This window comes from Curvibacter sp. EU05-FHT14A10 (genome assembly GCF_058791075.1).
The window spans coordinates 167,835-225,093 of the sequence record NZ_JBYTDE010000008.1; the positions used below are offsets into that span (position 1 = coordinate 167,835).

Here is a 57,259-nt window from a genome sequence, read left to right on the forward strand (position 1 = left end):
GGGTGGGGTCGATGGACGAGGTCGACGGCACCAGTGGTGTGGCTCATGCCCTGGAGCACATGATGTTCAAGGGCACGCCCAGCCTGCCGCCCGGCGAATTCTCACGGCGCGTGGCTGCCCTGGGGGGGCGCGAGAACGCCTTCACCACGCGGGACTACACGGGCTACTACCAGCAGATCCCGGCTGCCCGCCTGGAAGACGTGATGAAGCTCGAAGCCGACCGCTTTGCCCACAACCAGTGGGCCGACGATGAGTTCAAGCGCGAGATCGAAGTCATCAAGGAAGAGCGCCGCATGCGCACCGATGACAACCCGCGGGCTCGTCTCTATGAGGCCTTGAATGCCGCGGCTTTTGTGGCCTCGCCCTACCACCGTCCGGTGGTCGGCTGGATGAGCGATCTGGACGCCATGACACCCGATGACGCCCGCAGTTTCTGGCGCACCTGGTACACCCCCACCAATGCCGCGGTGGTGATTGCGGGCGACATCGAGCCCGAGCAGGCGCTGGCGCTGGCCAAGCGCCATTACGAGCCCATTGCCGCCCACGCCCTGCCCCTGCGCAAGCCGCGCATCGAGCCCGAGCAACTGGGGCTGCGCCGCTTCGACTTCAAGGCCCCGGCCGAGCAGGCCTACGTGGCGCTGGCCTTCAAGGTGCCCAAGCTCGAATCCCCCGATCAAACCACCTCCTCGGATGACGACGTGCTGGCGCTGACCGTGCTGGCTGCGGTGCTCGACGGCTATCCGGGGGCCCGTCTGGAGCGAGGCCTGACCCAGGGCGAACGCCGCGTGGCCGACAGTGCAGGGGCTTACAACGGCCTCATGGGCCGGGGCCCGCAGGTGTTTGTGCTCGATGGCGTGCCCGCGGCTGGCCAGACCCCTGAAGCCGTCGAGGCGGCCTTGCGTGCCCAGGTGCGCCTGGTCGCCGAGCAGGGCGTCAGTGAGGCCGAGTTGCGCCGAGTCAAAGCCCAATGGGTGGCCAGCGAGGTCTACAAGCTCGATTCAGTGTTCAACCAGGCCAATGAACTGGGGCGCTACTGGGTGCAGGGCCAGCCTCTGGATGCCGGCGAGCGCCTGATCCAGCGCCTGCGCGGGGTCACGGCTGCCCAGGTGCAGTCGGTGGCTGCGCGTTACTTTGGCGATGACCAACTGACTGTGGGCGTGCTGCGGCCTCAGCCCCTGGACCCGCAGCGTCCACGCAAGGCCGCGCCCGCCGGGCGCCATGGCTCCTGATCGTCGGGCTGCCCTGCCGATGTCTGCCGCTCTTTTTTCTGCCCCTTATCTCCCTACCCTGGGCCAGGCCGTCGGCCTGCGTGCTTCCACAGGTGATTCCATGACTCTTTCCGTTTCGACGCCGCCGCGCCGCCTGCTGCTGGTCCGGCGTGCCGGCCTGGCCCTGGCCCTGCTGCTGGCCACCGCGGCTGCGCAGGCTGCACTTCCCATCCAGCACTGGACCCAAGCCAGCGGAGCCCGTGTGGCCCTGGTGGAAAGCCCGGCCATCCCGATGCTCGACGTGCAGATCGACTTCGATGCCGGCTCGCGCCGGGATCCGGCCCGCCAGGCGGGGCTGGCTTCGGTCAGCGCCCTCATGAGCTCGCGCGGCGTTCAGGCCCATGGCGCAGCCCCCGCCCTGGACGAAAACGCGCTCAGCGAGGCCTGGGCCGACCTGGGCGCCAGTTTTGGCGGCAGCGCCGGCAACGACCGCCTCACCTTCGGCCTGCGCACCCTGACCGAACCCGATCTGCTGGACCGGGCCATCAGCCTGGCGGCCCGCCAACTGGCCGAACCGACCTTGCCCGAGGCCATCTGGCGCCGTGAGCGTGAGCGCCTGGTGGCCTCGCTCAAAGAGGAGGACACCCGCCCCGGTACCCAGGCTGCCAAGGCCTTTGCGCGTGCCGTCTACGGCGATCACCCCTACGGTCAGGAGATGACCGCCGCCACCCTGGCCACGCTGCAGGTCAGCGACATGCGCCGCTACCTGAACCGTTCAGTGCGTGCTTGCGACGCCCGTGTCAGCCTGGTCGGTGCGGTTTCCCGCGAGCAGGCCGATGTGCTGGTCAACCGCCTGCTGGCCCTGCTGCCGGCCGGCCCCTGCCAGCCCCAGCCCGCGGTGCCCGAGGTCGCGCCTCTGACCCAGGCAGAAAACCTGAGCCTGCCCTTCGATTCGGCCCAGGCCCATGTGTTCATCGGTCAGCCCGGCATCCGCCGAGCCGACCCCGACTACTTTGCCCTGCTGGTGGGCAACTACATCCTGGGCGGCGGTGGCTTTGTGTCACGCCTGACCAGCGAGGTGCGCGAAAAGCGAGGCCTGAGCTACAGCGTCTACAGCTACTTTGCACCGGGCCTGCATGCGGGCGCCTTCACCCTCGGGCTGCAGACCCGACCCGATCAGGCGGCCGAGGCCGTCAAGGTGGCGCGAGAGGTGCTGAGCCGGTACGTGGCCGAAGGGCCGACCGAGGCCGAGCTCAAGGCCGCCAAGGACAACCTGGTGGGGGGCTTTGCCTTGCGCATCGACAGCAACAAGAAGCTGCTCGACAACGTGGCCAACATGGCCCTGCATGACTTGCCCTGGGACTACCTGGACACCTGGACGCAGCAGATCGACAAGGTCAGTGTGCAAGACATCCGGGCGGCTTTTCAGCGCCATCTGCAACCCGATCGCCAGGTCACCGTGACCGTGGGGGCCCGTCCATGAGCCGCCCGAGCAAAACCCCGGCGGCACCGGCTGGCAAGGCCTCCGGGCACCCAAAGCTCAGCAAGGCGCCGGGGGAGATCCGCATCATCGGTGGGCTCTGGAAGCGCACCCGTCTGGCCGTGCCCGACCGGCCGGGCCTGCGCCCGACGCCGGACCGCGTTCGCGAGACCTTGTTCAACTGGCTGGGTCAGGACCTGGGTGGCTGGCGCTGTTTTGACGCGTTTGCCGGCACCGGCGCCCTGGGCTTCGAAGCCGCCTCACGCGGGGCGCGCGAGGTCTGGCTGATGGAGCAGGACAGCGGGCTGGTGCAGCATCTGCAGGCCAGCTCGATACGCCTCAAGGCCACCCAGGTGAAGGTGCAACGAGGTGACGGTGTGGCCCAACTGGTCCAGCAACGGGGTGCCGGTCTCGACCTGGTGCTGCTGGACCCGCCTTTTGCCTCCGACCTGTTCGAGCCGGCCTTGCGGGCGGCGGGGCAAGCCGTGCAGCCCGAGGGCTTCATCTACCTGGAGGCTCCTCGCGCCTGGACGGCCGACGAGCTTCACGGTCTGGGCCTGCAGCCTTACCGCTACCTCAAGGCCGGGGCGGTGCACGCCCACCTGCTCAAGCCGACCCCGCCTGCGACCTGATTCGTCTCTCTTGGCCGTCGGCCGGCACCCCTGTCGCGGGGGGGCCATGCGGGGTGCGGGCGGCATGCATAATGCGCCCAAAGAATGCCCCCAGGCCCCACCGCAGGAGACGCACCGCCATGGCCCAGAACGTGATTGCAATTTACCCGGGTACCTTCGACCCCATGACCCTGGGGCACGAAGACGTGGTGCGCCGAGCCACCCAACTGTTTGACCATGTGATCGTGGCCGTGGCTGCCGGGCACCACAAGAAAACCCTGTTCAGCTTGCAAGAGCGGGTCGACATGGTGAGTGCTGCCGTCAAGCCGTTCGCCCAGGTCGAGGTGGCCACTTTCGGGGGCTTGCTGCGTGATTTTGTGGTGGCCCGTGGCGGCAAGGCCATGGTGCGCGGCCTGCGCGCGGTCACCGACTTCGACTATGAATTCCAGCTGGCCGGCATGAACCGCAGCCTGATGCCCGACGTCGAGACCGTTTTCCTCACCCCCAGCGACAAGTACCAGTTCATCTCGAGCACCTTTGTGCGCGAGATCGCCGTGCTCGGTGGCGAGGTCGACAAGTTTGTCTCCCCTCTGGTGCAAGAGCGGCTGGCCGAAAAGGTGCGCAGCCAGAGCCGCGAGTGACCTGGGTTGGCTGGGGCCGGCGCTCAGGCGCGGTGCCAGCGCGAGATCCAGCCTTTGAGCAAGGCATTGACCTGCGGGGCGCGCTCCATCGTCAACAGGTGACCGCAACGCGGGATCACGGCCCATTCGGCCGTGCCGATCGCGGCAGCCATCTCGTGTGAGCACTCAGGCGGCGTCAGCACGTCATCGGCCCCGCACACCACCAGCGCGGGGCAACTGATGCGGCCCAGGTGGGGGCGGGCATCGGGGCGGTCCATCACGGCTTCATTCTGGCGGGCCAGCGCTTCGCCGCCTGCCGCCAGGATGAAGCGCCAGTAGCGTGCCCGCAGATCCGGGCGGGCCGCACCATCGGCATGGAAGGCGAGGGCCATGTTGGGTTCGATCACCTGCCGCACCTGGCCCGCGCGAAATTGGCGCACGGCGTCACTGCGCAGCGCTCGCATGGCTTCGGTTTCGGGGCGTGCATTGCTGCCCAGCAGGGCCAGACCGGTGATGCGTTCGGGCGCCTGGCGCAAGGCCTCCAGGGCGATCATGCCCCCCATCGAGGTGCCGCACAGGGCCAGTGGGCCGCTGTGTTCGCGCAACACGGCCGCCGCCATGGCGCTGATGCTGGGGTGGCGGAAGTGCACCAGGCTGATGGCCCAGCGCAGGTCCGGGGGCAGGGCGCGGGTCTGGTCAGCCCACAGATCGGCATCAGCGCCGAGGCCCGGCAGAAAAATCAGGGTACTCATGAGGCAGGTCACTTCAAAGCCATGAAGCTGCTGATCATGCCTAAGAGGGTGTTCAATGTCTCGCGCGACCCATGGGAGACATTGAACACGCTCTCAGTGAGCGCCAGTCTGCTGGCGACCGGGCTGCCCGCGCCGCAACCCGGCTGCGGGTCCGCCGCGGCAGGTTCAGTCGCTGGCGGGCTGAGGCTCGCTCGAGAGCCAGCGGCCGCGTGGCCGGCCCGCTGCCTGCATGCCATTGGAGGCCCAGGGCCACGATACCCGGCTCCAGGCGACCTGGCCGGTTTCGGGCGGCAGTGCCTGCACCGACGGGGCCAGGTGGCTCAGGGGATGGCTGCGCCGGATCAGCAGGTCCACGCAGTCCATCCCGTCGTTGTTGCTGTCCTCGGGTGGAAAGCGCAGGCGCGTGGTGTCGCGGATGATGGGCTGGTCGAAGTTCGGGTCCAGTGAGGATGAAGCGTCCATGCAGAAATCCAGTGTGCTTGACGAGCCACGCGGGTCGTGGGTTATCGCTTCTACGAAGGGTATTCTTGGGTGGACGAGAGGTTGGTCGGCGAGGGCGCATCCCGCCTGTCGGCATCGGCGCTTCCTGCTTGTAGGCGCCGGCCCACAGTGGGTTCACAGCGGGCTGGTGAGGGTGGGCAGGTAGGCCGTGATGCGGCTTCCCTGGCCGGGTGTGGACTCCACCAGCAGGCGCCCGCCGGTGGCTTCGACGCGGTGGCGCATGCCCTCAAGACCATGTGAGCCGGCCCCGATCTGCTCGGGGTTGAAGCCGATGCCGTCGTCGCTCACCGTCAGCAGCGCGTGGGTTCCCGTGTTCTGCAACTGCACCGACACCTGCCGGGCACGGGCGTATTTGCCGATGTTGGTCAGCGCCTCCTGCACCAACCGGTACAGCGTCAGTTGTGATGACTCATCCAGATCCACCGCTTCCAGCCGGGTGTCCAGTGCCAGGTCGGAGCGTTCCGAGAACTCACGGGTGAGGATTTCCAGCGAGGGCAGCAAACCCAGGTTGGACAGGGACGACGGGCGCAGGTCTTCGACGATGCGGCGTTTCAGGGCGATGCCCCGGTTGAGGGTTTCGGTCAGGTGCTGCAGGCGCTGCAGGGCCTCGGGGGCGTGATCGCCCAGGCGCGACTTGATGCGTGCCACGTCCAGCTTGGCCGCGGTCAGCAGCGAGCCCAGTTCGTCGTGCAGTTCGCGGGCCAGGTGGCCGCGCTCATCCTCGCGCACCTGCTGCAGATAGGTGGCCAGCTTGGCCAGCGAGGCGGTGCGATCGCGCACCAGGCTTTCCAGGCGGTCGCGCTCCTGCTTGAGGGTCTGTTGCTCGCGCTGACCCGCCACCTTGAGTGCATTCGACTGCCGCAGGTACAGATAAAAGGACAGCAGGCCCACCAGCGCCGTCAAGGCGATGCCCAGGCGCGACACCATCAGAGAGCGCAGGATCTGTCGATCGCCCAATTCGGTCTGGTGGCTGCTTTCGTCGATCAGGGCCGCCGACTGCTCCCGGATGGCGTCCATGTGTTCCTTGCCGACGTCGGTGTGCATCACGTACTTCCAAGCGTCTTCCTTGCCTTGTTTGCGCAGTTTCAGGCTCAGGTCCATCTCGGCCAGCTTGCGCGATACGTGGCGCGACAGGGCGACCAGGGCCGCTGGGTCGACGGGGTGGGTCTGGTCGGTCTGGCGCAGTTGGTCCAAGGTCTGGTTGACCTCGGAGACCGCGCTGTTGTAGGGCGCCAGGTAGCGCTCGTCGCCGCTGAGCAGGTAGCCGCGCAAGCCCGTCTCGGCGTCCAGCATCTGGGCCAGCAGCTTGTGCAGCGTGGCCCGGGTCTCCTGGGTGGCCGTGATGCGTTTGACGGTGCCGGCAGAGCGCTCGTAGCCCAGCTCGTTGATGCCGATCAGGCTCAGGGTGGCCAGCAAGGCCAGTGGCAGGCTGATCCACTGGCGCGTGATGTTCAAAGGCCGACCGCTGAAAAAACGCTGTTTCAGCCGCATCGGCAAGGATGCAAACCTCGTCATGAAAAACTCCGGGCATGGTGGGCCATGGACAGCCCCTATTCCCTGCGCACAGCTGGGAAGCTGGCGAAACTTTGTTCTGTGGTTGCAGTTTCGGTTATTGTCGGCGCATTTGTGGGTGGATTCTCACAAATGATGAAAGACAATATCGATGATCAGAATAGGCATCGTGGATGACCACGCCATCGTGCGCTCGGGCTTGCGCAATTTCTTTGCCGACCATGTCGACCTGCGGGTGGTGGGCGAGGCGGCCAACGGACGCGAGGCGATCGATCTCGTGCGCATCACCGAAATGGATGTGTTGTTGATGGACCTGGCCATGCCGGGGCAGTCGGGGCTGGACGCCTTGGCCATGATCCGGGCCAAGGCGCCCGACGTGGGCATCCTGATCCTCTCGGGCTACCCGGAGGAGCACTACGCCATGAACCTCATCCGGCAAGGCGCCAGTGGCTACCTCAACAAGGAGTGCGACCCCGCCGAGATCGTGGAGGCGGTGCGCACCATTGCGCTTGGAAAGCGCTACATCACCCGCACCGTGGCCGATCTGCTGGCCCAGCAACTGGGCCGCAAGGACGACGTGCCGCTGCACGAGCAGCTCTCGGAGCGCGAGTTTCAGGTGTTTCTCAAGCTGGCCCGTGGCGAGACGGCCGGCGACGTGGCCAAGTCGCTGTCCCTGAGCGTGAAGACGGTCAGCACTTACCGAACCCGTCTGATGGAGAAGATGGGCCTGGCCTCCAACAGCGACCTGACCTATTACGCCCTCAAAAACCGATTGATCGACTGAGCGATTCGGGCCTGTCTGAGCGGGGTGCGCCGTGCTCAGGCATCAGACGATGCCTGCAGCGTGCAGAAATCGATCAGGGCGTCAATTTCATTGGATTTGTCGAACACCGCATCCACGCCCAGGCTGGCGCAGCGCAGCCGGATGTCGGGTGTGGCGTAGTTGGTCAGCACGATCAGTCGCTGGTGCGGCTGGCGCTGCTGGCACGACGAAATCACGCCCAGCCCGCTGCCTTCTTTGAGAAACAAGTCCACGATGGCCAGATCCCAGTCATCTGAGTGCTGGTGCAGCCATTCGATGCCCTGGTGCTCGGTCTCTGCAAAGCCCACGGCTCGCACGTCCGCCAGCTCTTCCAGCGTGCCCACCAGGTTCTCGCGGATCGTGGCGTTGTCTTCGACGATGTAGGTTCGGAGTTCCAAGTGATGGCCTTGTTCACCCGCATTCCGAAGACACAACCCAGACCAACGGATTTGGATTGCGCTTGTGCGGTAAGTTCAGGTCGATGAATTGTGCCAGTCACCTCGTTTTGAAGATGTCAGACCAGTCCTACACGGCCGTGCCGCACACCGGACAGTTCGGATGGCGTGACAGGTTCATGCGCGTCCACTCCATGGTGCGCGCATCCAGCATCAGCAACTGGCCGGTCAGGGGCGTGCCGGCCAGGCTGATCAGCTTCAGTGCCTCGGCCGCCTGCAGGCTGCCCACAATCCCCACCAGGGGGGCGAACACACCCAAGGTGGCGCAGCGGGTTTCTTCGGGGGTCTCGGCGGGGTCGAACACACAGGCGTAGCAGGCGCTGTCGGCCTGGCGTGGATCGAACACGCTGATCTGGGCATCGAAGCGGATCGCAGCCCCCGACACCAGCGCTCGCCGATGCCGCACACAGGCTGCATTCACCATCTGGCGCGTGGCGTAGTTGTCGCTGCAGTCCAGCACCACATCGGCGTCGGGCAGCAGCTGGTCCAGCAACGCGGCGTCAGCACGCTGGCGCAGCGTATCCACCCGAACCTCGGGGTTGCGTGCCAGGATGGCCTGCCGGGCTGAATCGACCTTGGCCTGCCCAACCCGGCTTTGGGTGTGGGCGATCTGGCGCTGCAGGTTGGTCAGATCGACCTCGTCGTCATCGATCAGGGTGATGCGGCCCACCCCGGCCGCGCCCAGGTACAGGGCTGCGGGCGAGCCCAGGCCGCCTGCGCCCACCACCACGGCGTGCGCGGCCAGCAGACGTTCCTGCCCCTCGATGCCGATCTCGTCGAGCAGGATGTGGCGGGAATAACGGAGCAGCTGATCGTCGTTCATAAAAAAAAGCGCCCCGCAGGGCGCTGGTGATCCCCGTTGTGCAGGGCTCAGTTGCTGGTCTTTTCTTCCTTGCGCTCGGTCTGGGTCTTGCTGACCATCACCGGGCGACCTTTGAGCTGGTTCAGGGCCTGCATCAGCGGGAAGTCCTTGTCGCTGCCCAGTTCGGGCAGCTTGCGGTCGGCCACGGGCTTCTTGGCTTCCTCTTCGAGGCGCTTGCGGGCCTCGTCGCGGGCCTTTTCGCGCTCCGGATCGGGCTTTTCTTCGCCCTGGCCGCTGTTCAGGTGCTTCTCCAGGTCGGCCTCACGCATGCGCAAGGCGGCAAACGGGCTGCCTTCTTCGGTGTCGTCCACCATCACTTCGGGCACGATGCCCTTGGCCTGGATCGAACGGCCGCTGGGCGTGTAATAGCGGGCCGTGGTCAGCTTCAGGCCGGTGTCGGGGCCCAGGGGGCGCACGGTCTGCACCGAGCCCTTGCCAAAGGTCTGGCTGCCCATGAGGGTGGCGCGCTTGTGGTCTTGCAGGGCGCCGGCCACGATCTCGCTGGCCGAGGCCGAGCCTTCGTTGACCAGCACCACCAGCGGCACGGTCTTGAGGGCGGCGGGCAGCTTCTTGAGCGGATCTGGGCCGCTGCGGCGCTGGTAGAACTCAGGCGAGGCCTTGAAAGTGAACTTGCTTTCAGCCAACTGGCCGTTGGTGGACACCACGGTCACGTTCTCGGGCAGGAAAGCGCTGGACACCGCCACGGCCGCATCGAGCAGGCCACCCGGGTCGTTGCGCAGGTCAAGCACCAGGCCCTTCAGATTGGGCTCCTGCTTGTAGATCTCGTCGATCTTCTTCACGAAGTCGTCCACCGTGCGTTCCTGGAACTGGCTCAGGCGCACCCAGGCGTAGCCGGGTTCGACCACCTTGCCACGCACCGACTGCGTGCGGATCTGCTCGCGCACGATGGTCACGGGGAAGGTGCGGTTCTCGTCCTTGCGGAACACGGTCAGCAACACCTTGGTGTTGGGCTCGCCGCGCATGCGCTTGACGGCATCGTTCAGGGCCAGGCCCTTCACCGCGGTGTCGTCGATCTTGGTGATCAGGTCGTTGGTCTTCAGGCCCGCACGGTAGGCGGGGGAGCCTTCGATGGGTGAGACGATCTTGATCAGACCATCTTCCTGGGTGATTTCGATGCCCACGCCCACGAACTGGCCCGAGGTGCCTTCGCGGAATTCCTTGTAGGACTTCTTGTCGAAGTACTGCGAGTGCGGGTCCAGGCTGGCCACCATGCCCGAGATGGCGTCGGTGATGAGCTTTTTCTCGTCCACCGGCTCGACGTAATCGGTCTTCACCATGTCGAACACCGCAGCCAGTTGCTGCAACTCTTCGAGTGGAAGCGGCGAAATGCTGCCCCGTGCCATGGTTTGCAGCGAGACCGTGGTCAGCGCGCCGGCTACCACGCCAATGGAAATCCAGCCTGCGATACGGAGTTTTTCACCCATGAAATCACCTTTTTGCGACGCAATATACACCTAGGATGGGCCGCGTCAGGCCAGGTTCCGCAGTCCCCTTCATTCACCCGGGGAATCTGCGGAGCAGGGGGGTGGCTTTACCTGTGCTTTACCCGCGATGGACGCGGGCTTGGCTCAGGCTGGTCTCAGGCCTTGCCTTGCGAGGCCACGGCCGCGGCGGCCTTGGCAGCCGCCTCGGCATCGCCCAGGTAGTAATGGCGGATCGGCTTCAGATCGGCGTCCAGCTCGTACACCAGCGGAATGCCGTTGGGGATGTTCACGCCCACGATGTCGTCGTCGCCGATGTTGTCCAGGTACTTGACCAGGGCGCGGATCGAGTTGCCGTGGGCAGCCACCACCACGCGCTTGCCGCTCTTGATGGCGGGGGCGATGGATTCGTTCCAGAACGGCAGCACGCGGGCCACGGTGTCCTTCAGGCATTCGGTCAGTGGCACCTCTTCGGGCTTCAGGCGGCCGTAGCGGGCATCGCCACGCTCGCAGCGCGGGTCGGTGGCCTCCAGGGCCGGCGGCGGGGTGTCGTAGCTGCGGCGCCACACCAGCACCTGGGCGTCACCGTACTGCTTGGCCATGTCGGCCTTGTTGAGGCCTTGCAGCGCACCGTAGTGACGCTCGTTCAGGCGCCAGCTGTGCACCACCGGCAGCCAGGTGCGGTCCATCTCGTCCAGGGTGTGCCACAGGGTGCGGGTGGCCCGCTTGAGCACGCTGGTGTAGGCCAGGTCGAAGTCGTAGCCTTCGGCCTTGAGCAGGCGTCCGGCGTTCTTGGCCTGCTCCACCCCGGTCGGGGTCAGGTCCACATCGGTCCAGCCGGTGAAGCGGTTTTCAAGGTTCCAGGTGGATTCACCATGGCGGACAAGAACGAGTTTGTACATGCGAAGCCCTCAATTTTTCCAGTGCGAAACCCAGCATTCTAAAATTGTCGGGTTTGCCAACCCAAGGAACCCCGTGAAATTCATTACCGACAACTGGATGCTGATCGTCATTGCCCTGAGTTCAGGCGTGATGCTGCTGTGGCCCACCCTCAAGGGCGCCTCTGCAGTCGGCCTGTCCACGGCCGATGCCGTGCAGCTCATCAACCGCGAAAAAGCCGTGGTGGTGGATGTCAGCGACGCGGCCGACTACGCGCAAGCCCACGTGAACGGCGCGCGCAGCGTGCCGCTGGACCAACTGGAGGCGCGCCTGCCCGAGGTGGTCAAGAACAAGGCCCTGCCGGTGATCTTCGTGTGCGCCAGCGGCTCGCGCGGCGGCCCTGCTGTCAAGACGGCCCAAAAACTGGGTTACCAGCAGGCCCAAGCCCTGAGTGGCGGGCTCAAAGCCTGGAAAGAGGCTAACCTGCCAGTTGAAAAGGCCTGAACCGGGCCCATGTCCCGTATCTACCCAGCAAGGAATTTGTCCCCATGCAGCCCGTGAAGATGTACACCACTGCCGTCTGCCCTTATTGCATCCGCGCCAAGCAGATCCTCAAGGCCAAGGGCGTGACCGAGATTGAAGAGATCCGCATCGATGCCGACCCGGCCCAGCGCGATCACATGATGCAGGTCACTGGCCGGCGCACCGTGCCCCAGATCTTCATCGGCGACACCCACGTGGGCGGCTGCGACGATCTGATGGCCCTGGACGGGCGCGGCGGTCTGCTGCCTCTGCTGGGCGCCTGAGCGCTGCTGCAAAAGCGCCATTTTCTGCTGAGATAATGGTGCCTGAGTGCCCGCTGCGGTAACGCTTCCGCGGCGGGTTTTCTTTTAATGGGCACCGACCCTGGACCGCAGGCGGTGTCTTGTTTTTGTGAACCGAGAAACCTCATGGCCGAGCAACAAGATCCCGTTTTCCAGATCCAGCGCGTTTACCTCAAGGACCTGTCGCTTGAGCAGCCGAATTCCCCCGCCATCCTGCTCGAACAAGAGCAGCCCAGCGTCGACATCCAGCTCGGCGTGGATGCCACCCCGGTGGCCGATGGCATCGTCGAAGTCACGGTGACCGCCACCGTGCAGACCAAGATCAAGGACCGCACCGTGTTCCTGGTTGAAGCCAAGCAAGCCGGCATCTTCGAGATCCGCAACCTGCCTGAAGACCAGATGGGCGCCATCCTGGGCATCGCCTGCCCGCAGATCGTCTACCCTTACCTGCGCGGCAACGTGGCCGACATCATCCAGCGCGGCGGCTTCCCGCCCGTGCACCTGGCCGAAATCAACTTCCAGGCCATGTACGAACAGCAGCAAGCCCAGGCCGCCGGCCAGGTGGCTCAGTAATCAGCTGCCGCGCCCGGCCTGCTCTGGCAGGCCCGGGTGCCTGTTGCGTCCGATATGAAAATAGTCGTCGCCGGAGCCGGTGCCTGGGGCACGGCCCTGGCCATTGGCGCTTGTGCTGCACCGGCCGCCCATCAAGTCACCCTGTGGGGCCGTGATGCGGCCCAGGTGGCCGCCATGCAGGCCTCACGCCGCAACCAGCGCTACCTGCCGCTGGCCCCCTTGCCCGAATCCCTGACCCTGAGCGCCGCGCCGCTGGCCCCCCTGGCGGCGGGCAGCGATCTGGTGATCATCGGCACCCCGATGGCTGCTTTGCGCGCCACCCTGGCCAGCCTGGCGGATCTGACGGTGCCCGTGGCCTGGCTCTGCAAGGGCTTCGAGCGTGTGGCCGATGCCGATGCAAGCCAGGGCCTGCACGGCCTGCTGGCCCATGAAATTGCCGAGCAGGTGGCCCCGCGCCTGGCGGTGGGCACGCTCAGCGGCCCCAGCTTCGCCCGCGAGGTGGCCGAGGCCAAGCCCACCGCCCTGGTGGCGGCCAGCCACCAGGCCTCGGTGCGCCACGCCCTGGTCGAGGCCCTGCACGGTCCCAGCCTGCGGGTGTATGCCAACGATGACCTGGTCGGGGTCGAGGTGGGGGGCGCGGTCAAGAACGTGCTGGCCATCGCCACCGGCCTGTGCGACGGGCTGGACCTGGGTTTGAACGCCCGGGCCGCCTTGATCACCCGCGGCCTGGCCGAGATGACGCGCCTGGGCCTGGCCCTGGGGGCCCGGGTCGACACCTTCATGGGCCTCTCGGGGCTGGGCGATCTGGTGTTGACCGCCACCGGCGACCTGAGCCGCAACCGCCAGGTCGGCCTGCTGCTGGCGGCCGGCCAAAGCCTGCAACAGGCAGTCGACTCGCTGGGCCATGTGGCCGAGGGTGTTTACAGCGCCCGCACCGTGGTGCAGCGTGCCCGCCTGTTGGGCGTCGAAATGCCCATCTCCGAGGCCGTGGTGGCCTTGCTCGACGGCCAGCTGCAGCCGGCCGAGGCCGTGGCGGCCTTGATGGGGCGTGGCCCCAAGGGCGAAATGGCCTGAGCCCTGGCGGGCTTGGACCTCAGAGCGTGCTCACGCTCTCAGATCTCCAGGTTGTCGATCAGGCGCGTGCTGCCCAGGCGAGCCGCGCCCAGCACCACCAGCGGGTCACCCGCCTGGGGGGCCTGCAGGTCGCTGCGCCGACGCACGGTCAGGTAGTCGGGTGCCCAGCCGCGTGCCTTGAGGGCGGCCAGGGCGGCGGCCTCCAGGGCCTCGCGGTGCTGTGGCAAGGCATGCGCCGCGGCCAGTGCCTCGCGCGCCAGGCCGCGCAGGGCCAGTGACAGTTGCAGCGCCTCGGTGCGCTCCGCCTCGCTCAGGTAGCCGTTGCGCGACGACAGGGCCAGGCCGGCCTCGCTGCGCGTGGTCTCGACCCCCAGCACCGTGATCGGCAATGCAAACTGCTGCACCATGCGCTGGATCACCATCAGCTGCTGGTAGTCCTTTTTGCCGAACACCGACACCCCTTCGGCATGGCCGGCAAACACGGCCGAGAACAGCTTCATCACCACCGTGCACACGCCGGTGAAGAAACCGGGGCGGAATTCGCCCTCCAGCAAATCAGCCAGGGCCGGGTCGGGCTGCACCTTGAAGGTTTGTGGCTCGGGGTACAGATCGGTTTCGCGTGGGGCAAACAGCACATGGCAGCCCGCAGCCTCCAGCTTGGCGCAGTCGGCCTCCCAGGTGCGCGGGTAGCTGTCAAAGTCTTCGTGCGGCAGAAACTGCAGCCGGTTCACAAAGATGCTGGCCACGGTCACATCACCCAGCGGGCGGGCCTGCTGGATCAGCGAAAGGTGCCCCTCGTGCAGGTTGCCCATGGTGGGCACAAAGGCAGGGCGCTGGGCCTGGGCAAGGGTCTGGCGAAGCTCCGCCACGCTGCGAACAATCTTCAAGTCTCGTCTCCGGCAAGGGCCCTGGGCCCAAAATGGGCGCGAGTGTAATCGCCAGCGAGGTATCAAAATGTATCGGTTTGCCTCAGTCGCCCAAGACAGCGCTGTCCGTTTGTACAAAAGATGACAGTTTGCTGAAAGCCCCTGGCGCAGCGGCTATGCTTCGCGCCCATGACGAAATTGCTTGAGTTCTCGCCCGCCGAGCTGGCGGCGCTGGCGCAGTCCGATGTGGCCCGGGCACTGCAAGAGGATGTGGGGCCTGCCGACCTGACCGCTGCCCTGGTGCCGGCGGGGCGGCGCATCACGGCCCGTGTGCTGGTGCGCGAACCGGCCGTGTTGTGCGGTCAGCCCTGGGCCGAGGCCGTGATCCGCCACTGCGACCCCAGCGCCGAGCTGCATTGGCAGGTGGCTGAGGGGCAAACCTGCCAGGCCGATCAGGTGGTGCTGGAGGTGCTGGGCGAGGCCCGGGCCCTGCTCACGGCTGAACGCACCGCCCTCAATTTCCTGCAACTGCTGAGCGCTGTGGCCACCCGCACCGCCGAGCACGTGGCCGCCGTGCAGGGCACCCGGGCCCGCATCGTCGACACCCGCAAGACCCTGCCTGGCCTGCGCCTGGCCCAGAAGTACGCCGTGCGCACCGGGGGCGGCCTGAACCACCGCATCGGCTTGTACGACGCCGTGCTGATCAAGGAAAACCACATCGCTGCCGCCGGTGGCATCCGCCCCGTGCTGGCGGCCGCACAGGCCGTGGCGGCGCAGGCCCAGTTCATCGAGATCGAGGTTGAAACCCTGGCCCAGCTGCAAGAGGCGCTTGAGGCCGGCGCCCGCATGGTGCTGCTCGACAACATGGACCTGCCTACCCTGCACGAGGCGGTGCGCCTGAACGCCGGCCGCGCCGTGCTTGAAATCTCGGGCGGTGTGACGCTGGATCGCCTGCCTGAACTGGCTGCCACCGGGGTTGACCGCATCTCCATCGGCGGCCTGACCAAGGACGTCAAGGCCACCGATTTCTCCATGCGTTTCGAGGACTGGGCATGAGTGCCGTGATTGACATCGACTACGAACAGCCGGCCTTGGCCGAAGGCAGCGTGTGCGCCACCCGCCGCGCCTGGGCCCGGGTGCCGCCCGAGCCCACCCAGGTCGAGCGCGGGGCGTTGAAAGACCGCATCCGCCGACTGCTCAAGGAGCGCAATGCCGTCATGGTGTCGCACTTTTATGTTCACCCCGATCTGCAGGACCTGGCCGAGGAAACCGGTGGCCTGGTCAGCGACTCGCTGGAGATGGCCCGCTTCGGCCGTGACCACACGGCCCAGACCCTGGTGGTGTCGGGCGTGCGCTTCATGGGCGAGACCGCCAAGATCCTGTCGCCGCACAAGCGCATCCTGATGCCCGATCTCGATGCCACCTGCTCGCTCGACCTGGGTTGCCCCACCGACGCCTTCAGCGCCTTCTGCGACGCCCATCCTGACCGCACCGTGGTGGTTTACGCCAACACCAGCGCCGCCGTGAAGGCCCGCGCCGACTGGATGGTCACCTCGGGCTGTGCGCTCGACATCGTGCAGGCCCTGAAAGACCAGGGCCAGAAGATCCTGTGGGCGCCCGACCGCCACCTGGGCCACTACATCCAGCGCGAAACCGGCGCCGACATGCTGTTCTGGAACGGGGCCTGCATCGTGCACGACGAGTTCAAGGCGTTTGAGCTGCAGGCCTTGATGCGCGAACATCCCCAGGCCAAGGTGCTGGTGCACCCTGAGTCGCCGGCCGACGTGGTGGCCCTGGCCGATGTGGTCGGCTCGACCTCGGTCATCCTCAAGGCCGCGCGCGAGCTGCCGGCCAGCGAGCTCATCGTGGCCACCGACAACGGCATGATGCACAAGCTGCGCACGCAAAACCCCGGCAAGACCTTCCATGAAGCCCCCACCGCCGGCAACAGTGCCACCTGCAAGAGCTGCGCGCACTGCCCCTGGATGGCCATGAACGGCCTGGCCGACGTCGCCCGCGTGCTGGAGACCGGTGCCAACGAGGTGTGGGTGGACCCTGCCCTGATCCCGCGCGCGCGCCTGCCCATCGACCGCATGCTGGCCTACACCGCCGCACTCAAGAACGGTCAACCCACCGCCGGTCTGGTACCCCACCTGGGGGCCGCTTGAGCGCCATGGGGGCGGTGCGCGTCCTGCTCGACTTTGCCGACCCGCACGACCCGGTTGGCCCGCGCACCCGTCACGCCTTCGCCCATCCCCTGCAGGTGCTGCAGGCCCGTGAGCTGAGCGACGTGGCCCCGGTGCTGCTGGCCGCCGAGGCCGCGGCCCAGGCCGGCCGCTGGGTGGTGGGCTACCTGCGCTACGAGGCCGCTCCGGCCTTTGATGCGGCACTGCAGGTGCACGCCGCACACGCCGCACACGCTGCGCAGGTGGGGCCGCTGGCCTGGTTTGCCGTGTTCGACCAGCCGCGGACCTGGCCCGCACCCGACGAGGGCGAGGCCCTGCCAGCCCGCGTCGATTGGCAGCCCCTGGATCAGGCCGCCGATTTTCAGCACCCCTTTGCCTGCCTGCAGCAGCAGATCGCCGCGGGCGATTTTTACCAGGTCAACCTCACGGCGCAGCGCCGGGGGCAGTTGGTGGACACCGAGCCGGATCTGCGCATCACCGAAGGCGAGGCGGGGCGTGCCCTGTTCGATGCCTTGCAACGTGCCCAGCCCGGCGGTTATGCGGCGCTGATCCAGACCGGTGAAGAGCAATGGCTGTCGGTGTCGCCCGAACTGTTTTTTGACTGGCGCGAGGGCCAGTTGCTCACCCGCCCCATGAAAGGCACCGCCCCACGTGGCGCCACCCCGGCGGAAGACGCGGCCCGGCGCCAGGCCCTGCTCGACAGCGCCAAGGAGCAGGCCGAAAACGTGATGATCGTCGACTTGCTGCGCAACGACCTGTCGCGCCTGGCCGACCCCTTTGGCGTCAGTGTGCCGCGCCTGTTCCAGGTGGAGGCCTTGCCCTCGGTGTGGCAGATGACCTCGGACGTGCAGGCCCGCACCCGGCCCGGCACGCGCCTGTTGGACGTGTTCACCGCCTTGTTCCCTTGCGGCTCGGTCACCGGTGCGCCCAAGGTGCAGGCCATGAAAGCCATCCAGGCGCTGGAGGCCGGGCCCCGTGAGGTGTATTGCGGCGCGATCGGCGTGTTGCGCCCCGGTGGGGCCGCCACCTTCAACGTGCCCATCCGCACCGTGGGCCTGCAGGGGCGCGAGGCCCGCTGCGGCGTCGGCAGCGGCATCACCGCGACCGCCGAGGCTGCGGGCGAATGGCGCGAGTGGCAACACAAGCAAGGCTTTCTGGAGCGCGCCAGCCAGCCCTTCGAGATTCTGGAAACCCTGCGCCTGCAGGACGGCGCCCTGTGCCACGGCCAACTGCACCTGGCCCGCATGGCCCGCGCCGTCCAGCACTTCAATGTGCGCTGGGACGAAGCCCATGTGCACAAGGTGCTGGCCCAGGTGGTGCGCCGCCAACCCCAGGGCCGCTGGCGCCTGCGCCTGCTGCTCGATGCCCAGGGCCTGGCCCATGCCGAAGCCTTTGCCCTGGAGGATTCGCCCGCCCAGGTCACCCTGCGCCTGGCCCCCCAGGCCTTTGGCGAGGCCTTCAGCGAATTCACCCGCTACAAGACCACCCGCCGCGCCCACTACGACGCCATGGCCCCGGCCCAGCCCGGTGTCTTCGACACCCTGTTGTGGAACGAGCGTGGCGAGCTCACCGAGTGCACCCGCGGCAACGTGGCCCTGCTGCTGGACGGCCAGTGGCTGACGCCCGCGCTGCACTGCGGCCTGCTCGATGGCGTGGGCCGCCAAGCTGCGCTGCAGGAGGGCTGGCTGAGCGAGGGCGTGGTGCACGTGAGCGAGCTGCCCCGGGTGCAGGCGCTGGCCTTTGTCAACAGCCTGCGAGGGGTGATTCCGGCGCGGCTGGGCTGAGCATGGGCGGCCCGCTTATGCGGGTGCAGGTCTGTTGAGCCGATCGACCGGCCTTTTGACCGGTTGCCCTGTGGCGCTTGCAGGTGCCCGGCAGGCCAGGGCGCCGCGTCACCTGATGGACTCATCTCAATTCGAAGGGGGGGTGCCATCATTCACAATTGGTAACAGCGGCCTTGCCCTGGACGGGTTCAGGGCGGCGATGTTCCGGAATGAAACCATGCAACACCAAGAAGCGAGTCAGTCGGCGGTCCTCGGGATGGGCCCGGGCCAGGCCGTCGAAGCGGTTTCCATGCCTTGGCAGCAGGCGCTGGAGGCCGCGGGCGATGGCGTGTGGGAGTGGGATGTGCCCAACGACCGCCTGCACTATTGCGGTCGCCTGGCGGCCCTGCTGGGCCACCTGCCAGCGACGCTGGGCAGCACCGAGGCGGATGCCGGGCATTTGCAGCATCCGGACGACCGAGCGGAGGTGCGCAGGCGCCTGGACTTGCACTTGTCAGCGCGATGGCCTGTGTATGTTGCCGAATACCGCATGCGTTGTGCGGATGGTTCGTACCTGTGGATTCTGGCCCGCGGCCAGGTGACGGAACGGGGGGCTGATGGGCGGGCGCTGCGCATGGTCGGAACCCATGCAGACACCACCTTGCGCAAGCTGCGCGAACAGGAGTTGCGCGGTTTCAGCAAAGAGTTGACCGATACCAGCATGGGGTTTCCTGATCGCATGGTGGAGGTGGATATTCAAGGGCGCCTGGTCGATTCGGCCGGATGGCCCGAGGTGACCGGAACGGATCAGCCGGCCTGTCCGGCAGGGCTGGAGGTGGATCTGCCCCTGCTGCGGCGAGCGCTGCAGGCGGCGGCGCAAACCGGCACTTCCTGTGGGCACCGCCACCCGGTGGACGGGCTGGCAGGGCACCGTTGGCAGGAGGTCTCGGTCTACCGTCGCCACCGTCTCTGCGAGGGGCAGCAGCGATTTCTGGTCGTCATCCGCGATGTCACGCGGCAAAAGGCCCTGGAAGACGAGTTGCGCATTGTCGGCAAGGTGTTCGAGAGTCAGCAGGCCATGGTACTGATCGACACCACGCACACCGTGGTGCGGGTCAATCAAGCCCTGTGTGACTTGTTGGGGTACGAACGCCAGGCCCTGATGGGCCGCAAGGCCTGGGACATCCTGCAGGGCAGCAGTCTGACGCCATCCGATCAATCGGGTTTTTGGACTGCCTTGCAGGCCCGCGGCGAGTTTGACGAAGAAATCACCTTCGTGCGGGGCAATGGCGAGTTGGTCACGCTCTGGTATTCGATCACCCTGGTGCAGGACGAAGAGGGTGCTGTGACCCATTACGCGGGCTTGGTGTCCGACGTGACCGAGCGCCGCCGCCGCCGGGAAGAGCAGTTGGCCAAGAACCTGGCCCAACGCCATGCCCTGGTCCGGGAGGTGCATCACCGCATCAAAAACAACCTGCAGGGCATCGTGGGCATCCTGCGCGCCTTCGGCTATCAGCACCCCGACACACTGGAGGCCATCAATCATGCGGTGACCCAGGTCCAGAGTGTGGCGGTGATCCATGGCCTGCAGGGGCGATCCACACTGGAGCAGGTGCGCCTGTGCGAACTCACTTCTTCGATCGCCCTGGGCGTGGGGGCCTTGTTCCAGACCGAGATCGGGATCGACATTCCCACGCCCTGGCAGCCTTGCCTGCTCGCGGCGTCCGAGGCCGTGCCGGTGGCCCTGATCCTCAATGAACTGATGTTGAATGCCGTCAAGCACCGGCGTGATCCGCAGAGCCGGGTGCAGGTCTGTCTGTGCAAGGGAGAGTCCGAGGATCAGGTTCAGATGTCGATTTTCAACGCCGGCTCCTGGCAGCCGGTGGCCGGTGACGAGCACGTTGGGCTGGGCCTGGTCGAGATGCTGATGCCTCGCGCGGGGGCCCGCCTGTCCCACAGCCAATCGCCTCTGGGGGTGAACACCCTGCTGGTGCTGGGGGCGCCGGTCATTTCGCTGCTGCCTGGAGCGTATTCATGAGCCCCGCGGAGCTGGCCTGGGGCCAGGTGCACTTGTTGATGATTGATGACGATCGGCTGATCCTGTCGACGGTGTCGCAGGGCTTGACGCAGGCGGGCTACCGAGTGAGCACGGCCGAGTCAGTGGCCCAGGCCGAAGAGCTGTTGTCGGCCGGGCAGCGCCCGCACCTGGTGTTGCTGGATCTGCACCTGCCGGATGACGAAGGCCTGAGCCTGGCGGACAGCCTGCGCGATCTCGACAACCTGCCCTTTGTGGTCTTCAGTGCCTACAGCGATGCCCGCACCGTCGAGCGTGCCACCAGCGCTGGGGCGCTGGGCTACCTGGTCAAACCTCTGGACGTGCCTCAGATGGTGCCCGCCATCAAGGCGGCGTTGATGCGCTCGCACGAACTCCGGGACTTGCGCAGCACCGGCGCTCAGTTGCAGACCGCGCTGGATCTGGAGCGTGACATCAGCGTGGCGGTCGGCATCACCATGGTCGAGCACCGCTTGAGCCGTGACCTGGCTTTCAAGCGCCTGCGGGCCACTGCGCGTTCCCAGCGTCGCAAATTGGCCGAGGTGGCGGCGGAATTGATCCGCTCTTTCGAAGTGATTCACCAAATCTGAGGGTTCACTTCTGTTCATTTTTGGTTATTTGTAATAACATGTTAATGGAGTGGTGACCTTGATGCATGTCACTGTTTCGTTTTGAGGCCAAGAACCCGCCTCGTTGATCCGTCGCCGTGACCCTGTTGAGGCGCGGCGGTGAAACGACTCTTTCATTCGAGAGATGGGGTGTTCATGGGCTTTCTTTCAATCACCTGCGCCGCGCGTGGCCTGGCGCATGGCGCGGACCCGGCCTTGAGGTTGGGGGCGGGCAAGGGCATGGGGCGGTACCGGCTCGACAGGGTTCGGCCAGGCAGCGGCGGCCGGGGGCCCCGATGAAGCTCAACCTGCCGGTGACCCAGAGGGAATTTGATTTCCCGGCTTCCGAGACGCTGTTGTCCACCACCGATGTCGACAGCCACATCACCTACGGCAACGCCGCCTTTGTGCGTGCCAGCGGCTACACCCCTGATGAACTGCGACAGCAGCCCCACAACCTGGTGCGGCACCCGGACATGCCTCCCGAGGCGTTCGCAGACATGTGGCGCAGTCTGCGCTCCGGTCGTTCGTGGTCTGGCCTGGTGAAGAACCGGCGCAAGGACGGCGATCACTACTGGGTGCGGGCCAATGCGGCCCCCATGAGGCGCCGCGGCGTGCTGACCGGCTACCTGTCGGTGCGCACCCGGCCCGGGCGCGCGGAGGTCGAGGCGGCCGAACGTCTTTATTCGCGGTTCCGGGCAGGCGAGGCCAAGGGTTGGCGCTTCCACCGGGGTCTGGTGGTGCGCACCGGGCTGCTGGCCTGGCTCGGGGTCCTGCAACTGCTGCCAACCCGGTGGCGCCTTGGGTTGCCGATGGCGCTGCTCGGCCTCAGCCTGCTCGCCACCATGGCTGCGGCCGGGCTGGACGGGCGCCAGCAATGGCAACTGATCCCGCCCATGCTGGCGGCCTTGCTGCTGGTCTGGGGGTTTCTGCAGTTTCAGCTGGTCTCCCCTTTGGGCCGAATCCAGGCCCTGGCCGAACAGGTGGCTCAGGGCGAGGTGGCTCAGGACCTGGGCCTGCAGCGCTGCGACGCGGTGGGGGTGATTGCCCGCTCCATCCATCAGGCCGGCCTGAACCTCCACTCGCTGATGTCCGACGTTCAGGAGCAGGTGGCGGGCCTGCAGCGCGCCAGTGAACAGGTGGCTGCGTCCAACACCGAACTGGCCCACCGCACCGAGCAGGCCGCCAGTGCGCTGGCGCAGACCTCGGCGGCCATGGCGCAGCAGACCCAGGCTGTGCAGCAGAACCACCGGGCCGCCAGCGATGCCGGCGACGTGGTTGCGCTGGCCACCCAGGCCGCCCTCAGCGGCGGACAGGCGGTGGATGACATCGTCGCCACCATGGGCCTGATTTCGGAGTCCAGCCGCCGCATTGCCGACATCATCGGAGTGATCGACGGCATTGCCTTCCAGACCAATCTGCTCGCACTGAATGCCGCCGTCGAGGCGGCGCGAGCCGGCGAGCATGGGCGGGGCTTTGCGGTCGTCGCCTCGGAGGTGCGTGTGCTGGCCCGGCGCTCGGCCGAGGCGGCACGAGAGATCAAGAAGCTCATTGACGATTCGGTGCACAAGGTCGACAGCGGTGCCGCCCTGGTCTCCGTGGCCGGACAGACCATGTCCGACGTGGTGAGCCAGGTCGATCGCGTCCAGGCCCTGATGGGCGCCATCGGCCAGGCTTCGCGAACCCAGGCAACGGGCATTCTGCAAGTCGGACAGGCCATGGCGGAGCTGGATCGCATGACACAACAGAACGCCCAGATGGTGTCGCAAAGCCGGGCCGCCGCATCGGCCATGGGCGAGCAGGTGGCCAGGCTGACGGCGGCGGTGCAGGTCTTCGCCCCGTGAACACACCTGACGTAGCGCACCATCTCGGCGATTGGCGGGCCGACCTGGCGGAAGGGCACGACCATCCTGTGCAGCGCGTGCTGGGCTTTGCCCTGCTGTTGCTGGCCCTGCCGCTGGCGCTCCGGTTGCTGCAGCCCGAGCCGATCTGGCCTCTGTCGGAGGCCCAGTGGCTGTGGGCTCGCAGTGCCATGGGCCTGGTGTCGGTGGTGGTGGCCTTGCTCGTGTTCGTCACGGGCTATCGCGCGATCCTGTCGGCCCGCAAAGGGGCGGTGGTCACCCTGGGCCTGGCGTTTCTGGCCGTCGCGATGCTGGAGTTCAGTCTCCTGATGGTCTTGCCGGGCATGCCCGCCATCGGCCCTGCGCAGACCGTGCAGAGAACCATGCTGCTGTCCATGGCGGCCCGTTGGGTGGCCGCACTGGCCTTGCTGCTGTTTGTGTCCTTGCCGGTGTTGCCGCAATACAGCCTGAAGGCCAAACGCCTGGCGGTGGCCGGGGTGGCGCTCTTGAGCATCGGCCTGGCGGCCTGGTGCATTGCCCAGCCTGGCGACTGGCCCGTCCTGTTCGAGCCTGAGTGGGGCCTGACACCCCTCAAGGTGGGCTTGGAGTGGGGGGTGATCGGCCTCCACGTGGCCTCGGCGGTGGTGTTGTGGCGCCGCCGGGCCTCGCTGGTCACGGAGTGCGTGATGGCCCTGGCATTTGCCGTGTCCTTGTCCGCCTTGGCCGCGCTGCTGGGGACCTTGCAGAACGACGCGAATCGGAGCTGGATTGTCCTGAGCAGTCAGGCTTACAAATTGGCCGGGTACCTGTTTCTTTTCCACGCCACCTTCCATGAGGCCTTGCGCCGGCCTCTGGAGCGCATGGCGGTGCAAGGCCTGCGCGAGAGCCTGGTGCTCAACGTGGCCCCGGACGGTGTGCTGTGGATCAGCGAGACAGGTTGCATCCTGATGGCGAACCCTGCCATGGCCCAGATGTCGGGCTACGAGGCCTCGGCATTGATCGGGCAGAACGTCGACATCTTTCTGCCTCCGGAGCTGCGGGCACGCCATGCGCAATCGATGCGTGCCTTTTTTCAGCAAAGCGATGCCCGGGCCATGGGGCAGATCGAGCTCAAACTGCGCCGGGCCGACGGCGTGATGGTGCCGGTGGACATCTCGCTGGGTCACTGGAAAGACGAGCAGCAACAGCATGCGATCGCCTATGTGCGCGATCTGCGTGAGCGCAAGGGCTTTGAAGACTCCTTGCGGCACCGGGCCACCCATGATCAGCTCACCGACCTGCCCAACCGCTGGTTGTTCAATCTGCAACTCGAGCAGGCGCTGGCCCACGGCCGGCGCACGGGGCATCGGGTAGCGGTGCTGTTCCTCGATCTGGACGATTTCAAGACCGTCAACGACACCTTTGGCCATGGTCCAGGGGATGAGCTGCTGATTCAGGTCAGCCAGCGCCTGCGCCAGGCGGTGCGTGAAAGTGACCTGCTGGCGCGCCTGGGGGGCGACGAGTTCGCCCTGCTGTTGCCGGACGTGGGCGAGGTGGCAGAAGCCACCCAGGTGGCGGCCAAACTGTTGTCGGTGCTGGACGAGCCCTTCGTGGTGAATGGCCATGATGTGCTCTCGGGAAGCAGCCTGGGCATCGCTTTCTTCCCTGACGACGCGCAGGACAGCGAAGGCCTCATGCGCTGCGCCGACATGGCCATGTACCAGGCCAAGCGATCGGGCCGGGGCGCCCAGGCCTGCTATTCGGCACACCTCCATCTGGGGGCGCACGAGAACCTGCAGATGCACCTTCGCCTCAAGGAGGCGATCGGCCGTGGCCGCCTGGCCTTGCACTACCAGCCCCAGGTCGACCTGCGCAGCGGTGACATCGTGGGCGCCGAAGCCCTGCTTCGCTGGCATGACGAACTGCTGGGCGAGGTGTCTCCGGCACGCTTCATTCCGGTGGCCGAGTCAACCGGCCTGATCCTGCCCCTGTCCGACTGGGTGCTGGTCACCGCCTGCCAGCAGATCGCCGACTGGGCCCGGCAGGGCATGGCTTTGCGCGTGGCCGTCAATCTGTCGGCGCACCAGTTCCGGCAGGGCCAACTGCCGGAACGCGTGCGCGCAGCGCTGGCCTCGTCCGGGGCGCCAGCCCACCTGCTGGAGATCGAGATCACCGAATCGGTGGCCATGATGCACCCGGCCCTGGCGCGGGAGCAGCTGGAGGCCCTGGTCGGGATGGGGTGCAGCGTGGCGCTCGATGACTTCGGTACCGGCTACTCGTCCATGGCCTACCTGAAGGCCCTGCCGGTGTCGACGATCAAGATCGACCGGGGGTTCATCCAGGACATTCCCCACGACCAGAGCGATGCGCAGATCTCGCGCTCGATCATCGCTCTGGCTCATGGCCTTGGCCTGTCGGTGGTGGCCGAGGGCGTGGAGACAGAAGCCCAACGCAGCTTCCTGGCCAGCCATGGTTGCGAGGTCTACCAGGGCTGGCTGTTTGCCCGGGCCATGCCTGCCGCTGAGTTCGGCGTCTTCTATCGCAACGCCACCGGGCGCCAGCCGGCCGTGCCTTGACGCGGCGCGCGAGCGGGGCGGGCCAGAGCGCGACCCCTGCGCCATGCGTTTAGCCGCCCCCCACCAACCACCCCTGCCGCGTCAACCACCGCCCCAGCTCGTTGTCATTGCCCAGGCCCAGCTTGGCGAACAGGTGGGCGCGGTGGGTTTCCACCGAGCGGGGGCTGCAGGGCGGCTCGAGCTGGCGCGCGATCTCCTTGTTGGCCCAGCCCAGGCCGACCAGGCGGGCCACCTCGCGTTCGCGCTGGGTCAGGCTGTCCCATTGCTGCAGGGCCCGGGCGCGGGCCTGGGCTTCGGCCAGGGCCGCAGGCAGGCGCTCCAGCAGGCGGGCGGTGTCGGGTTTGACCACCCAGTCGAAGGCGCCCTGGCGCATGGCCTCGAGCGCGGTGGGAATGTCGCCGTGGCCCGACAGGAACAGCACCACCAGGGGGCTGCGGCGCTGGCGCAGTTGCTCCAGCACGGCCATGCCGCTCAGGCCGCCCATGCGCAAGTCCAGGATCACGCAACCGGTCTGGCCTGGGGCCAAGGCCTGCAGGAAGGCCTCGCCCGATTCAAAGCCCTGCACCGGCAGGCCCTGGGCAAACAGCAGCAGCAGCAGCGAGCGGCGCACGGCCTCGTCGTCATCAACCAGGAACAGGGTGGGGGTGGTGGGGCTCATGGGGTGGCGGGGGCCGAAGCTGGCTGGGGTGTCACGGGCATCGGGGGCATCAGGGGCAGGGTGAAGAAAAAGACGGCGCCGGGTTGGCTGTCGTGGCGCTCGCGCACACCCAACTGGCCGCCATGGGCTTCCACCAGGGTGCGGCAGATGTTCAGGCCGAGCCCCAGGCCATCGGCCTTGGTGCTGAAAAAGGGGTTGAACACCTGTTCTCGCAGGGCTGTCGAGACGCCCGGGCCGTGGTCGGCCACGCACAGTTCGAGCTGCTCGCCCTGCACGCTGGCGCTCAGTTCGATGGCCCGTCGCGCGGCCGGCAGGTGCTCGGTGGCCTGCAGGGCGTTCTGCAGCAGGTTGATCAGCAGTTGCTCCAGCAGCAGGCGGTCGCCGCGCACGGGGGGCAGGGCGGCCAGCGCATGGCGGTCCAGCCGCAGTGGGGCGGCGGCCAGTTCGGCCTGCAACAAGCCCTGCACGCGCTCCACCACCTGGGCCAGCTGACAGGCCTGGTGTTGGCCACCCTGGGGCCGGATCAGGCCGCGCACGCGCTGCACGATCTCGCCGGCGCGGCGTGCCTGGGCCACGATGTCACCCAGCGCTGATTGCAGCAGTTCGGGGGGGCCCTGGCGGGCCAGGGCCTGGGCGGCCAGGGCAAAGTTCGTCAAGGCCGTCAGTGGCTGGTTCAGCTCGTGGGCCAGGGTGGAGGCCATTTCGCCCAGGCTGGCCAGGCGGGCGCTGCGTTGCAGCTGCAGGGCCTGCTCGCGCTGGCGCTGTTCGGCCTGGCGCTGGGCGGTGATGTCCACCACCGAGCTCATCCAGCCCTGGTGCTGGCCCTCCGCGTCGATCAACGGGGCGGTGTAGACCATGGTGATCACGTCATGCCCGTCGCGGTGGCGGATGCGCGACTCGAAGCCCTGGGGCGCGGCGCGGCCCTGCAAGGCGGCCTCGCTGTCGCGCTGGTGGCGGTCCATCTCGTCGGGGTGCCAGTACGGGTAGGGCGGCAGGCAGTCCAGCAGTTCGTCGGCACGGTAGCCCACCATGTCGCACAGGGCGGGGTTGACGTAGATGATGCGGCCCTCTCGGTTGCGCGCCCGCATGCCCACCAGCAGCGAGTCTTCCATGGCCTTGCGAAAGGCATGCGCCAGTTGCAGGTCGCGGGTGCGCTCCTGCACACGCAACTCCAGCTCTTGCCGGGCCTGGCGCTGTTCGGCAAAGCGGCGCTCGCGCTGTTGCCAGCCCAGGGTGGCCAGCAGCAGCACCGCAGCGCCCAGCGTGGCCAGGGCCAGGGCCTGGCGTCGGGCCTGGGCCACGTCGGCCAGGTCGGTGCTCACGGTCAGCGTCCAGCCCAGCTCGGGCAAAGGCGTGTCCAGGGCCAGCAGCTCCCGCTGCCGTCCGCCTTGTCGGGTGCGCAGCCGGTACTCCGCCTGATCGGCCGCTCGCTCCAGTCGCCAGGGCAGGGCCGGGTAGGCCAGGGTCTGCGGGGGGCCGTACTGTTCGTGGCGGGCCAACCAGGCCAGATCGTCGGGCGACAGTGGGCGGCTGCTGCGGTACAGCCAATCGGGCTCGGAGCTCAGGAACACAATGCCGCGGCTGTCTTGCAGCAGCACCGGGGCGCTGGCCTTGGCCCAGGCCTGGCTCAGTTCCTCCAGCCCCACCTTGACGGCCACGACGCCTCGCACCACCCCATGCTGGCGCACGGGTTCGGCAATGAACAGGCCTGGCGCCCCGGTGGTCAGACCCACCCCGTAAAAAGTGGTGCGCACCCCCTGGCTGGCCTGTTCGAAATAGGGCCGTTGCCGGTAGGACTGCCCCACAAAGCTGTGAGGCGTGTTCCAGTTGCTGGCGGCCAGGGCCTGGCCGTTCAGGTCCATCACGTACAGCGCGGCCGACTCGGTGCGCCCGCGCAGGTCTTCAAAGTAGCGGTTCACCTGCTGGCGCCGCAGAGGCAGCTCGGGCTGTGCCAGCAAGGCCAGCACCTCGGGATGGCGGGCCGCCGCGTAAGGCAGGTAGTCGTAGCGCTCGGCCACCCCGCGCAGGGCCAGGCTGTAGACCTCGGCGGCCTGATGCAGCTCGGCTGTCTTGGCCTGCAGTTCGCGGCGTTCGGCCCAATGGCCGGCCAGGCCGACGGCGGCGGCCGTGAGCAGGCCCAGGCCCAGCCAGGCCAGCGGGCGCGGGCGGGTCAGGCGCTGCAGCAGGGGCGGGAGTGGGTTGGGCATGGTGGTCGGGGGCGAAGGCCAGGGGCCGTGCTGGGGCTGGTGGGCGCCAACGATAGCGCGAGCGGTGGTGGTCAGCCGCTCGAACGGTGACTTCTGCGTAGTTTTACGCAGAACGGTGCCCCGGCGGGCACGGATGCGCGGCCGGGCGGTGATTTTGACAATGGCGTGAAACCCTTTGCATGGAGACACACCACATGAATGCATCCGCCCGTGGCGCTGCAGCCTCGGCTGCCGCGACCCCCTCAGCCCCCGTTTCGCCATCCGAGCGCATCGAAGCCCGGCGTCTGCGCGCCATCCTGGTCGGCTCGGCCGGCAACCTGGTCGAGTGGTACGACTTCTACACCTACGCCGCTTTCTCGCTGTACTTTGCCAACTCTTTCTTTCCGGCCCAGGATGCGACCGCGCAGATGATGTCCACCGCCGGCATTTTTGCCCTGGGCTTTTTCATCCGGCCGCTGGGCGGCCTGCTGTTCGGCCGCATCGCCGACCGCCGTGGCCGCAAGACCGCGCTGATGGGTTCGGTGCTGCTGATGTGTCTGGGCTCGCTGATCATTGCCTGCGCTCCCACCTATGCGGTGGTGGGCGCCTGGGCGCCCGTGCTGCTGTTGCTGGCGCGGCTGCTGCAAGGCCTCAGCCTGGGGGGTGAATATGGCTCCAGCGCGACCTACCTGTCCGAGATGGCCACCTCCAGGCACCGGGGCTTTTACGCCAGCTTTCAGTACGTGACCCTGATCGGCGGGCAGTTGACGGCACTGCTGGTGTTGCTGGTGTTGCAGCACCTGTTGCTGAGCGATGCCCAACTGCGCGACTGGGGCTGGCGGATTCCGTTTCTGATCGGTGCCGGCCTGGCCGTGTTGGCCCTGCGCATGCGCAAGGACTTGCACGAAACCGCCTCGTTCGAGGCCAGCCGCAGCCAGGCCAAGCCCCTGAGCGGCCTGCGCCAGTTGGCCCAGCACCCGCGTGAAGTGTTGCTGGTGATCGGCCTGACCATGGGTGGTACCCTGGCGTTCTACGTTTACACCACTTACATGCAGAAGTTTCTGCGTCTGTCCGTGGGCTTGACAGACAGCCAGACCACCGCCGTCTCGGCCGCGTCGCTGGTGTTTGCCATGCTGCTGCAGCCGATCTACGGCGCGCTGTCCGACCGCGTGGGCCGGCGCCCCTTGCTGGTGGGTTTTGCCTTGCTGGGCACGATCTTCACCGTGCCGCTGCTGACCGCCATCCGCCATGCCCAGGGCCCTTGGGAGGCCTTTGGCTTGATCGCCTGCGCCTGGCTGATCGTGTCGGGCTACACCTCGATCAATGCGGTGGTGAAGGCCGAGCTGTTCCCGGCCGCCATCCGAGCCACCGGGGTGGGCGTGCCGTATGCGCTGGCGGTGTCGGTGTTTGGCGGCACGGCCGAGTACGTGGCGCTGTGGTTCAAGCAGGCGGGGCTGGAAAGCGGCTTTTACTGGTACGCCACCGTCGTGATCGCGTGCACCTTGATCGTGTGCTGGTGCATGCGCGATACGCGCAGCACCTCCAGAATCGACGCTGAAAATCCGGCTTGACTCACCAGGCGTGCAGCGCCGGGTCCGGAAAGCTGCCGTCCTTGACCGCACGCACATAGGCCTGCAGGGCGGCCTGCACGCTGCCGGCGCCGTCCATGAAGTTGCGCACGAACTTCGGGTTCTTGCCCAGGTTGATGCCCAGCATGTCGTGCATCACCAGCACCTGGCCCGCGGTGTCGGGCCCGGCACCGATGCCGATGGTGGCGCAGCGCGTCAGTTCGCGGGTCAGCTCGCCGGCCAGGGTGGCCGGCACCATCTCCAGCACCAGCATGCTGGCGCCGGCGGCCTCCAGGGCCAGGGCCTGTTCCTTCAGCAGGGCAGCGCTGTCGCCACGGCCTTGCACCCGGTAGCCGCCCAGGGCATGCACGGTCTGCGGTGTCAGGCCCAGGTGGGCGCACACGGGGATGCCGCGCTCCACCATGAAGCGCACCGTCTCGGTGGTCCAGCCGCCGCCTTCGAGCTTGACCATGTGGGCGCCGGCCTGCAGCAGGGCCACGGCGCTTTCCAGCGCCTGCTCGCGGCTGCTCTGGTAGCTGCCAAAAGGCAGGTCGCCGATGATCCAGGCCGTGCCCTGCACGCGGCGCAGGCCGCGCGCCACGCTTTCGGTGTGGTAGCACAGGGTGTCCAGGCTCACGCCCACGGTGCTGGGCAGGCCCTGGCAGACCATGCCCAGCGAATCACCCACCAGCAGGCACTCCACCCCGGCCGCATCGGCCATGGCGGCAAAGGTGGCGTCGTAAGCCGTGAGCATGGTGATTTTTTCACCCCGGGCGTGCAGCTCGGCCAGGCGCGGCAGGCTCAGCGGCTTGCGGGTGGCCACCGGCGAGGCCGGGGGCAGGGTGCCGTAGGGCGAACTGAGGGGCGTGTCGGTGGCGGTCATGGGGGTCTCCGGGTGCCTGTGGGGTCTCAGACCGCGCCGGGCAGCACAGTGGGCTGCGCCACGGGGTCGGTCTGGGGGTGATCGGTGCTGTAGTGCAGGCCGCGGCTTTCGCGGCGCTGGCGGGCCGAACGCACCATCAGTGCGGCCACGTCACACAGGTTGCGCAGTTCCAGCAAAGCACGGCTGGGGTGTCCCAGGTGCCACAGGCGTGCGCTGGCGGTCTGCAACGGGGCCAGGGCCTGGTCGGCGGCCTGCAGGCTGGCGTCGCTGCGCACAATGCCGACCTGGGCCGACATCAGCTGGCGCAGTTGCTGGCGCAGGGCGGCCGCATCGGCGTCCAGAGCAGGCTCGGGTGGCGGGTTGGCCAGGTCGGGCGGTGCGCTGGGGCGGCTGGCAGGCAGGGGCTCGGCCAGCACCTGGTCGGCCGCCGCGCGCGCAAACACCAGGCATTCGAGCAGCGAGTTGCTGGCCAGCCGGTTGGCGCCATGCAGGCCGGTGCAGGCCACTTCGCCAATCGCCAGCAGGCCCGGCAGATCGGTGCCCCCGGCCAGATCGGTCAACACACCGCCGCAGGTGTAGTGGGCGGCGGGCACCACCGGGATCGGCTGGCGCGTGATGTCGATGCCCAGGGCCAGGCAGCGTGCTGCAATGTTGGGAAAGTGCGCCTGCAAAAAGGCCGGGCTCTGGTGCGAGATGTCCAACTCGACACAGGGCAGCCCGTGGCGTTTCATCTCGGCGTCGATGGCCCGCGCCACCACGTCGCGTGGGGCCAGTTCGGCACGGCTGTCGTACTCGGGCATGAAGCGCTCGCCGCCGACCGTGGCCGGGCGTTTGAGCAGGCCGCCTTCGCCGCGCACCGCCTCGCTGATCAGAAAGCCCTGGGCTTCGGGGTGGCACAGGCTGGTCGGGTGGAATTGCACAAACTCCAGGTTGGCCACACGGCAACCGGCACGCCAGGCGGCGGCCATGCCATCGCCGGTGGAGGTGTCGGGGTTGGTGGTGTGGGCGAACACCTGGCCGGCGCCGCCGCTGGCCAGCACGGTGTGCGGGGCCAGCAGGGTGCGCCGCAGGCCGTGCGTCGTGTCCAGCAGGGTCACGCCCAGGCAGCGGCGTGCGGCCCCATCGGCGTTGGGTGGGGCCAGCACCAGATCGATCAGGCTGTGCCCCTCCAGCACCGTGATGCCCGGGGTGCGGCGCACCACGTCCATCAGGGTGCGCTGCACGGCGGCACCGGTGGCATCGGCCACGTGGGCGATGCGGCGGGCACTGTGCCCGCCTTCCCGGGTCAGGTGCAGGGCGCCCTGCTCCTGGGTGAAGGGCACGCCCTGGGCCTGCAGCCAGGCCATGGCGGCAGGCGCACCCTCGACCACGAAGCGCGTGGCGGCCTCGTCGCACAGGCCGGCCCCGGCCACCAGGGTGTCGCGCACATGGTCGTCAAAGCTGTCGTCGGCGGCCAGCACGGCGGCAATGCCGCCCTGGGCCAGGCCACTGGCCCCGGCGTCCAGGGTGGCCTTGCTGATCACCGCCACACGGCGGGTGGGGGCCAGCAGCAGGGCGGCGCAAAGGCCGGCCAGGCCGCTGCCGACGATGAGGGTGTCGAATTCGGTCACGGTGGAGGGGGGATGAAGGATGGGGCATGGCCCCGGGGCGTTCAGGCCGGGGTGTAGGCCAGGCGCACGTAGATCGGGGCAAAGGCCTCGGCCTGGGTGATCTCGATCAGGGTCTCCTTGGCCAGTTCGAGCAGGGCGATGAAGGTGACCACCAGCACGGTGCTGCCTTTTTCGGGTTCGAACAGGTCTTCGAACTCGACAAAGCGGCGGCCCTGCAGGGCCCGCAACACCTTGCTCATGTACTCGCGCACGCTGAGTTCTTCGCGGGTGATGCGGTGGTGTTGCACCAGGCGCGCGCGTTTGAGGATGTCGCGCCAGGCCTCCTGAAGATCGACCACGTGCACATCGGGAAAGCGCGGTTGCAGGCTTTGCTCGATGTAGACCTGGGCCCGCATGAAGTCGCGGCCGAACTGGGGCAGGGCATTGAGCTTGGCGCCGGCCAGCTTCATCTGCTCGTACTCGAGCAGGCGGCGCACCAGCTCGGCACGCGGGTCTTCGGGCTCCTGCCCTTCGGGCGCCGGCTTGGGCGGCAGCAGCATGCGCGACTTGATCTCGATCAGCATGGCCGCCATCAGCAGGTATTCGGCCGCCAGTTCGAGGTTGCGGGTGCGGATCTCGTCCACATACACCAGGTACTGGCGCGTCACCGCGGCCATCGGGATGTCGAGGATGTTGAAGTTCTGCTTGCGGATCAGGTACAGCAGCAGGTCCAGCGGGCCTTCAAAGGCCTCCAGAAAGACCTCCAGTGCATCGGGCGGGATGTACAGGTCGGTCGGCATGGCGAACAGCGGTTCGCCATACAGGCGGGCCACCGCCACGTGATCGACCACGCTAGGCATCGCCGATCCCTCGGTGGCACCGTCAGGGGCAGGCGGGAGCAGCGCCGTGTCGGCGCCTGGGCTGGGCTTCATGGGTGGGGGTGGGGCAGGCGCGCGCCGGGGGGTGGGCCGGTGGGGGGCGCCGGGCCTGGGCCTCAGTGGCCGTTTTGGTAGACGTAGGGCTTTTGCGGCACGCGGGCCTGCTTGAAGCCGGCCTGGCTTTCGCGGTCTTGCTCGCGGTCCCACAGCAGGCCGCGGCCCGCTTGTTGCTGGGCGTCCAGTTCGGGCTTGGCGGCCTTGAGCTGTTCGATGAACTGGGTGGCGTCAGAGGTGTAGTGAGGGCGGGCGAAGATCGACATGTTGCAAGTCCTTTGGGCGCGATTTTACCGGCCCCGGGGCCCGGCTCGTTCAAAGCCCTGGCGAGGGGCCGTTTTGCGCCTGGGCCTCGGCCTGGGCGGCCGCCAGTTCGGCGCTCAGCCCCGAGCGTCGGGCCAGGTCGTGCGGCTGGGGTTGCAGCCCTTCCAGGTGCAGCGTGCCGCCATGCTGGCGCACCACCCGGTGCAACTGGCGCAGGGCATCGACCCCTGTGGAATCCAGGGCGATCAGCTGACGCGCTTCGAGCACCACGCGGGTGCCGGGCGGGGCCTGCTCCACCGCGCTGACCAGCCGGTCGATGCGGTCTACCGCCCCGAAGAACAGCGCGCCATACAGCTGAAAGCGCAACTCCGGCCCCTGGACGGGCACCGGCGCCACGCTGAACAGCGAACTCATGCGCCGGATGAACAGCGCGCAGGCCAGCAGCAGCCCGAATTCAATGGCCACCGTGAGGTCGAACACCACCGTGAGCACAAAGGTGCCCAGCATCACCAGCCGGTAATGGCCGGAGTAGTGCTTGAGATCGGCGAATTCGTGCCATTCGCCCATGTTCCAGGCGACAAACAGCAGGATGCCGGCCAGCACAGGCAGCGGAATCAGCAGCGCCAGCGGCGCCGCCAGCAGCACGATCAGTGCCAGCGTGGCGGCATGCACCAGCCCCGAGACCGGTGAGCTGGCGCCCGAGCGGATGTTGGTCACGGTGCGGGCGATGGTGCCTGTGGCCGGCATGCCGCCGAACAGGGGGGTGACGAAGTTGGCCACGCCCTGGGCCATCAGCTCCTGGTTGGGGTCGTGGCGCGGGGTGTTGCTGATCTGATCGGCCACCCGGGCGCACAGCAGTGACTCGACCGCCCCCAGCAGGGCAATGGTGAGCGTGGGATTGAGCAGGTGCTTGGCGGTTTCCCAGCTGAAATCGGGCAGGGCCAGCTCGGGCAGGCCGGCCGGGATGCTGCCGAAGCGGCTGCCGATGGTCTCGACCTGCAGGCCCAGCACCCAGGCCAGCAGGGTGAGTGTGACCAGGGCCACCACCGGGCCGGGCAAGCGCGAGGTCACGCGCAGTGCGCGGCGCATGCCAGGGATGTCGTCAAGGGTGGCCTGGAATCGGTGCTTGCGCCCCCACAGCCAGGGCCAGGCGAACAGACCCACCACACAGCACAGGCCCAGACCGAAGGCGGCCGGATTGAACGTGCCCCGATGCAGCCACAGGGTTTGCAGTTGTGAAAAGAAATCGGCGGGCATGCGCGGCACCTGCAAGCCCAGCCAGTCTTTCATCTGCGACAGTGCGATCAGCACGGCAATGCCGTTGGTGAAGCCCACCACGATGGTCACCGGCACATAACGCACCAGGGTGCCCAGGCGCAGCAGCCCCATCAGGAACAGCAGCACCCCGGCCAGACTGGTGGAAATCAGCAGGTTGGCCAGGCCGTGGCGTTCGATGATGCCGTACACCACCACGATGAAAGCGCCCGCCGGCCCGCCGATCTGAACGTTGGAGCCCCCCAGCAGCGAGATCAGAAAGCCCGCGATGATGGCGGTCCACAGCCCGGCCTCCGGTTTCATGCCCGAGGCAATCGCGAAGGCCATGGCCAGCGGCAGGGCCACGATGCCCACCGTGAGCCCGGCGCCGGCATCGCGCCAGAAGCGGACGCGGCTGTAATCGCGGCAGGCATCGAGCAGGCGGGGGTGAAAACGGGCAAGGGGTTGAGGCAGGTGCATTGAGGCGGATTCTGGGCCTCGTCGGCGTCGGCGTCCACTTCACCCAGATCGGGGATGTCCCTGTACTTGCAAAATTGTTACATTGTGTATATGAGAACGTTCATCGCATTCTGCGCGGTGCAGATCGGTGCCTGCGTCGTCCGGCGCTGGCCGGGCTGGATGCTGGGCCTGAGCCTGGGCCTGCTGATGGCTTGGCCCCTGCAGGCCCAGACACCGCCGCCGGCCCAGGCCGGACCCTGGAACGGCCTGACCCCGCCCGCCTGGCGCCTGGTCGACCCTGGCGGGGTGCAGACACCGGCCCGTGTGACGAGCCGGTTCGCCGCTGCGGAGGGGGCCGTCGCCCATCCCGGCGAGCGCGCCGCGTTGGGCCCGGCAAGCGCGCACTGGCTCGCCATTGATCTGCCGGCTGTCCAGGCGCCGCGCGAGGTGGTGCTGGAGGTTCCGATGACCGATGTGCAGCGCCTGGTCTTTCATGCGCCGCTGGCGGACGAGCGGTGGTTCACGGCCGAGGCGGGTGCCTTGCTGCCGGTGGCCCGCTGGCCTCTGGCCCACCTGTCCCCCGCCTTTGCCTGGACAGTTCAGCCCGGGCAGAGCCGGGTCTACCTGAGCCTGGAGGGGCGACGACCCGCCGAGTTGGCCTGGCGGCTGTGGGACCGTGCGTCCTTCGAGCGATATGCCCAGACCTGGCACCTGCTATGGGGCGCCGCCTTGGGCGGCATGCTGTTGCTGGTGTTGCTGTCGTTGGTTCAGGCCCAGCAATACCGGAATGCCCTGCCCTTGTATTTTGCGGGCGCTTGCCTGGCGCTGGCCGTGGCTGCCGTGGCTCACGGTGGCCTGGGGGCTGAGTACCTCTGGCCCGAAAGAGGGGGCTGGAGCGATCGGGTGTTCGAGGCCTGCCAGTCGCTGGCCCAGGGCTTTGGCCTGTTGTTCATCAGCGGCGTGGCGCGCAGCGCGCTCGCCCCGCGCTGGCGCAGTGCCGGCCTGGTGCTCGGGCTGCTGGGGCCGGTGTTGAGCGTGATGGCCCTGTCGGGTGTGGCCCTGGGCTGGGTGGCCGCAGGCTATGCCGCCCTGGTGTGGCTGGCAGGTGCCGCCATCGCATGGTGCGCCTTGCGGCGCGAGGGCGGTCTGGGCGCCTTGCTGCTGGGGGGCTGGCTGTTGCTCGGGCCTTGGCAATGGGTGGGGGCGATGCGCGGCACGAGCTGGGTCTTGCCCTGGGAGTCGCTGTTGCTGCGCTGGGCGCCCGCGGGGCTGGCTTTGGCACTGGGCCTGCTGGCCCTGGCGCTGGCCTGGCGTTGCCGCCAGCAGCACGATCACGGGGTGCAGCGCCAGGCGCTCAAGCGGATTGACTCCTTGACCGGCCTGTCGAGCGAGCACGTGGTGCTGGAGCGACTGGACCACCTGATTCTTCGCCAGCATCGGCAGCACCGGCTGGGGGCGGTCATGCGAATCCGCATCGCCAATCTGCAGGCGATCTTCCGCGAGGCTGGCGTGCCGGCCCTGGATGCCGCCACCCTGCAGGCCAGCAATTGCATCTCTCAGGTGGTGCGGCGCAGCGGCGACACGCTGGCCCGCCTGGGCAACGGTGATTTCGTGCTGCTGATGGAGGGCGACTTCAAACCCCAAGGGGTGCTGGACCTGGCGCAGATCATCATTGCACGCGGCCTGGCGCAACCGGGCCGCCTGCCCGGCGGGGCCACCTTGCGCTTGCAGGTGACCTGCACGGCGGGGTTTTTTCCGGGCTGCGATGCCCAGGCCCTGTTGCAACGTCTGGGTGGGCTGCTGGACGCCATGAACGCCACCGCCAGTGGGCGCGCCCTGCAACTGTTGCAGCCGGGGCAAGACCCGGCGGTGGAGACCGGGCGAGTGGGCACCGCCCCCGCGCCCCTGAGCTGGAGCGACCAGCTCACCACCTCGCCGCGCTGACGACGCCTCGGCGGCGCCTGGGGCTTCAGCGCACCCGCATGCCTGGCGTGGCGCCCGGCCAGGGGTTGAGCACGTAGATGCCCGGCTGGGCCTTTTCATCGCCATGGCTGGCGGCCAGCACCATGCCTTCGCTGAGGCCGAACTTCATCTTGCGCGGGGCCAGGTTGGCCACCATGACCGTGTGCTTGCCGATCAGGTCTTCGGGCTTGTAGGCGCTGGCGATGCCGCTGAAGACATTGCGGTGCTTGCCCTCACCCACGTCCAGCGTCAGGCGCAGCAGCTTGGTCGAGCCTTCCACCGGTTCGCAGTTCACGATCAGTGCGATGCGCAGGTCGATCTTGGCGAAATCGTCGATGCCGATGGTGGGGGCCAGTTCCTCGCCGCCGGGCAGGGCGGCTTCGGGCTCGGGGGCCGCGGGCGGCTCGAACAGGGCATCGAGCTGCTTCACGTCGACGCGTTGCATCAGGTGCTTGTACTCCTGGATGCGGTGGCCCGCGCCCAGCAGGCTGCGGGCGCTGTCAAAGGTAAAGGGCCCCACCTGCAGAAAGGCCTCGACCTGGGTGGCCAGTGCCGGCAGCACGGGCTTGAGCAGGATGCTCAGCAGGCGGAACGCCTCGATGCAGGCGCTGCATACGTCCTGCAGGCGGGCTTCCATGCCTTCTTGCTTGGCCAGTTCCCAGGGCTTGTTCTGGTCCACGTACTCGTTCACGCGGTCAGCCAGCAGCATGATCTCGCGCAGGGCCTTGCCGTAGTCGCGTTCGGCCAGCAGTTCGGCCACACCGGGGGCGGCGTCCTGCAGGTGCGACAGCAAGGCGTCGCCGTCGGCCGACACCGCGGCCAGCTGGCCGCCAAAACGCTTGTGGATGAAGCCTGCTGCGCGTGACGCGATGTTGACGAACTTGCCGATCAGGTCAGAGTTGACCCGCGCCATGAAGTCGTCGGGGTTGAAGTCGATGTCTTCGTTGCGGGCGCTGAGCTTGGCCGCCAGGTAGTAGCGCAGCCACTCGGGGTTCATGCCCAGGCTCAGGTACTTGAGCGGGTCCAGGCCGGTGCCGCGGCTCTTGCTCATCTTCTCGCCGTTGTTCACGGTCAGAAAGCCGTGCACAAACACCGAGTCCGGCGTCTTGCGGCCGCTGAACTTCAGCATGGCAGGCCAGAACAGGGTGTGGAAGGTGACGATGTCCTTGCCGATGAAGTGGAACTGCTCCAGCGCCGGATCGGCCATGGTGGCCTCGTAGTCTTCGCCGCGCTTTTCGAGCAGGTTCTTCAGCGAAGCCAGGTAGCCCACCGGGGCGTCCAGCCACACATAAAAGTATTTGCCGGGCGCGCCGGGGATCTCGATGCCGAAGTAGGGTGCATCGCGGCTGATGTCCCAGTCGCCCAGGCCTTCGCTGGTGCTGCCGTCGGGGTTGGTGCGCACGGTGAACCATTCTTTCACCTTGTTGGCCACCTCGGGCTGCAGTCGCCCATCCTGGGTCCACTCTTCGAGAAAGGCCACGCAGCGCGGGTCGGACAGCTTGAAGAAGAAATGCTCCGAGCTCTTCAGCACCGGCTTGGCCCCCGACAGCGCCGAAAAGGGCGAGATCAGGTCGGTGGGGGCGTACACCGCGCCGCACACCTCGCAGTTGTCGCCGTACTGGTCCTTGGCGTGGCACTTGGGGCACTCGCCCTTGATGAAGCGATCCGGCAGGAACATGTTCTTCTCGGGGTCGAAGAACTGCTCGATCACCCGGGTCTCGATCAGGCCAGCGGCCTTCAGATCCAAGTAAATCTGTTGCGCCAACTGGTGGTTTTCGGGGGCATCGGTGCTGTGCCAGTTGTCGAAGGCGATGTGAAAGCCGTCCAGGTAGGGCTTGCGGCCGGCCGCGATGTCGGCCACGAACTGCTGCGGCGTCTTGCCGGCCTTCTCGGCCGCGATCATGATCGGCGCGCCATGGGTGTCGTCGGCCCCCACAAAGTTCACCTGGTGGCCCAGCATGCGCTGCACCCGAACCCAGATGTCGGCCTGGATGTATTCCATGATGTGGCCGATGTGGAAATTGCCGTTGGCGTAGGGCAGGGCGGTGGTAACAAAGAGCTTGCGTTGGGCGGGCATGGTGTTCTTCGGTTTCGGGCGAATCCGTGATTTTAGAAGCGGATGACGCCTCGGGGCTGATCCGCACGCTCTGGCCAGGGAACCCCTGGCCGCCGCAGGGCTGCAGCGATGCTGGCTAAACTAGCCGGTTTCGCATTCCGTCCCTTTAAAAGAGCCCCTCATGCCCACGATCGAAGCCCTTCTGCAGGCCCTGCAAACCGTTGTTGATCCCCACACCGGCCAGGATTTCGTCTCCACCAAGGCCCTGAAGAACCTCAAGGTCGAGGGTGGCAAGGTGTCCTTCGACATCGAACTGGGGTATCCGGCACGCACCTTCATCCCCACCCTGACCGCCTCCTTGGACGCGGCCGCCCGCCACGTGGCCGGCGTCACCGAGGTGCAGGCCCAGGTGCGCAGCAAGGTGGTGGCCCATGCGGTGCAGCGCGGCGTGCCGCTGCTGCCCGAGGTGCGCAACATCATCGCCGTGGCCTCGGGCAAGGGCGGTGTGGGCAAGAGCACCACCGCGGCCAACCTGGCGCTGGCGCTGGCCGCCGAAGGCGCCCGCGTGGGCTTGCTGGATGCCGACATCTACGGTCCCAGCCAGCCCATGATGATGGGCATCGAGGGCCGCCCCGCCAGCACCGACGGCAAGACCATGGAGCCCATGCTCAAGCACGGTGTGCAGGTGATGTCGATCGGTTTCCTGGTGGCACAGGACGAAGCCATGATCTGGCGCGGCCCCATGGCCACCCAGGCCCTGGAGCAACTGCTGCGCCAGACCAACTGGAAAGACCTGGATTACCTGATCGTCGACATGCCCCCGGGCACGGGCGACATCCAGCTCACCCTGTCGCAGCGCGTGCCCATGACCGGCGCCGTGGTGGTGACCACGCCGCAGGACATCGCCCTGCTGGATGCCCGCAAGGGCATCAAGATGTTCGAGAAGGTGGGCGTGCCCATTCTGGGCATCGTCGAGAACATGGCGGTGCATGTGTGCAGCAACTGCGGCCACATCGAGCACATCTTCGGCGCCGATGGTGGCCAGCGCATGGCCGCCGACTACAAGATGGACTACCTGGGCGGCCTGCCGCTGGACATCAACATCCGGCTGCAGGCCGACAGTGGCAACCCCACCGTGGTGGCGGCCCCCGACAGCGAAGTGGCCGGCCTGTACAAGACCCTGGCCCGCAAGGTGGCGCTCAAGGTGGCTCAGCAGGCCAAGGATTTCTCGTCCAAGTTCCCGACCATCACCGTCAGCCAGGGCACCTGAAGCCGGTCCTTTCTCGACTTATCCCATGAACATCCTGGCCTCGCTGCGCTACCTGGTGTCGTTGAGCGAGCACCAGCATTTCGGGCGGGCCGCGCAGGCCTGCCACATCACCCAGCCGGCGCTGTCGAATGCGCTGCGGGCCCTGGAGGCCGAGTTTGGCGTGGTCATCGTCAAGCGGGCGCGCCAGTATGCGGGCTTCACCCCCGAGGGTGAACGCGTGCTGGTGACGGCGCAGCGCATGTTGCGTGAGCACGAACTGTTGCAGCAGGACCTGGCCAGCGAGGCCGACCAGCCGCGCGGGCGCCTGCGCATCGGCGCCGTGCCCACGGCCATCCCCATCGTGGCGCGCTTTGCGGCCTGGCTGCAGGCACGCCACCCCGGCATCCGGCCGGCGGTGCTGTCGCTGTCTTCGCCCGAAATTGAAAACGGCCTCGACGCCCTGACCCTGGACCTGGGCCTGGGCTACACCGACCGCCTGGGTCGTCAGTCGGGGGTGCGGGTGTTGCCGCAGTACAGCGAGCAGTATTTTCTGGTGCGTCGGGCCCTGGAGCCTGCGGTGGCCGGCAGCGTCGGCATGCGCCGCGGTGAGCCCCTGCGCTGGGTCGAGGCGGCGGCCCAGCCCATGTGCCTGCTCACGCCCGAGATGCACAACCGCAGCATCGTGGACAGCGCCTTTGCCCTGGCCGGTGCCGAGGTCACGCCGGTGATCGAGACCAACTCCATCCTCACCCTGTCGCTCAGCGTGGTGGCGGGCGAGGTCTGCAGCGTGCTGCCCGGTGCGCTGGTCGGCGCGGCCCTGGGCTATGCCGAGCTGCAGGCCCACCCCTTGGTCAGCCCCGAGGTGCACACCCCCATCGGCTTCATGCTGACCCAGGCCGAGCGCCCCTCGCGCGCCCTGGCCGCCGCCCAGGCCCTGGCGCAAGACCCCGACTGGCTGGCCCATGCCGCGGCCCACAGTGGAGCGCTGCGGGCTTGAGGGGTGGGGCCTTGTCGGCCGGATCTAGCGCCAACTTAACCGCCAAAATTGACCTCAATTTCGTCTTTCGACATCTCTTAAGACGTTGATTCGATGGGTTTTTTTGAGGGCTATCCCATTTTTTCAACCGCCAAATCAAGCGCCAAACGAGGCGCGAATTCGATCCCCAATAACACCCTCATGGGGGTGTTCGGCCACGCAGTCGCAAGGCCATAGACTCTCGGCGGCCTTGATTCAATCTTTGAATCAAGTCATGTCCCGATTCAATTTGACCGCACCGCCCCCCTGCCCAGACACTGCGGCCCGGCACAACGCCAGGCCATGACCTGAGCGGCGCCGGGGCGGAAAACAAACAATCCTTTCCTCCTTACCACAACAACGGAGACAGACACATGGCAGGTTTTCTTGACAAGGAACGCATCATTGCCGGGCCCGGCTTCAACCGGTGGCTGGTGCCGCCGGCGGCGCTCGCGATCCACCTTTGCATCGGCATGGCCTATGGCTTTTCGGTGTTCTGGCTCCCGCTGTCCAAGGCTTTGGGCATCAAGGAGAGTGTGAAATGCGGCCCCGAGGTGGGCTTTTTCGCCGAGATGTTCACCACCAGTTGCGACTGGAAGATATCCACCCTGGGCTGGATGTACACCCTGTTCTTCGTCTTTCTGGGCTGCTCGGCCGCCCTGTGGGGGGGCTGGCTGGAACGTGCCGGCCCGCGCAAGGCCGGCGTGGTGTCGGCCCTGTGCTGGTGCGGCGGCATGCTGTTCTCGGCCCTGGGCATCCACCTGCACCAGTTCTGGATGATGCTGCTCGGCTCGGGCGTGATCGGGGGCATCGGGCTGGGCCTGGGCTACATCTCGCCCGTGTCCACGCTGATCAAGTGGTTCCCGGATCGGCGCGGCATGGCCACCGGCATGGCCATCATGGGCTTTGGCGGCGGTGCCATGATCGGCTCGCCGCTGGCGGCCGACCTGATGAAGGTGTTTGCCAGCCCCGAAAGCGTGGGCGTGATGCCCACCTTCATCGTGATGGCGCTGGTCTATTTCGTCTTCATGATGGCGGGTGCCCTGGGCTACCGCGTGCCCGCCACCGGTTGGCAGCCCGAGGGCTGGACGCCGCCGGCCATCCATGCCTCCAACACCATGATCACGCAGCGCCATGTGCACGTGAAGAACGCCTTCAAGATTCCGCAGTTCTGGCTGGTGTGGATGGTGCTGTGCATGAACGTGAGCGCCGGCATCGGTGTGATCGGCATGGCCTCGCCCATGCTGCAAGAGGTGTTTGGCGGCTCGCTGATCGGTGTGGCGGCCAAGTACGGTGAGCTCGACAAGACCCAACTGGCCGCGATTGCCGGTGTGGCGGCCGGCTTCACCGCGCTGCTCAGCCTGTTCAACATCGGGGGCCGTTTCTTCTGGGCCAGCCTGTCCGACAAGCTGGGTCGCAAGATGACCTATGTGGTGTTTTTCGTGCTCGGCGGCGTGCTGTACTTTGGCGTGCCGGGCAGCGCCGCGGCGGGCAGCACGGTGCTGTTCGTGGGGGCTTTCTGCATCATCCTGAGCATGTACGGCGGCGGCTTTGCCACCGTGCCGGCCTACCTGGCCGACCTGTTCGGCACCCAGTTTGTCGGCGCCATCCATGGCCGGCTGCTGACGGCCTGGGCCACGGCGGGCATTCTGGGCCCGGTGGTGGTGAACTACATGCGCGAGTACCAACTGGGCTTGGGCATGGCTCGCGAACAGGTCTACAACCAGACCATGTACATCCTGGTCGGCATGCTGGTGATCGGCCTGATCTGCAACCTGCTGGTCCGCCCCGTGGCCGACAAGTGGTTCATGAGCGATGCCGAACTGGCCGAAGAAAAGCGGCTGGCGCACGAGAAAGCCGTGTCGGCCAACAACACCGGCACCTCCAGCGGTCGCCCCGACAGCGTGAGCCCCGCCGTGGTGGCCCTGGCCTGGGCGGCCGTGGGCATCCCGCTGGCCTGGGGTGTTTACCGCACCCTGCTGAGCGTGCTCAAGCTGTTCGGCTGATCCCCACGCGTTTCAAACAAGACACCCAGAGAACCCCATGAGCACCCCCCACGCCTCAGCCCCCGTGGCCCCCGTGGCCCCCGCGGACCTTGCCGCCCTGCAAGCCGTGCAGCAGGCCCTGGCCGAACTGTCCCATCTGCCGGGCGCCCTGTTGCCCATCCTGCATGCGGTGCAGGACCGGCTGGGCTATGTGCCCGAAGCCGGTGTGCCCCTGGTGGCCCAGGCCCTCAACCTGTCCCGGGCCGAGGTGCACGGGGTGCTCAGCTACTACCACCATTTCCGCACCAGCCCACCGGGGCGCCATGTGGTGCAGGTGTGCCGGGCCGAGGCCTGCCAGTCGCGCGGCGCCGAAGCCCTGTGGGCCCACGCCTGCAGCCGCCTGGGCTGCGCCGACAGCGAGCATGGCGCCACCAACGCCGATGCCAGCGTGACGCTGTTGCCCGTCTACTGCCTGGGGCTGTGCGCCTCGTCCCCCGCCATCGTGGTGGACGAGCAGGTGCATGCCCGGGTCAGTCTGCAGCGATTCGACCGCCTGGTGGCGCCCTTGCAAACCCAGGAGGCCTGAACCATGAGCACCAAGATCCGTGTTTTCGTGCCGCGTGATTCTGCCGCCCTGGCCGTGGGGGCCGACGAAGTGGCCCAGGCTCTGCAAGCCGCGGCCGGCGACGCCATCGAGCTGGTGCGCAATGGCTCGCGCGGCCTGTTCTGGCTGGAGCCGCTGGTGGAGGTCCAGACCGCCGCCGGCCGCGTGGCCTATGGTCCGGTGAGTCCCGAAGACGTGCCCGGTCTGCTGGCCGCTGGCCTGTTGCAGGGGGCGGAGCACGCGCTGCGCCAGGGCATCACCGAGCAGATCCCCTACCTGGCGCTGCAGGAGCGCCTCACCTTCCGCCGCATGGGGGTGACCGATCCGCTGAGCCTGGCCGACTATGAGGCCCATGAGGGTTGGGTCGGCCTGCGCCGAGCGCTGTCGCTGGATGGCGCCGGCATCATCCACGAGGTCACCCACTCGGGCCTGCGCGGGCGCGGCGGGGCGGCTTTCCCGGCCGGCATCAAATGGAAGACCGTGGCCCATGCCCAGGCGGCGCAGAAGTACATCGTCTGCAATGCCGACGAAGGCGACTCGGGCACCTATTCGGACCGCATGACCATGGAGGGCGATCCCTACATGCTGATCGAGGGCATGACGATCGCGGCCCTGGCCGTGGGCGCGACCCAGGGCTACATCTATGTGCGCTCCGAGTACCCGCACGCGGTGGCCACGCTGAACGAGGCACTGGCCCGGGCCAAGGCCGCCGGCTTCATCGGGGACTCGGTGCTGGGCAGCGGCCATGCTTTCCACCTGCATGTGCGCATGGGCGCCGGCGCCTACGTCTGCGGCGAGGAGACCGCCCTGCTCGAAAGCCTGGAGGGCCGGCGCGGCATCGTGCGCGCCAAGCCACCGTTGCCGGCCTTGAAGGGCCTGTTCGGCCAGCCCACGGTGATCAACAACGTGATCACCTTTGCCTCGGCGCCCATCATCCTGGCGCGCGGCGCCCCCTTTTACCGCGACTACGGCGTGGGCCGATCGCACGGCACGCTGCCTTTCCAGCTCGCCGGCAACATCCGGCACGGAGGCCTGGTCGAGAAGGCCTTTGGCCTGACCCTGCGCGAGCTGGTCTACGGCTTTGGCGGCGGCACCGCCTCGGGTCGGTCCATCAAGGCCATCCAGGTCGGCGGCCCGTTGGGCGCCTATGTGCCTGAAGACAAGTGGGATGTGCCGCTGGACTACGAAGCCTATGCCGCCTTTGGCGGCGTGGTGGGCCACGGCGGCATCGTGGTGCACGACGACACGGCCAACCTGGCCCGCCTGGCCCGCTACGCCATGGACTTCTGTGCCCTCGAATCGTGTGGCAAGTGCACGCCCTGCCGCATCGGTTCGACCCGGGGCGTCGAGGTGATCGACCGCATCACCGCCGGTGGGCCGCAACAGCCCCAGCAGGTGAAGCTGCTGCGCGACCTGTGCGACACCATGCTGCATGGCTCGCTGTGCGCCATGGGGGGCATGACCCCGTACCCGGTGCTGTCGGCCCTCAACCATTACCCGCAGGACTTCGGACTCACCGTGCCCAACGTGCCCGCCACCCAAGCTACCCAAGCCGTCTGAGGAGTTCAACATGCTGGCTCATCTGAAAGAAACCGACCACGGCACCCCGCTGCGGGCGTCCGACAACGCCGTCTCGCTGGAGATCGACGGTGTGCAGGTGACGGTGCCCGAGGGCACTTCCTTGATGCGTGCCGCGGTGGATGCCGGGGTGCGCGTGCCCAAGCTCTGCGCCACCGACAGCCTGGAGCCCTTTGGCTCGTGCCGGCTGTGCCTGGTCGAGGTGGAGGGCCGCAAGGGCTTTCCGGCCTCGTGCACCACCCCGGCCGAGGCCGGCATGAAGGTGCGCACGCAGAGTCCGCGCCTGCAGGAGCTGCGCAAGGGCGTGATGGAGCTGTACATCTCCGACCACCCGCTGGACTGCCTGACTTGCTCGGCCAATGGCAATTGCGAGCTGCAGGACATGGCCGGTGTCACCGGCCTGCGCGAGGTGCGCTACGGGCTCGATGGGGCCAACCACTTCCGGGGCGACTGCAAGCCCGCGGTGGACGACTCCAATCCCTACTTCAGCTACGACGCCAGCAAGTGCATCGTCTGCAACCGCTGTGTGCGGGCCTGCGAAGAGACCCAGGGCACGTTTGCGCTGACCATCCAGGGCCGAGGCTTCGAGTCACGCGTCTCGCCGGGCCAGGGGCAGTCGTTCATGGAGTCCGATTGCGTGAGCTGCGGCGCCTGTGTCGAGGCCTGCCCCACCGCCACGCTGCAGGAGAAATCCATCATCCAGCTCGGCCAGCCCGAGCACAGCACCATCACCACCTGCGCCTACTGTGGCGTGGGCTGCGCCTTCAAGGCCGAGATGAAGGGCAACGAGGTGGTGCGCATGGTGCCCTGGAAGGACGGCCAGGCCAACGAAGGTCATGCCTGTGTCAAGGGTCGCTTTGCCTGGGGCTATGCCACCCACCAGGACCGCATCACCACGCCCATGATCCGCAAGAGCATCGACGACCCCTGGCGCGAGGTCAGCTGGGAAGAGGCCATCGGCTACGCGGCCAGCGAGTTCCGTCGCATCCAGGCCGAGCATGGTCGCGACTCGATCGGCGGCATCACCTCTTCGCGTTGCACCAACGAAGAGACCTACCTGGTGCAGAAGCTGATCCGGGCGGCCTTCGGCAACAACAACGTGGACACCTGCGCCCGGGTCTGCCATTCGCCCACCGGCTATGGCTTGGGCCAGACCTATGGCACCTCGGCCGGCACCCAGACCTTCAAGTCGGTCGAGAAGGCCGACGTGATCCTGGTGATCGGTGCCAACCCCACCGATGCCCACCCGGTGTTCGGCTCGCGCATGAAAAAGCGCCTGCGCGAAGGCGCCCAGTTGATCGTGATCGACCCGCGCCGCATCGACCTGGTGAAGTCGCCGCACATCCGTGCTGCCCACCACCTGCAACTGCGCCCCGGCACCAATGTGGCCGTGATCAGCGCCATGGCCCACGTGATCGTCACCGAAGGCCTGCTGGACGAGGCCTACATCGCCGAGCGCTGCGACGACAAGTCCTTCCGCGAGTGGCGTGAGTTCGTGGCCCGGCCCGACAACTCGCCCGAGGCCATGGAAGCCGTGAGCGGCGTGCCGGCGGCCGAGCTGCGCGCCGCGGCCCGCCTGTATGCCACCGGCAACAGCGCAGGCCGCAAGACCGAGCGCCAGGTCAACGCCGCCATCTACTATGGCCTGGGCGTGACCGAGCATGCCCAGGGCTCCACCATGGTGATGGGGATTGCCAACCTGGCCATGGCCACCGGCAACGTGGGCCGTGAAGGGGTGGGCGTGAACCCGCTGCGCGGACAGAACAATGTGCAGGGCAGCTGCGACATGGGCAGCTTTCCGCATGAGCTGCCTGGCTACCGCCACATCAGCGACAGCACCACCCGCGGCCTGTTCGAATCGGCCTGGGGTGTGACGCTGAACCCCGAGCCGGGCCTGCGCATCCCCAACATGTTCGAGGCCGCCCAGCAAGGCAGCTTTCTGGGCCTGTACTGCGAGGGCGAGGACATCGTCCAGAGCGACCCCAACACCCAGCATGTGATCGATTCGCTCAAGGCCATGCAGTGCGTGGTGGTGCAGGACCTCTTCCTCAACGAGACCGCCCAGTACGCGCATGTGTTTTTGCCGGGCTCGTCCTTCCTCGAAAAGGACGGCACCTTCACCAATGCCGAGCGCCGCATCTCGCGGGTGCGCAAGGTGATGCCACCCAAGGCCGGCTACGCCGACTGGGAGGTGACCCAGATGCTGGCCAACGCCCTGGGCTACCCCATGAACTATTCGCATCCCGAAGAGATCATGAGCGAGATCGCGGCGCTCACGCCCAGCTTTGCCGGCGTCAGCTACGCCAAGATTGAGCGCCTGGGCAGCGTGCAGTGGCCCTGCAACGACAGCACCGACGAAGCCGGTACGGCCATCATGCACGTGGACCGCTTCGTGCGCGGCAAGGGCCGCTTCATCATCACCCAGTACGTGCCCACCGACGAAAAGGTGACCCGCAAGTACCCGCTGCTGCTGACCACCGGGCGCATCCTGTCGCAGTACAACGTGGGGGCCCAGACCCGACGCACCGCCAACAGCCAGTGGCACGCAGAGGACCGGCTTGAGATCCATCCGCACGACGCCGAGGAGCGCGGCATCCGCCAGGACGACTGGGTGGGCATCCAGAGCCGCGCGGGCGAAACCGTGCTGCGCGCCACCCTCACCGAGCGCGTGGCGCCGGGCGTGGTCTACACCACCTTCCACTTCCCCGAGTCGGGCGCCAACGTGATCACCACCGACAGCAGCGACTGGGCCACCAACTGCCCCGAGTACAAGGTGACGGCGGTGAACGTGATGCCGGTGCCCCAGGCCGCAGGGCAGGGTGCCGACCGGGCCGATCACCAGTCCGAGCCTCAGTCGGCGTGGCAGCGCAGCTATGCTCAGTTCCATGAAACCCAGCTCGAACTGCTGCATGCCGCCAGCCAGGGCGAATGAGCCCGCCCCGGCCCCACCGTCTTCGCCGACCGCCATGAAACCTGACGACCAGCCCCGCCAACCCGAAGGCTGCGCCCCGGTGCCGGTGCGTCGCTGGCGCGACGGCCAATGGCATGAGGTGTCGGACCTGGTGGCCCGTGAACGCCCGGTGGCCCTGGAGTACAACGGCCTGTCCCATGCCGTGATGCTGGCCACCCCCGATGACCTGGCCGACTTTGCGCTGGGTTTCTCGCTCACCGAGGGGCTGATCGAGCGGGCCGAGCAGCTCTATGGCCTCGACGTGGACGACAGCCCGGCCGGCATCACCCTGCGCATCGAGGTCGCCTCGGCTTGTTTTGTGCGCTTCAAGGACCAGCGCCGCAGCCTGGCCGGGCGCACTGGCTGCGGGCTGTGCGGCGCTGAAAACCTGAGCCAGGCCGTGCGCCAGGTGGCGCCGGTGCTGGCTGAGCACCGTTTCAGTCCGCAGGCCCTGAGCCAGGGCATGAGCCGGCTGCGCGCCCGCCAGCCCCTGCTGGGGGCGACCGGGGCCACCCATGCGGCCGGCTGGTGCGATGCCTCGGGCCAACTGCACCTGGTGCGCGAGGATGTGGGCCGCCACAACGCCCTCGACAAGCTGATCGGTGCGCTGATGCAACGCGGCCAGCCGCTGCAGGCCGGGACCGGCTTCATCGTGGTCACCAGCCGCGCCAGCCACGAGATGGCCCAGAAGGCCGCTGCCGTCGGTGTGCCGCTGCTGGCCGCCGTGTCCGGGGTGACCGAGCTGGCGGTGCACACCGCCGAGTCGGCCCGCCTGTGCCTGCTGGGCTTTGCCCGCGGCGATGATTTTTCCGTTTACAGCCACGCCTGGCGCGTGGACCCAGAGGCCTGAGCCATGAGCAGCAATCCGCACACCCAGAACCTGATCGTGATGGCCAATCGCATCGGCCAGTTCTTCGAGTCCATGCCCGACCGTGCCGAAGCCCTGGCGGGCGCCGCCGACCACATCCGCAAGTTCTGGGAGCCGCGCATGCGGGCGGAATTTTTGCAGCAACTCGATGCCGAGGCCGGCCAGTCCTTGCGCCCCTTCATGCGCGAGGCCGTCATGGCCCACCGTGCGCGCCTCAGCGAGGCCTTGCCGCCCGCGCGCTGACGGCCTGTTGATCGCCATTCGGCGGCGTGATTTGACCGTTGGGGGCATTCGCCGGCCTGGGCCGGCCCGTCGCCGCTGCCGTGGCGTTTTTAATCAGCGACCCCCGCCCCGGCCCGGCACCGTGCCTGCCGGGTGAGCCGGGGCGCCAGGCTGTCCACCGCCATGACCCCACATCGACCCCCGCCCCACGGGGCACCTCACGTCGCCACCCGTGCGGGCACCCCATCCGCTGGCCTCCAGCGCTCGCTGCAGGCGCGCCACCTCAGCATGATCGCCATCGGCGGCTCCATCGGCACCGGCCTGTTCGTGGCCTCGGGTGCCATGGTGTCACGGGCCGGCCCCGGTGGGGCCCTGCTGGCCTACGTGCTGATCGGGGCCATGGTGTATTTCCTCATGACCAGCCTGGCCGAGCTGGCGGCCTACATGCCGGTGGCGGGCTCGTTTTCCACCTACGGATCGCTGTACGTCGATCCCGGCTTCGGCTTCGCCCTGGGCTGGAACTACTGGTACAACTGGGCGGTCACGGTGGCGGTCGAACTGGTGGCGGCGCAGCTGGTCATGCAGTATTGGTTCCCGACCGTGCCGGGGGTGTGGTGGAGCGCCTTGTTCCTGCTGGTGGTGTTCGCATTCAACGTGATCTCGGTGCGAGGGTTTGGCGAGGCCGAGTTCTGGTTCGCGCTGATCAAGGTGTTGACCGTGCTGTGCTTTGTGGTGCTGGGCCTGTTGATGATCCTGGGCGTGTTCCGCGGCCAGCCCAGTCCGGGGCTGAGCCACCTCACCCACGGCGAGGCCCCGTTCGTGGGGGGCATGCCGGCGCTGCTGGGCGTGGTGATGATTGCGGGCTTCTCGTTCCAGGGCACCGAGCTGGTGGGGGTGGCCGCCGGTGAATCGGTCGACCCGGCACGCAACATCCCGCGCGCAGTGCGGCAGGTGTTCTGGCGCATCCTGTTGTTCTATGTGCTGGCGGTGGGTGTGATCGGTGTGCTGCTGCCCTACACCGACCCCAACCTCATCAAGACCGACCTGCGCGAGGTGGGCGTGAGCCCCTTCACCCTGGTGTTCGAGCGCGCTGGTCTGGCCCTGGCCGCCGGGGTGATGAACGCGGTGATCCTGACGGCGGTGCTGTCGGCCGGCAACTCCGGCCTGTACGCCTCCACCCGCATGCTCTACAACCTGGCCGTCGAGGGCCGGGCCCCGGCCGTCTTCAGTCGCCTGAGCCGCCAGGGCGTGCCGGTGCCGGCCCTGCTGGCCACCACGGCCATGGGGGCCCTGTGCTTTCTGAGTTCGCTGGGCGAGGGGCAGACGGTGTACCTGTGGCTGCTGAACCTGTCGGGCATGACGGGCTTCATCGCCTGGCTGGGCATCGCCGTCAGCCACTACCGCTTCCGGCGCGGCCTGATGGTGCAGGGCATCGACATCGCCGGCCTGCTGCCCTATCAGTCACCGTTTTTTCCGTGGGGGCCCTTCTTTGCCTTTGGCATGTGCCTGCTGGTGGTACTGGGGCAAAGCTTTGACGCCTTGCGCGGCAGCGGGCCCGTGCCCTGGGGCGATCTGATCGCCACCTACCTGGGCATTCCGGTGTTCGGGGCCATGTGGTGGGGCTGGCGCCTGGTGCATGGTTCGCGCCTGGTGCCTTATGCCGAGATGCATTTCCCGGGCGCGCTGGCGCACCGGCGCCGGCCTCAGTAGACGGCGCCGCTGCGGGGCAGAGAGGCCACGCCCGAGGCGTCGGGGCCTCCAGAAAATCGGCCGCGCGCCGGCGGCCGACGGGCTACCCCGCCGGCTGGAACCGCGGCTGCACGATGATCTTCACCGCCGACTCGTTGTTGTGGATCAGCGTGTCGAAACCCTGGGTCACCAGGTCCTCCAGCTGGATGCGCTGGGTGATGAAGGGCGCGAGCTTGATCTTGCCCTGCTCGACCAGTTGGATGGTGGCCTGGTGGTCGTTGCAGTAGGCGATGGTGCCGCGCACGTCCAGCTCCTTCATGACCACGCTGTGCACGTTGACCGTGGCCGGGTGGCTCCAGATGGACACGATCACCACCACGCCTGTGGCCTTCGTCACGGCCACCAGCGTGTCGAGCACCTGGTTGACGCTGGAGCATTCGAACGCCACGTCCACGCCCTTGCCGCCGGTGAGCCGCATCACCTCGGCCACCACATCCACTTCGGAGGGGTCGAGGATGTGGTCGGCCACGCCGGACTCCCGCGCCTTTTCCTTGCGTTTGGCGCTCAGTTCGGTGATGAAGACGGTCAGGCCCTTGGCCTTCAGGATGGCGGACAGCAGCAGACCGATGGGGCCGGCCCCGCCCACCAGCGCCACGTCGCCCGCCTTGGCGCCGCTGCGGGTGTAGGCATGGTGGCCCACGGACAGCGGCTCGATCAGCGCGGCCTGATCCAGTGGAATGGCCTTGGAGATCGGATGCACCCAGCGGCGCTTCACGGCAATCCGCTCGGACAGCCCGCCGCCGCGCCCGCCCAGGCCGATGAAGTTCATGTCCTTGGACAGGTGGTAGGGGTCGCCCGGCCCCGTGGGCACGTCGTCGGCCACGATGTAGGGCTCCACCACCACGTGCTGGCCGACCTCGATGTCGTCCACCCCCGCGCCCACGGCGTAGACCACGCCTGAGAACTCATGCCCCATGGTGATGGGCGCAGACTCCCCCGAGATGGGGTGCGGATGGCCGCAGGGCGGGATGAAGATCGGCCCCTCCATGAACTCATGCAGGTCGGTGCCGCAGATGCCGCACCAGGCCACGGCGATGCCCACGGTGCCGGGCTCCACCACGGGTTCGGGGATGTCTTCGATGCGGATGTCGCCACGGGCGTAGAAACGTGCTGCTTTCATGATTCAACTTTCTGGTCTGTAGGGCTGGGTCGTGGGGCGACAGGGCCGCCCCACGGGAGATCGTGAACCGGTGCTTACCGCAGGTGGTGCACCTGCTGCAGGCCGTAGACCTGCACCGGCAGCCCTTCCTGGCGCGCCTTGAGCTGCAGCGCCAGGTACTGCGAGTAATGGCGCGACTGGTGCAGATTGCCGCCGTGGAACCACAGCGCCTGCTGCTGCGTGGGCTTCCACATATTGCGCTGCTCGCCCTCCCAGGGGCCTGGGTCCTTGGTGGTGTCCGAGCCCAGGCCCCAGACCTTGCCCACCTTGTCGGCCACTTCCTGGCTGATCAGGTCGGCCACCCAGCCGTTCATCGAGCCGTAGCCGGTCGCGTAGACCACCAGGTCGGCCGGCAGCTCGGTGCCGTCGTCCAGCACCACCGCGTTTTCCGAAAGGTGGCTGATCTGCTTGCCCGCCTGCAGCTTGATGCTGCCGTCGATCACCAGATCGCAGGCGCCCACATCGATGTAGTAGCCCGAGGCGCGGCGCAGGTACTTCATGAAAAGGCCCGAGCCGTCATCGCCGAAGTCCAGCATGAAGCCGGTCGCCTCCAACTGGCGGTAGAACTCCGCGTCGCGCTCGCGGATGCGGTCGTACAGCGGCACCTGGAAGTCGGCCATGATGCGGTAGGGCAGCGAGGCGAAGACCAGGTCCGCCTTCTTGGTCGTCACGCCGCTGGCCACGGCGCGCTCCGAATACAGGTCGCCCAGGCCGATGTCCATCAGCGAATCGGAACGCACGATGTGGGTGGACGAGCGCTGCACCATGGTCACGTCGGCGCCATGCTCCCACAGGGCCGCGCAGATGTCGTGTGCAGAGTTGTTGGCGCCGATCACCACCACCTTCTTGCCCGCGTAGGCGTCGGGGCCCGGGTGCTGCGACGAGTGCTGCTGCTCGCCCTGGAAGACCTCCTGGCCTTTGATCTTGGGCACGTTCGCCTTGCCCGACATGCCGGTGGCGAACACCACATGCTGGGGGCGCAGCACCAGCGTTTCGCCATCACGCTCCACGGCGACTTCCCACGTCTGGCTGGCCTCATCGAAGCGGGCGTTGAGGCAGTTGGTGGAGGGCCAGTAATTCACCTCCATCACCTTGGTGTACATCTCCAGCCAGTCGCCAATCTTGTCCTTGGGGGCGAACACGGGCCAGTTGTCGGGGAAAGGCATGTAGGGCAGGTGGTCGTACCAGACCGGGTCGTGCAGGCACAGCGACTTGTAGCGGTTGCGCCACTGGTCGCCAGGGCGCGCCTGGCGGTCGATGACGATGTGCGAGACCCCCAACTGGCGCAGCCGCGCACCCAGCGCAATGCCGCCCTGGCCGCCACCGATGACGAGCACGAAAGGCTGGGTGTCGCGGCCCAGTTCCTGAGCCTCCTGCTGGCGGCGCTCCAGCCAGGTCTGGCGGCCGCGCCGGATGCCGTGCTCGGCCCCCATGGGGCGGCGCGTGCCCAGGGGCTCTTCATGCCCCTTGAGTTCCTGGGCGGCCGTCAGCAGCGTCCAGATGCGCCCGTCCTTGATGCGCACATGGCCGCTGCCGCGCGCATGGCGCGTGTCGACCACGATCCAGGCGGACATCAGGCCGTCGGCTTCTTCCACCGCCTCGCGCTCGTCCAGCGAAAAGCGCACGGGCGCCACGGCGTCGAGCTGGGCGGCCAGCATGTCGGCGATCTGGTGGCGCCCTTCCAGGGTTTTGAGGTTCCAGGTCAGCAGCACCAGGTCGCGCCAGTAGCATTCGTCGGCGAACAGGCGGCTGGCGCCCGCGGCATCGCGGTCTGCCAAGGCCTGGTTGAGTGAGTCGAGCAGCGCCTGCGCGTGGTCGCGGGCCGTGTCATGGGTCATGGTTGTCTCCTGGAGGGTGGTTGTCATGCCCGTTGGTTTTTCTTCGGGCAGGCGTTCCAAGGCAATCGCCATGCCAGGCATGAGGGGCCCGCCGGACAGGCAGGCCATGCCAGGAAAATCAATGACTTGCGTGCAGGTCCCTGGCACAAACCCTGGGCCCAGGGCCCCGCTTTTCACCCCTGCCGCGCGCGACAGCTGGCGCAGCCTTGCGACACCTGTCGCACCAGGCCTGCTGCAGTGCAGCAGCGGCAGTGGGTAAACCTCCATTGGCGCGAGCAGGCACGGGGCACAGAATCGTCTGCGGCACGTTCACAGACCGCATCGAATCCCTCCCATGACCCTGCAGTCCTACGCCTCGCACGTCCAGGAAATCGAAGCCTTCGGCCTGGGCTACTCCAACCGTGGGCAAGAGCGCGACCGCGCGGTGCTGCGCAGCTGGCGCCGCTGCATCGATTCGCACCGGCTCGATCCGGCCCGTACCAGCGAAGCCCATGTCGTCACCGAAGGCCAGTTGCGCACGCACCGCGAGGAATCCGAACCGCTGATCCACATCGCCCGCCAGGGCCTTGAGCGGCTGTACCAGCAGCTCAAGGGCCTGGACTACGTGCTGCTGCTGGCGGACCGGCATGGTGTGGCGGTGGACTTCATGGGGCATGAGGCCGATGCCGGCGACCTGCGCCGTGCAGGCCTGTACCTGGGCGCGCAATGGCGCGAGGACCACTCCGGCACCTCGGCCGTGGGGGCCTGCCTGGAAACGGGCGAAGCGTTGACCGTGCACCAGAGCGACCATTTCGATTTCACCCACACCAGCCTGTCCTGCACGGCCGCGCCGATCTACGACCTGCGCGGCGAACTCGCGGCGGTGCTGGACCTGTCGCTGCTGCGCTCGCCCGTCGAGCGGGCCAGCCAGAACCTGGCGCTCAACCTCGTCGTGGCCGCTGCGCGGCGCGTGGAGCAGGCCAATCTGATGGCGCAGTCCGGCCAGGACTGGGTGGTGCGCCTGGCCCAGTCGCCCGATTTCCTCGACGTCGATCCCGACGCCTCCATCAGCGTCGACGCACGTGGCCGCATCCGCGCCATGACCCACGCGGGCGCCCGCCTGCTGGCCGCCGTCGCGCAACTGGACTGGCGCCAGCGCCAGAGCCTCATCGGCCAGCCGCTGGAGCGTTTCTTCGACCTGGACCTGCGCGATCTGCCCGAGCTGCGCCGCCATCGCCCGGCGCAGGAGCGCCTCATCCGCGCCCGCGATGGCAGCATCCTCTTCGCCCACGCCATGGAGCCGCAGCGCCGGACACGCCGCCCGCCCGCGCAGGCAACGCCGCCGCAGCCCCCCCTGCCTGCCGCGCTGCAGGCGCTGGAAAAGGGCGATGCCGCACTGCAAGCGCTGCTGCGCAAGGCCGCCCGGCTTGCGCCGCAAGCGCTGCCGATCCTGGTGCAGGGGGAGACCGGCGCAGGCAAGGAATACCTGGCCCGTGCCCTGCATGCCTGCAGCGGTCGCAGCGGCGCCTTTGTCGCCATCAACTGCGCAGCCATTCCCGAGGCCCTGCTGGAAAGCGAGCTGTTCGGCTACTTGCCCGGCACTTGGACCGGCGGCGCCAGCAAGGGCCGCGAAGGGTTGATCGCTGCGGCACACGAAGGCACGCTGTTCCTCGACGAGATCGGCGACATGCCGCTGGCCCTGCAGGCCAAGCTGCTGCGGGTCTTGTCCGAATCCGAGATCACCCCGTTGGGGGCGCGTGCGCCCCGGGCGGTGTCCGTGCGCTTCATCTCGGCCTCGCACCGGCCGCTGGCCGAGCTGGTGCGGTGCGGCAGCTTCCGCGAAGACCTGCTCTACCGCCTCAACGCCGCCGAGCTGCACCTGCCTGCACTGCGCCAGCGCAGCGACCTGCAGGCCCTGGCCGACCAGATGCTGGCCACGTTCGGCAGCCATCTGCACCTGGGCGACGCCGCGCGCGCCCTGCTGGCCGCGCACGCCTGGCCCGGCAACCTGCGCGAGTTGCACAACGCGCTGCGCTACGCCGCAGCCCTGTGCGGGCAGGATGGCGACGGCAGCATCGAGCCCGAGCACCTGCCCGATGCGCTGAGCGTCGCCCCACACGGCACCGCCTTGGCCCACCCCACCGGCGCGCCCGGCGCACCCGACGCCCAGGCGCTGGCGCAGTTGCTGGCGCAATGCCAGGGCAATGTTTCCGAGGCGGCCCGCCAACTCGGCGTCAGCCGCTCCACCATCCACCGCCGCATCCAGCAGCTCCAGCTTGGCGTGCGGCATGCCCAATGGCGCGGGCCCTAGAGCGCGCTTCATCCGACAGCCCACGCGATCGGCCGCCGCGGCCGCCGCGGCCCTGGCCTTGGACTCCCGCCGGGCCTTGGCCGCTTCGCCTCAATGGCCTTTTTGCGTCGACCGCATCTCCTGCATGATCGGCCTGGATGGCCAGGTCCGCTTGGTGCATGTGGGCCCAGACCCGGACGAGCCTGTGCGCCAGACCGAGGCGGCGGTCAAGCGGCCGACGGGCAAATGGCCCACCGGCCGCAGCGCCAGGTTCGCGCGCCGATGTGTGGCACCGCAACACCTGGGCCATCGAGCCCCCCGCCAGGCCAAGCCGTCAATAGACCGCGCCGGCGCGCGGCGCCGCGGCGGGGGCCTGGGCGCCCAGAAAATCGGCCGCCAGGCGGCGTGCCGCCTGCGCATACAGCGACACATCCACGCCCACGGCCACAAAGGTGGCGCCCAGGGACAGGTAGTGGCGCGCCAGTTGCGTGTCGG

47 protein-coding genes (2 of these 47 only partly in view) are annotated in these 57,259 nt (G+C 67.7%); 28 read left to right on the top strand and 19 right to left on the bottom strand.

Translation table 11 applies throughout. The features are described 5' to 3' along the window. The 4 genes from AC3WUT_RS17085 to coaD form a co-directional block, all read left to right on the top strand. On the top strand, positions 1-1,229 hold the 3' portion of the coding sequence (locus tag AC3WUT_RS17085; protein WP_492348274.1) for a M16 family metallopeptidase. Its footprint begins 241 nt before the window's first position; 1,229 of the gene's 1,470 nt are visible here — the last part of the coding sequence; its start codon lies beyond the left edge, outside the window; it ends in the stop codon at positions 1,227-1,229. Positions 1,230-1,329: 100 nt separating this feature from the next. Beyond that, positions 1,330-2,691: a M16 family metallopeptidase gene (locus AC3WUT_RS17090; protein WP_492348275.1), complete on the top strand. Its 1,362-nt coding sequence runs from the start codon at positions 1,330-1,332 to the stop codon at positions 2,689-2,691. Next, positions 2,688-3,320 (top strand): 16S rRNA (guanine(966)-N(2))-methyltransferase RsmD, encoded by a 633-nt coding sequence (gene rsmD, locus AC3WUT_RS17095; protein WP_492348276.1) that lies wholly within the window; start codon positions 2,688-2,690, stop codon positions 3,318-3,320. The genes AC3WUT_RS17090 and rsmD overlap by 4 nt, the downstream gene beginning before the upstream one ends. 119 nt (positions 3,321-3,439) lie before the next feature. Further along, positions 3,440-3,940, top strand: coding sequence for a pantetheine-phosphate adenylyltransferase (coaD, locus tag AC3WUT_RS17100; RefSeq protein WP_492348277.1), 501 nt, complete (start codon positions 3,440-3,442; stop codon positions 3,938-3,940). A gap of 23 nt (positions 3,941-3,963) precedes the next feature. On the opposite strand, the gene AC3WUT_RS17105 is transcribed toward coaD, so the two are convergent. The 3 genes from AC3WUT_RS17105 to AC3WUT_RS17115 all read right to left on the bottom strand — a co-directional run bounded on the left by AC3WUT_RS17105 (position 3,964) and on the right by AC3WUT_RS17115 (position 6,663). Continuing rightward, complete coding sequence (locus AC3WUT_RS17105; protein ID WP_492348278.1) at positions 3,964-4,671, bottom strand: alpha/beta fold hydrolase; 708 nt, start codon at positions 4,669-4,671, stop codon at positions 3,964-3,966. Positions 4,672-4,836: 165 nt separating this feature from the next. Then, the gene (locus tag AC3WUT_RS17110; protein ID WP_492348279.1) at positions 4,837-5,133 is read right to left on the bottom strand and encodes a hypothetical protein; all 297 of its coding nucleotides are present in this window, start codon (positions 5,131-5,133) and stop codon (positions 4,837-4,839) included. A 153-nt stretch (positions 5,134-5,286) separates the two neighbouring features. Further along, positions 5,287-6,663, bottom strand: a complete 1,377-nt coding sequence (locus AC3WUT_RS17115) for a CHASE3 domain-containing protein (RefSeq protein ID WP_492348433.1) — start codon at positions 6,661-6,663, stop codon at positions 5,287-5,289. A 172-nt stretch (positions 6,664-6,835) separates the two neighbouring features. Between AC3WUT_RS17115 and AC3WUT_RS17120 the strand changes: the two genes are divergently transcribed. After that, a complete protein-coding gene (locus AC3WUT_RS17120; RefSeq protein WP_492348280.1) occupies positions 6,836-7,468 on the top strand; it encodes a response regulator in 633 nt (210 codons plus the stop codon). A 35-nt stretch (positions 7,469-7,503) separates the two neighbouring features. Here the strand turns inward: AC3WUT_RS17120 and AC3WUT_RS17125 are convergent, their stop codons facing one another. The 4 genes from AC3WUT_RS17125 to gpmA all read right to left on the bottom strand — a co-directional run bounded on the left by AC3WUT_RS17125 (position 7,504) and on the right by gpmA (position 11,147). Further along, positions 7,504-7,884: a response regulator gene (locus tag AC3WUT_RS17125; RefSeq protein ID WP_492348281.1), complete on the bottom strand. Its 381-nt coding sequence runs from the start codon at positions 7,882-7,884 to the stop codon at positions 7,504-7,506. 127 nt (positions 7,885-8,011) lie between these two features. After that, entirely contained in the window at positions 8,012-8,764 is a 753-nt protein-coding gene (locus AC3WUT_RS17130; protein ID WP_492348282.1) for a HesA/MoeB/ThiF family protein, read from the bottom strand. A 47-nt stretch (positions 8,765-8,811) separates the two neighbouring features. Continuing rightward, a complete protein-coding gene (locus AC3WUT_RS17135; RefSeq protein WP_492348283.1) occupies positions 8,812-10,248 on the bottom strand; it encodes a S41 family peptidase in 1,437 nt (478 codons plus the stop codon). A gap of 155 nt (positions 10,249-10,403) precedes the next feature. Next, a complete protein-coding gene (gene gpmA, locus AC3WUT_RS17140) occupies positions 10,404-11,147 on the bottom strand; it encodes a 2,3-diphosphoglycerate-dependent phosphoglycerate mutase (protein WP_492348284.1) in 744 nt (247 codons plus the stop codon). Positions 11,148-11,220: 73 nt separating this feature from the next. Here gpmA and AC3WUT_RS17145 point away from each other — a divergent pair, with 73 nt between their 5' ends. The 4 genes from AC3WUT_RS17145 to AC3WUT_RS17160 all read left to right on the top strand — a co-directional run bounded on the left by AC3WUT_RS17145 (position 11,221) and on the right by AC3WUT_RS17160 (position 13,595). Next, positions 11,221-11,628, top strand: coding sequence for a rhodanese-like domain-containing protein (locus AC3WUT_RS17145; protein WP_492348285.1), 408 nt, complete (start codon positions 11,221-11,223; stop codon positions 11,626-11,628). 44 nt (positions 11,629-11,672) lie between these two features. Beyond that, entirely contained in the window at positions 11,673-11,930 is a 258-nt protein-coding gene (gene grxC, locus AC3WUT_RS17150) for a glutaredoxin 3 (RefSeq protein ID WP_492348286.1), read from the top strand. A gap of 144 nt (positions 11,931-12,074) precedes the next feature. Further along, complete coding sequence (gene secB, locus AC3WUT_RS17155; protein ID WP_019574008.1) at positions 12,075-12,521, top strand: protein-export chaperone SecB; 447 nt, start codon at positions 12,075-12,077, stop codon at positions 12,519-12,521. Between the two features lie 54 nt (positions 12,522-12,575). After that, entirely contained in the window at positions 12,576-13,595 is a 1,020-nt protein-coding gene (locus tag AC3WUT_RS17160) for an NAD(P)H-dependent glycerol-3-phosphate dehydrogenase (protein ID WP_492348287.1), read from the top strand. A gap of 38 nt (positions 13,596-13,633) precedes the next feature. Here the strand turns inward: AC3WUT_RS17160 and panC are convergent, their stop codons facing one another. Beyond that, positions 13,634-14,482: a pantoate--beta-alanine ligase gene (gene panC / locus AC3WUT_RS17165; RefSeq protein ID WP_492348288.1), complete on the bottom strand. Its 849-nt coding sequence runs from the start codon at positions 14,480-14,482 to the stop codon at positions 13,634-13,636. 168 nt (positions 14,483-14,650) lie between these two features. Between panC and nadC the strand changes: the two genes are divergently transcribed. The 7 genes from nadC to AC3WUT_RS17200 all read left to right on the top strand — a co-directional run bounded on the left by nadC (position 14,651) and on the right by AC3WUT_RS17200 (position 25,467). Next, positions 14,651-15,517: a carboxylating nicotinate-nucleotide diphosphorylase gene (gene nadC, locus AC3WUT_RS17170; protein WP_492348289.1), complete on the top strand. Its 867-nt coding sequence runs from the start codon at positions 14,651-14,653 to the stop codon at positions 15,515-15,517. Beyond that, positions 15,514-16,629, top strand: coding sequence for a quinolinate synthase NadA (gene nadA / locus AC3WUT_RS17175; RefSeq protein WP_492348290.1), 1,116 nt, complete (start codon positions 15,514-15,516; stop codon positions 16,627-16,629). The genes nadC and nadA overlap by 4 nt, the downstream gene beginning before the upstream one ends. A 5-nt stretch (positions 16,630-16,634) precedes the next feature. Next, complete coding sequence (locus tag AC3WUT_RS17180; RefSeq protein ID WP_492348434.1) at positions 16,635-18,431, top strand: chorismate-binding protein; 1,797 nt, start codon at positions 16,635-16,637, stop codon at positions 18,429-18,431. A gap of 217 nt (positions 18,432-18,648) precedes the next feature. Beyond that, positions 18,649-20,448 carry a PAS domain-containing sensor histidine kinase gene (locus tag AC3WUT_RS17185; protein ID WP_492348291.1) on the top strand — a complete coding sequence of 600 codons (1,800 nt, stop codon included), beginning with the start codon at positions 18,649-18,651 and terminating at the stop codon, positions 20,446-20,448. Further along, a complete protein-coding gene (locus AC3WUT_RS17190) occupies positions 20,445-21,053 on the top strand; it encodes an ANTAR domain-containing response regulator (protein ID WP_492348292.1) in 609 nt (202 codons plus the stop codon). Before AC3WUT_RS17185 ends, AC3WUT_RS17190 begins: the two co-directional genes overlap by 4 nt. A 314-nt stretch (positions 21,054-21,367) precedes the next feature. After that, on the top strand, positions 21,368-22,915 hold the full coding sequence (locus AC3WUT_RS17195) for a methyl-accepting chemotaxis protein (protein WP_492348293.1): 1,548 nt from the start codon (positions 21,368-21,370) through the stop codon (positions 22,913-22,915). Then, positions 22,912-25,467: a putative bifunctional diguanylate cyclase/phosphodiesterase gene (locus AC3WUT_RS17200; protein ID WP_492348294.1), complete on the top strand. Its 2,556-nt coding sequence runs from the start codon at positions 22,912-22,914 to the stop codon at positions 25,465-25,467. The genes AC3WUT_RS17195 and AC3WUT_RS17200 overlap by 4 nt, the downstream gene beginning before the upstream one ends. A 49-nt stretch (positions 25,468-25,516) precedes the next feature. Here AC3WUT_RS17200 and AC3WUT_RS17205 read toward each other — a convergent pair whose 3' ends face one another. Then, the gene (locus AC3WUT_RS17205; RefSeq protein WP_492348295.1) at positions 25,517-26,125 is read right to left on the bottom strand and encodes a response regulator transcription factor; all 609 of its coding nucleotides are present in this window, start codon (positions 26,123-26,125) and stop codon (positions 25,517-25,519) included. Further along, a complete protein-coding gene (locus tag AC3WUT_RS17210) occupies positions 26,122-28,332 on the bottom strand; it encodes a PAS domain S-box protein (protein WP_492348296.1) in 2,211 nt (736 codons plus the stop codon). The genes AC3WUT_RS17205 and AC3WUT_RS17210 overlap by 4 nt, the downstream gene beginning before the upstream one ends. A gap of 179 nt (positions 28,333-28,511) precedes the next feature. On the opposite strand from AC3WUT_RS17210, the gene AC3WUT_RS17215 reads away from it, so the two are divergent. After that, on the top strand, positions 28,512-29,882 hold the full coding sequence (locus AC3WUT_RS17215; protein ID WP_492348297.1) for an MFS transporter: 1,371 nt from the start codon (positions 28,512-28,514) through the stop codon (positions 29,880-29,882). A gap of 1 nt (position 29,883) precedes the next feature. On the opposite strand, the gene panB is transcribed toward AC3WUT_RS17215, so the two are convergent. From panB to AC3WUT_RS17240, 5 genes are all read right to left on the bottom strand, one after another. Continuing rightward, positions 29,884-30,762, bottom strand: coding sequence for a 3-methyl-2-oxobutanoate hydroxymethyltransferase (panB, locus tag AC3WUT_RS17220; protein WP_492348298.1), 879 nt, complete (start codon positions 30,760-30,762; stop codon positions 29,884-29,886). 26 nt (positions 30,763-30,788) lie between these two features. Continuing rightward, positions 30,789-32,372 carry an L-aspartate oxidase gene (gene nadB / locus AC3WUT_RS17225; RefSeq protein ID WP_492348299.1) on the bottom strand — a complete coding sequence of 528 codons (1,584 nt, stop codon included), beginning with the start codon at positions 32,370-32,372 and terminating at the stop codon, positions 30,789-30,791. A 41-nt stretch (positions 32,373-32,413) separates the two neighbouring features. After that, positions 32,414-33,283, bottom strand: coding sequence for a segregation and condensation protein A (locus AC3WUT_RS17230; protein WP_492348300.1), 870 nt, complete (start codon positions 33,281-33,283; stop codon positions 32,414-32,416). A gap of 62 nt (positions 33,284-33,345) precedes the next feature. Continuing rightward, positions 33,346-33,549, bottom strand: coding sequence for a DUF3460 family protein (locus AC3WUT_RS17235; protein ID WP_492348301.1), 204 nt, complete (start codon positions 33,547-33,549; stop codon positions 33,346-33,348). A gap of 49 nt (positions 33,550-33,598) precedes the next feature. After that, positions 33,599-35,281, bottom strand: coding sequence for a SulP family inorganic anion transporter (locus tag AC3WUT_RS17240; protein ID WP_492348302.1), 1,683 nt, complete (start codon positions 35,279-35,281; stop codon positions 33,599-33,601). Positions 35,282-35,371: 90 nt separating this feature from the next. On the opposite strand from AC3WUT_RS17240, the gene AC3WUT_RS17245 reads away from it, so the two are divergent. Beyond that, positions 35,372-37,204 (top strand): 7TM-DISM domain-containing protein, encoded by a 1,833-nt coding sequence (locus AC3WUT_RS17245; RefSeq protein ID WP_492348303.1) that lies wholly within the window; start codon positions 35,372-35,374, stop codon positions 37,202-37,204. A 25-nt stretch (positions 37,205-37,229) separates the two neighbouring features. Here AC3WUT_RS17245 and metG read toward each other — a convergent pair whose 3' ends face one another. Then, a complete protein-coding gene (gene metG, locus AC3WUT_RS17250; protein ID WP_492348304.1) occupies positions 37,230-39,299 on the bottom strand; it encodes a methionine--tRNA ligase in 2,070 nt (689 codons plus the stop codon). A 160-nt stretch (positions 39,300-39,459) separates the two neighbouring features. Between metG and apbC the strand changes: the two genes are divergently transcribed. From apbC to AC3WUT_RS17295, 9 genes are all read left to right on the top strand, one after another. Next, the gene (apbC, locus tag AC3WUT_RS17255; RefSeq protein WP_492348305.1) at positions 39,460-40,548 is read left to right on the top strand and encodes an iron-sulfur cluster carrier protein ApbC; all 1,089 of its coding nucleotides are present in this window, start codon (positions 39,460-39,462) and stop codon (positions 40,546-40,548) included. A gap of 25 nt (positions 40,549-40,573) precedes the next feature. Next, positions 40,574-41,524, top strand: a complete 951-nt coding sequence (locus AC3WUT_RS17260; protein WP_492348306.1) for a LysR family transcriptional regulator — start codon at positions 40,574-40,576, stop codon at positions 41,522-41,524. A gap of 392 nt (positions 41,525-41,916) precedes the next feature. After that, positions 41,917-43,548: an OFA family MFS transporter gene (locus tag AC3WUT_RS17265; protein WP_492348307.1), complete on the top strand. Its 1,632-nt coding sequence runs from the start codon at positions 41,917-41,919 to the stop codon at positions 43,546-43,548. A gap of 37 nt (positions 43,549-43,585) precedes the next feature. Continuing rightward, the gene (locus AC3WUT_RS17270) at positions 43,586-44,113 is read left to right on the top strand and encodes a formate dehydrogenase subunit gamma (RefSeq protein WP_492348308.1); all 528 of its coding nucleotides are present in this window, start codon (positions 43,586-43,588) and stop codon (positions 44,111-44,113) included. A gap of 3 nt (positions 44,114-44,116) precedes the next feature. Beyond that, a complete protein-coding gene (locus AC3WUT_RS17275; RefSeq protein WP_492348309.1) occupies positions 44,117-45,691 on the top strand; it encodes a formate dehydrogenase beta subunit in 1,575 nt (524 codons plus the stop codon). 10 nt (positions 45,692-45,701) lie between these two features. Beyond that, on the top strand, positions 45,702-48,641 hold the full coding sequence (fdhF, locus tag AC3WUT_RS17280) for a formate dehydrogenase subunit alpha (RefSeq protein WP_492348310.1): 2,940 nt from the start codon (positions 45,702-45,704) through the stop codon (positions 48,639-48,641). 34 nt (positions 48,642-48,675) lie between these two features. After that, entirely contained in the window at positions 48,676-49,509 is an 834-nt protein-coding gene (fdhD, locus tag AC3WUT_RS17285) for a formate dehydrogenase accessory sulfurtransferase FdhD (protein WP_492348311.1), read from the top strand. Between the two features lie 3 nt (positions 49,510-49,512). Next, on the top strand, positions 49,513-49,770 hold the full coding sequence (locus tag AC3WUT_RS17290) for a formate dehydrogenase subunit delta (protein WP_492348312.1): 258 nt from the start codon (positions 49,513-49,515) through the stop codon (positions 49,768-49,770). A gap of 162 nt (positions 49,771-49,932) precedes the next feature. Further along, positions 49,933-51,459 (top strand): amino acid permease, encoded by a 1,527-nt coding sequence (locus AC3WUT_RS17295; protein WP_492348313.1) that lies wholly within the window; start codon positions 49,933-49,935, stop codon positions 51,457-51,459. Positions 51,460-51,541: 82 nt separating this feature from the next. Here AC3WUT_RS17295 and AC3WUT_RS17300 read toward each other — a convergent pair whose 3' ends face one another. Continuing rightward, positions 51,542-52,618, bottom strand: coding sequence for a 2,3-butanediol dehydrogenase (locus tag AC3WUT_RS17300; protein WP_492348314.1), 1,077 nt, complete (start codon positions 52,616-52,618; stop codon positions 51,542-51,544). A 74-nt stretch (positions 52,619-52,692) separates the two neighbouring features. Beyond that, positions 52,693-54,495: an NAD(P)/FAD-dependent oxidoreductase gene (locus AC3WUT_RS17305; protein ID WP_492348315.1), complete on the bottom strand. Its 1,803-nt coding sequence runs from the start codon at positions 54,493-54,495 to the stop codon at positions 52,693-52,695. Positions 54,496-54,829: 334 nt separating this feature from the next. Here AC3WUT_RS17305 and AC3WUT_RS17310 point away from each other — a divergent pair, with 334 nt between their 5' ends. Beyond that, entirely contained in the window at positions 54,830-56,785 is a 1,956-nt protein-coding gene (locus AC3WUT_RS17310; RefSeq protein WP_492348316.1) for a sigma-54-dependent Fis family transcriptional regulator, read from the top strand. Positions 56,786-57,098: 313 nt separating this feature from the next. On the opposite strand, the gene hpaI is transcribed toward AC3WUT_RS17310, so the two are convergent. Then, positions 57,099-57,259 carry the 3' portion of a 4-hydroxy-2-oxoheptanedioate aldolase gene (gene hpaI, locus AC3WUT_RS17315; protein WP_492348317.1) on the bottom strand. Its footprint extends 652 nt past the window's final position, so 161 of the gene's 813 nt are visible here — the last part of the coding sequence; the start codon falls outside the window, past its right edge; the stop codon is at positions 57,099-57,101.

Coding starts and splice junctions, on each gene's coding strand:
- AC3WUT_RS17265 (WP_492348307.1), top strand. CDS start 41,917: ATGGCAGGTTTTCTTGACAAGGAACGCATCATTGCCGGGCCCGGCTTC.
- panB (WP_492348298.1), bottom strand. CDS start 30,762: ATGACCGCCACCGACACGCCCCTCAGTTCGCCCTACGGCACCCTGCCC.
- AC3WUT_RS17090 (WP_492348275.1), top strand. CDS start 1,330: ATGACTCTTTCCGTTTCGACGCCGCCGCGCCGCCTGCTGCTGGTCCGG.
- AC3WUT_RS17290 (WP_492348312.1), top strand. CDS start 49,513: ATGAGCAGCAATCCGCACACCCAGAACCTGATCGTGATGGCCAATCGC.
- AC3WUT_RS17300 (WP_492348314.1), bottom strand. CDS start 52,618: ATGAAAGCAGCACGTTTCTACGCCCGTGGCGACATCCGCATCGAAGAC.
- AC3WUT_RS17310 (WP_492348316.1), top strand. CDS start 54,830: ATGACCCTGCAGTCCTACGCCTCGCACGTCCAGGAAATCGAAGCCTTC.
- AC3WUT_RS17245 (WP_492348303.1), top strand. CDS start 35,372: ATGAGAACGTTCATCGCATTCTGCGCGGTGCAGATCGGTGCCTGCGTC.
- AC3WUT_RS17295 (WP_492348313.1), top strand. CDS start 49,933: ATGACCCCACATCGACCCCCGCCCCACGGGGCACCTCACGTCGCCACC.
- AC3WUT_RS17115 (WP_492348433.1), bottom strand. CDS start 6,663: ATGCGGCTGAAACAGCGTTTTTTCAGCGGTCGGCCTTTGAACATCACG.
- AC3WUT_RS17120 (WP_492348280.1), top strand. CDS start 6,836: ATGATCAGAATAGGCATCGTGGATGACCACGCCATCGTGCGCTCGGGC.
- AC3WUT_RS17275 (WP_492348309.1), top strand. CDS start 44,117: ATGAGCACCAAGATCCGTGTTTTCGTGCCGCGTGATTCTGCCGCCCTG.
- AC3WUT_RS17195 (WP_492348293.1), top strand. CDS start 21,368: ATGAAGCTCAACCTGCCGGTGACCCAGAGGGAATTTGATTTCCCGGCT.
- nadC (WP_492348289.1), top strand. CDS start 14,651: ATGACGAAATTGCTTGAGTTCTCGCCCGCCGAGCTGGCGGCGCTGGCG.
- fdhD (WP_492348311.1), top strand. CDS start 48,676: ATGAAACCTGACGACCAGCCCCGCCAACCCGAAGGCTGCGCCCCGGTG.
- AC3WUT_RS17230 (WP_492348300.1), bottom strand. CDS start 33,283: ATGAAGCCCAGCCCAGGCGCCGACACGGCGCTGCTCCCGCCTGCCCCT.
- AC3WUT_RS17135 (WP_492348283.1), bottom strand. CDS start 10,248: ATGGGTGAAAAACTCCGTATCGCAGGCTGGATTTCCATTGGCGTGGTA.
- AC3WUT_RS17105 (WP_492348278.1), bottom strand. CDS start 4,671: ATGAGTACCCTGATTTTTCTGCCGGGCCTCGGCGCTGATGCCGATCTG.
- metG (WP_492348304.1), bottom strand. CDS start 39,299: ATGCCCGCCCAACGCAAGCTCTTTGTTACCACCGCCCTGCCCTACGCC.
- secB (WP_019574008.1), top strand. CDS start 12,075: ATGGCCGAGCAACAAGATCCCGTTTTCCAGATCCAGCGCGTTTACCTC.
- AC3WUT_RS17240 (WP_492348302.1), bottom strand. CDS start 35,281: ATGCACCTGCCTCAACCCCTTGCCCGTTTTCACCCCCGCCTGCTCGAT.
- AC3WUT_RS17260 (WP_492348306.1), top strand. CDS start 40,574: ATGAACATCCTGGCCTCGCTGCGCTACCTGGTGTCGTTGAGCGAGCAC.
- AC3WUT_RS17160 (WP_492348287.1), top strand. CDS start 12,576: ATGAAAATAGTCGTCGCCGGAGCCGGTGCCTGGGGCACGGCCCTGGCC.
- nadA (WP_492348290.1), top strand. CDS start 15,514: ATGAGTGCCGTGATTGACATCGACTACGAACAGCCGGCCTTGGCCGAA.
- AC3WUT_RS17235 (WP_492348301.1), bottom strand. CDS start 33,549: ATGTCGATCTTCGCCCGCCCTCACTACACCTCTGACGCCACCCAGTTC.
- apbC (WP_492348305.1), top strand. CDS start 39,460: ATGCCCACGATCGAAGCCCTTCTGCAGGCCCTGCAAACCGTTGTTGAT.
- AC3WUT_RS17215 (WP_492348297.1), top strand. CDS start 28,512: ATGGAGACACACCACATGAATGCATCCGCCCGTGGCGCTGCAGCCTCG.
- AC3WUT_RS17305 (WP_492348315.1), bottom strand. CDS start 54,495: ATGACCCATGACACGGCCCGCGACCACGCGCAGGCGCTGCTCGACTCA.
- AC3WUT_RS17185 (WP_492348291.1), top strand. CDS start 18,649: ATGCAACACCAAGAAGCGAGTCAGTCGGCGGTCCTCGGGATGGGCCCG.
- fdhF (WP_492348310.1), top strand. CDS start 45,702: ATGCTGGCTCATCTGAAAGAAACCGACCACGGCACCCCGCTGCGGGCG.
- AC3WUT_RS17205 (WP_492348295.1), bottom strand. CDS start 26,125: ATGAGCCCCACCACCCCCACCCTGTTCCTGGTTGATGACGACGAGGCC.
- grxC (WP_492348286.1), top strand. CDS start 11,673: ATGCAGCCCGTGAAGATGTACACCACTGCCGTCTGCCCTTATTGCATC.
- AC3WUT_RS17130 (WP_492348282.1), bottom strand. CDS start 8,764: ATGAACGACGATCAGCTGCTCCGTTATTCCCGCCACATCCTGCTCGAC.
- coaD (WP_492348277.1), top strand. CDS start 3,440: ATGGCCCAGAACGTGATTGCAATTTACCCGGGTACCTTCGACCCCATG.
- rsmD (WP_492348276.1), top strand. CDS start 2,688: ATGAGCCGCCCGAGCAAAACCCCGGCGGCACCGGCTGGCAAGGCCTCC.
- AC3WUT_RS17110 (WP_492348279.1), bottom strand. CDS start 5,133: ATGGACGCTTCATCCTCACTGGACCCGAACTTCGACCAGCCCATCATC.
- gpmA (WP_492348284.1), bottom strand. CDS start 11,147: ATGTACAAACTCGTTCTTGTCCGCCATGGTGAATCCACCTGGAACCTT.
- AC3WUT_RS17180 (WP_492348434.1), top strand. CDS start 16,635: ATGGGGGCGGTGCGCGTCCTGCTCGACTTTGCCGACCCGCACGACCCG.
- AC3WUT_RS17270 (WP_492348308.1), top strand. CDS start 43,586: ATGAGCACCCCCCACGCCTCAGCCCCCGTGGCCCCCGTGGCCCCCGCG.
- AC3WUT_RS17190 (WP_492348292.1), top strand. CDS start 20,445: ATGAGCCCCGCGGAGCTGGCCTGGGGCCAGGTGCACTTGTTGATGATT.
- AC3WUT_RS17210 (WP_492348296.1), bottom strand. CDS start 28,332: ATGCCCAACCCACTCCCGCCCCTGCTGCAGCGCCTGACCCGCCCGCGC.